The organism is Lactobacillus sp. UBA5813, from assembly GCF_002417895.1.
Classification (GTDB): Bacteria; Bacillota; Bacilli; order Lactobacillales; family Lactobacillaceae; genus Lactobacillus; species Lactobacillus amylolyticus.
In genome coordinates this window covers 115343-161379 of sequence record NZ_DICZ01000044.1, presented here as the reverse complement: position 1 = coordinate 161379, position 46037 = coordinate 115343, and the positions used below count along the sequence as shown (strand labels likewise).

45 protein-coding genes, 1 tRNA gene and 3 pseudogenes (1 of these 49 cut by a window edge) are annotated in these 46037 nt (G+C 36.7%); 15 read left to right on the top strand and 34 right to left on the bottom strand.

What is annotated here, in order from left to right; translation table 11 throughout:
• Positions 1 to 58: 58 nt before the first annotated feature.
• From glmM to murB, 8 genes are read right to left on the bottom strand one after another with little or no spacing between them, the layout of a single operon-like run.
• Complete coding sequence (gene glmM, locus B2008_RS08220; RefSeq protein WP_281829804.1) at positions 59 to 1411, bottom strand: phosphoglucosamine mutase; 1353 nt, start codon at positions 1409 to 1411, stop codon at positions 59 to 61.
• A 26-nt stretch (positions 1412 to 1437) separates the two neighbouring features.
• Positions 1438 to 2409, bottom strand: a complete 972-nt coding sequence (locus B2008_RS08215) for a CdaR family protein (protein ID WP_281829805.1) — start codon at positions 2407 to 2409, stop codon at positions 1438 to 1440.
• Positions 2406 to 3251: a diadenylate cyclase CdaA gene (gene cdaA / locus B2008_RS08210; RefSeq protein WP_281829806.1), complete on the bottom strand. Its 846-nt coding sequence runs from the start codon at positions 3249 to 3251 to the stop codon at positions 2406 to 2408. Before cdaA ends, B2008_RS08215 begins: the two co-directional genes overlap by 4 nt.
• A gap of 40 nt (positions 3252 to 3291) precedes the next feature.
• Entirely contained in the window at positions 3292 to 4365 is a 1074-nt protein-coding gene (locus tag B2008_RS08205) for an ABC transporter substrate-binding protein (RefSeq protein ID WP_281829807.1), read from the bottom strand.
• Positions 4362 to 5174, bottom strand: coding sequence for an ABC transporter permease (locus B2008_RS08200; RefSeq protein WP_281829808.1), 813 nt, complete (start codon positions 5172 to 5174; stop codon positions 4362 to 4364). The genes B2008_RS08205 and B2008_RS08200 overlap by 4 nt, the downstream gene beginning before the upstream one ends.
• Positions 5171 to 5989, bottom strand: coding sequence for an ABC transporter permease (locus B2008_RS08195; protein ID WP_281829809.1), 819 nt, complete (start codon positions 5987 to 5989; stop codon positions 5171 to 5173). The genes B2008_RS08200 and B2008_RS08195 overlap by 4 nt, the downstream gene beginning before the upstream one ends.
• Positions 5982 to 7082 (bottom strand): ABC transporter ATP-binding protein, encoded by a 1101-nt coding sequence (locus B2008_RS08190; protein ID WP_006352172.1) that lies wholly within the window; start codon positions 7080 to 7082, stop codon positions 5982 to 5984. Before B2008_RS08190 ends, B2008_RS08195 begins: the two co-directional genes overlap by 8 nt.
• A 52-nt stretch (positions 7083 to 7134) precedes the next feature.
• The gene (gene murB / locus B2008_RS08185; protein ID WP_281829810.1) at positions 7135 to 8028 is read right to left on the bottom strand and encodes a UDP-N-acetylmuramate dehydrogenase; all 894 of its coding nucleotides are present in this window, start codon (positions 8026 to 8028) and stop codon (positions 7135 to 7137) included.
• A gap of 95 nt (positions 8029 to 8123) precedes the next feature.
• Between murB and B2008_RS08180 the strand changes: the two genes are divergently transcribed.
• Positions 8124 to 8657 carry a 3'-5' exonuclease gene (locus B2008_RS08180; protein ID WP_281829811.1) on the top strand — a complete coding sequence of 178 codons (534 nt, stop codon included), beginning with the start codon at positions 8124 to 8126 and terminating at the stop codon, positions 8655 to 8657.
• A gap of 32 nt (positions 8658 to 8689) precedes the next feature.
• Here the strand turns inward: B2008_RS08180 and tsaE are convergent, their stop codons facing one another.
• Genes tsaE through B2008_RS08165 form a run of 3 tightly spaced genes read right to left on the bottom strand, consistent with a single transcriptional unit; the run spans position 8690 to position 10868 of the window.
• Complete coding sequence (gene tsaE, locus B2008_RS08175) at positions 8690 to 9166, bottom strand: tRNA (adenosine(37)-N6)-threonylcarbamoyltransferase complex ATPase subunit type 1 TsaE (RefSeq protein ID WP_281829812.1); 477 nt, start codon at positions 9164 to 9166, stop codon at positions 8690 to 8692.
• A 1-nt stretch (position 9167) separates the two neighbouring features.
• Positions 9168 to 10154 carry a phosphate acetyltransferase gene (pta, locus tag B2008_RS08170; RefSeq protein ID WP_281829813.1) on the bottom strand — a complete coding sequence of 329 codons (987 nt, stop codon included), beginning with the start codon at positions 10152 to 10154 and terminating at the stop codon, positions 9168 to 9170.
• Positions 10155 to 10172: 18 nt separating this feature from the next.
• Complete coding sequence (locus B2008_RS08165; RefSeq protein ID WP_281829814.1) at positions 10173 to 10868, bottom strand: uracil-DNA glycosylase; 696 nt, start codon at positions 10866 to 10868, stop codon at positions 10173 to 10175.
• Positions 10869 to 10937: 69 nt separating this feature from the next.
• Between B2008_RS08165 and B2008_RS08160 the strand changes: the two genes are divergently transcribed.
• Together B2008_RS08160 and B2008_RS08155 are read left to right on the top strand one after the other, a co-directional pair.
• Positions 10938 to 11921 (top strand): Cof-type HAD-IIB family hydrolase, encoded by a 984-nt coding sequence (locus tag B2008_RS08160; RefSeq protein WP_281829815.1) that lies wholly within the window; start codon positions 10938 to 10940, stop codon positions 11919 to 11921.
• On the top strand, positions 11812 to 12330 hold the full coding sequence (locus B2008_RS08155; protein WP_281829816.1) for a hypothetical protein: 519 nt from the start codon (positions 11812 to 11814) through the stop codon (positions 12328 to 12330). The genes B2008_RS08160 and B2008_RS08155 overlap by 110 nt, the downstream gene beginning before the upstream one ends.
• On the opposite strand, the pseudogene B2008_RS08150 reads toward B2008_RS08155, so the two are convergent.
• The 5 genes and pseudogenes from B2008_RS08150 to B2008_RS08130 all read right to left on the bottom strand — a co-directional run bounded on the left by B2008_RS08150 (position 12327) and on the right by B2008_RS08130 (position 17448).
• Positions 12327 to 12892: pseudogene (locus tag B2008_RS08150) on the bottom strand (GNAT family N-acetyltransferase). The gene B2008_RS08155 and the pseudogene B2008_RS08150 sit on opposite strands and share 4 nt — an antisense overlap.
• A gap of 357 nt (positions 12893 to 13249) precedes the next feature.
• Entirely contained in the window at positions 13250 to 14005 is a 756-nt protein-coding gene (gene tpiA / locus B2008_RS08145) for a triose-phosphate isomerase (protein WP_281829817.1), read from the bottom strand.
• A 17-nt stretch (positions 14006 to 14022) separates the two neighbouring features.
• On the bottom strand, positions 14023 to 15234 hold the full coding sequence (locus B2008_RS08140) for a phosphoglycerate kinase (RefSeq protein ID WP_281829818.1): 1212 nt from the start codon (positions 15232 to 15234) through the stop codon (positions 14023 to 14025).
• A gap of 110 nt (positions 15235 to 15344) precedes the next feature.
• Complete coding sequence (gap, locus tag B2008_RS08135) at positions 15345 to 16361, bottom strand: type I glyceraldehyde-3-phosphate dehydrogenase (RefSeq protein ID WP_006352183.1); 1017 nt, start codon at positions 16359 to 16361, stop codon at positions 15345 to 15347.
• A 55-nt stretch (positions 16362 to 16416) separates the two neighbouring features.
• Complete coding sequence (locus tag B2008_RS08130) at positions 16417 to 17448, bottom strand: sugar-binding transcriptional regulator (RefSeq protein WP_281829819.1); 1032 nt, start codon at positions 17446 to 17448, stop codon at positions 16417 to 16419.
• 250 nt (positions 17449 to 17698) lie between these two features.
• Between B2008_RS08130 and B2008_RS08125 the strand changes: the two genes are divergently transcribed.
• A tRNA-Arg gene (locus B2008_RS08125) sits at positions 17699 to 17770 on the top strand.
• Between the two features lie 145 nt (positions 17771 to 17915).
• Here the strand turns inward: B2008_RS08125 and B2008_RS08120 are convergent.
• Entirely contained in the window at positions 17916 to 19007 is a 1092-nt protein-coding gene (locus tag B2008_RS08120) for a site-specific integrase (RefSeq protein WP_281829820.1), read from the bottom strand.
• A 2-nt stretch (positions 19008 to 19009) separates the two neighbouring features.
• Complete coding sequence (locus tag B2008_RS08115; protein WP_281829821.1) at positions 19010 to 19780, bottom strand: helix-turn-helix domain-containing protein; 771 nt, start codon at positions 19778 to 19780, stop codon at positions 19010 to 19012.
• 171 nt (positions 19781 to 19951) lie between these two features.
• Between B2008_RS08115 and B2008_RS08110 the strand changes: the two genes are divergently transcribed.
• From B2008_RS08110 to B2008_RS08075, 8 genes are all read left to right on the top strand, one after another.
• On the top strand, positions 19952 to 20293 hold the full coding sequence (locus tag B2008_RS08110; protein ID WP_281829822.1) for a DUF771 domain-containing protein: 342 nt from the start codon (positions 19952 to 19954) through the stop codon (positions 20291 to 20293).
• Between the two features lie 93 nt (positions 20294 to 20386).
• Positions 20387 to 21457 (top strand): conserved phage C-terminal domain-containing protein, encoded by a 1071-nt coding sequence (locus B2008_RS08105; RefSeq protein WP_281829823.1) that lies wholly within the window; start codon positions 20387 to 20389, stop codon positions 21455 to 21457.
• Complete coding sequence (locus tag B2008_RS08100) at positions 21447 to 21848, top strand: hypothetical protein (RefSeq protein ID WP_281829824.1); 402 nt, start codon at positions 21447 to 21449, stop codon at positions 21846 to 21848. Before B2008_RS08105 ends, B2008_RS08100 begins: the two co-directional genes overlap by 11 nt.
• A gap of 158 nt (positions 21849 to 22006) precedes the next feature.
• On the top strand, positions 22007 to 22321 hold the full coding sequence (locus B2008_RS08095) for a hypothetical protein (protein WP_281829825.1): 315 nt from the start codon (positions 22007 to 22009) through the stop codon (positions 22319 to 22321).
• Positions 22305 to 22616 carry a hypothetical protein gene (locus B2008_RS08090; RefSeq protein ID WP_286822640.1) on the top strand — a complete coding sequence of 104 codons (312 nt, stop codon included), beginning with the start codon at positions 22305 to 22307 and terminating at the stop codon, positions 22614 to 22616. Before B2008_RS08095 ends, B2008_RS08090 begins: the two co-directional genes overlap by 17 nt.
• Entirely contained in the window at positions 22600 to 22983 is a 384-nt protein-coding gene (locus B2008_RS08085; RefSeq protein WP_281829827.1) for a hypothetical protein, read from the top strand. Before B2008_RS08090 ends, B2008_RS08085 begins: the two co-directional genes overlap by 17 nt.
• A 56-nt stretch (positions 22984 to 23039) precedes the next feature.
• Positions 23040 to 24290 carry a MobP2 family relaxase gene (gene mobP2, locus B2008_RS08080; protein ID WP_281829828.1) on the top strand — a complete coding sequence of 417 codons (1251 nt, stop codon included), beginning with the start codon at positions 23040 to 23042 and terminating at the stop codon, positions 24288 to 24290.
• A 5-nt stretch (positions 24291 to 24295) separates the two neighbouring features.
• Positions 24296 to 24532: a hypothetical protein gene (locus tag B2008_RS08075; RefSeq protein ID WP_281829829.1), complete on the top strand. Its 237-nt coding sequence runs from the start codon at positions 24296 to 24298 to the stop codon at positions 24530 to 24532.
• A gap of 98 nt (positions 24533 to 24630) precedes the next feature.
• Here B2008_RS08075 and B2008_RS08070 read toward each other — a convergent pair whose 3' ends face one another.
• The 9 genes and pseudogenes from B2008_RS08070 to B2008_RS08030 form a co-directional block, all read right to left on the bottom strand.
• Complete coding sequence (locus B2008_RS08070; protein ID WP_281829830.1) at positions 24631 to 25248, bottom strand: DUF4145 domain-containing protein; 618 nt, start codon at positions 25246 to 25248, stop codon at positions 24631 to 24633.
• 107 nt (positions 25249 to 25355) lie between these two features.
• Complete coding sequence (locus B2008_RS08065; protein WP_281829831.1) at positions 25356 to 30047, bottom strand: type ISP restriction/modification enzyme; 4692 nt, start codon at positions 30045 to 30047, stop codon at positions 25356 to 25358.
• Between the two features lie 239 nt (positions 30048 to 30286).
• On the bottom strand, positions 30287 to 31216 hold the full coding sequence (locus B2008_RS08060) for a glycosyltransferase family 2 protein (RefSeq protein ID WP_281829832.1): 930 nt from the start codon (positions 31214 to 31216) through the stop codon (positions 30287 to 30289).
• A gap of 55 nt (positions 31217 to 31271) precedes the next feature.
• Complete coding sequence (locus B2008_RS08055; protein WP_281829833.1) at positions 31272 to 31439, bottom strand: hypothetical protein; 168 nt, start codon at positions 31437 to 31439, stop codon at positions 31272 to 31274.
• Positions 31440 to 31463: 24 nt separating this feature from the next.
• Positions 31464 to 31625, bottom strand: a complete 162-nt coding sequence (locus B2008_RS08050) for a hypothetical protein (protein ID WP_281829834.1) — start codon at positions 31623 to 31625, stop codon at positions 31464 to 31466.
• Positions 31622 to 32500 (bottom strand): hypothetical protein, encoded by an 879-nt coding sequence (locus tag B2008_RS08045; protein WP_281829835.1) that lies wholly within the window; start codon positions 32498 to 32500, stop codon positions 31622 to 31624. The genes B2008_RS08050 and B2008_RS08045 overlap by 4 nt, the downstream gene beginning before the upstream one ends.
• A 72-nt stretch (positions 32501 to 32572) precedes the next feature.
• Positions 32573 to 32740: a hypothetical protein gene (locus B2008_RS08040; RefSeq protein ID WP_281829836.1), complete on the bottom strand. Its 168-nt coding sequence runs from the start codon at positions 32738 to 32740 to the stop codon at positions 32573 to 32575.
• A gap of 21 nt (positions 32741 to 32761) precedes the next feature.
• Positions 32762 to 33144: pseudogene (locus tag B2008_RS08035) on the bottom strand (GtrA family protein).
• Positions 33145 to 33334: 190 nt separating this feature from the next.
• A pseudogene (locus B2008_RS08030) lies at positions 33335 to 34827 on the bottom strand (hypothetical protein).
• 168 nt (positions 34828 to 34995) lie between these two features.
• On the opposite strand from B2008_RS08030, the gene B2008_RS08025 reads away from it, so the two are divergent.
• Positions 34996 to 36435: an APC family permease gene (locus B2008_RS08025; protein WP_281829837.1), complete on the top strand. Its 1440-nt coding sequence runs from the start codon at positions 34996 to 34998 to the stop codon at positions 36433 to 36435.
• 94 nt (positions 36436 to 36529) lie between these two features.
• Positions 36530 to 36976, top strand: a complete 447-nt coding sequence (locus B2008_RS08020) for a Fur family transcriptional regulator (RefSeq protein ID WP_281829838.1) — start codon at positions 36530 to 36532, stop codon at positions 36974 to 36976.
• Positions 36977 to 37008: 32 nt separating this feature from the next.
• Here the strand turns inward: B2008_RS08020 and B2008_RS08015 are convergent, their stop codons facing one another.
• Positions 37009 to 38604, bottom strand: a complete 1596-nt coding sequence (locus B2008_RS08015; RefSeq protein ID WP_414672004.1) for a GW dipeptide domain-containing protein — start codon at positions 38602 to 38604, stop codon at positions 37009 to 37011.
• Positions 38605 to 38769: 165 nt separating this feature from the next.
• Here B2008_RS08015 and clpP point away from each other — a divergent pair, with 165 nt between their 5' ends.
• Complete coding sequence (gene clpP, locus B2008_RS08010; protein ID WP_281829840.1) at positions 38770 to 39354, top strand: ATP-dependent Clp endopeptidase proteolytic subunit ClpP; 585 nt, start codon at positions 38770 to 38772, stop codon at positions 39352 to 39354.
• 52 nt (positions 39355 to 39406) lie between these two features.
• Here the strand turns inward: clpP and whiA are convergent, their stop codons facing one another.
• The 6 genes from whiA to uvrB form a co-directional block, all read right to left on the bottom strand.
• Entirely contained in the window at positions 39407 to 40342 is a 936-nt protein-coding gene (gene whiA, locus B2008_RS08005; protein ID WP_281830073.1) for a DNA-binding protein WhiA, read from the bottom strand.
• Positions 40335 to 41375: a gluconeogenesis factor YvcK family protein gene (locus B2008_RS08000; protein ID WP_281829841.1), complete on the bottom strand. Its 1041-nt coding sequence runs from the start codon at positions 41373 to 41375 to the stop codon at positions 40335 to 40337. Before B2008_RS08000 ends, whiA begins: the two co-directional genes overlap by 8 nt.
• 9 nt (positions 41376 to 41384) lie before the next feature.
• Positions 41385 to 42260 carry an RNase adapter RapZ gene (gene rapZ, locus B2008_RS07995; RefSeq protein WP_006351850.1) on the bottom strand — a complete coding sequence of 292 codons (876 nt, stop codon included), beginning with the start codon at positions 42258 to 42260 and terminating at the stop codon, positions 41385 to 41387.
• A gap of 102 nt (positions 42261 to 42362) precedes the next feature.
• Positions 42363 to 42902 carry an HdeD family acid-resistance protein gene (locus B2008_RS07990; protein WP_281829842.1) on the bottom strand — a complete coding sequence of 180 codons (540 nt, stop codon included), beginning with the start codon at positions 42900 to 42902 and terminating at the stop codon, positions 42363 to 42365.
• Positions 42903 to 42954: 52 nt separating this feature from the next.
• Complete coding sequence (gene uvrA, locus B2008_RS07985; RefSeq protein ID WP_281829843.1) at positions 42955 to 45810, bottom strand: excinuclease ABC subunit UvrA; 2856 nt, start codon at positions 45808 to 45810, stop codon at positions 42955 to 42957.
• A protein-coding gene (gene uvrB, locus B2008_RS07980) for an excinuclease ABC subunit UvrB (RefSeq protein ID WP_281829844.1) crosses the window boundary here: on the bottom strand, positions 45800 to 46037 show its 3' end. The gene runs 1808 nt beyond the window's last position; only the last 238 of its 2046 coding nucleotides appear in the window; its start codon lies off the right edge, out of view; it ends in the stop codon at positions 45800 to 45802. Before uvrB ends, uvrA begins: the two co-directional genes overlap by 11 nt.

Here is a 46037-nt window from a genome sequence, read left to right as displayed (position 1 = left end):
TCTTAACTTAATGACATTGGATTTCTCTAGGTTTCTCTTCTTGTTGTCACTCAACTGGTTAAGCACCCATTTCGCTCTTAACCACGTCAGCAACTTGTTGACAATACTTATCAGCTAATTCTTGAGTTGGAGCTTCAGTCATTACTCTAAGCAAAGCTTGAGTACCTGAAGGTCTTACAAAAATTCTGCCTTCGCCATTCAAGTTCTTTTCTACATCAGCGATTGCATCCAAAATTGGTTGGTGTTCCTTCCAAGTCTTCTTATCCTTCACTGGAACATTGATCAATTGTTGTGGATATTCTTTAAAGTCAGTTAACAATTCGGAAAGTGACTTGCCTGTCTTCTTCATGACTAACATTAAATGAAGACCAGTTAACATACCATCACCAGTATTATGATAATCGCTCATAATAACGTGACCTGATTGTTCACCACCAAGGTTATAACCATGGGCACGCATTTTTTCTGAAACATAGCGGTCACCAACTTGAGTACGGACATTCTTCAAGCCTTTTCTTTCAAGAGCCTTGGTAAAGCCTAAGTTACTCATAACAGTAGTAACAATGGTATCCTTCTTTAAACGTCCATGTTCAGCTAAGTAGGTACCGATTACGTACATAATGTGGTCACCGTCAACTTCATTACCATTTTCATCAACAGCAATACAACGGTCGGCATCACCATCAAAGGCTAAACCAAGTTGTGCACCTTGTTTAACGACTTCTTTTTGAAGCTTTTCAGTATGGGTTGCACCAACATGATCATTGATGTTTAACCCATCTGGATGAGTAGCAATGGTAGTAAAATCAACGCCACAATCAGCAAACAATCTAGAAATCAAAGCACTTGAAGCACCGTTGGCACCGTCGATTACAACTTTGATACCACCCAAGTCTTCAGGAATAGTATTTTCAATAAATTGTAAGTACTTGCTGCTGCCTTCGTGGAAATCAGTAACAGTCCCTAAGCCTTTAGCAGATGGACGAGGTAAAGTATCTTCCTTAGCATCGATTAATTTCTCGATATCTTCTTCCATTGTATCTGAAAGCTTTAAACCATCGCTACCAAAGAACTTAATCCCGTTGTCTTCTACTGGGTTATGTGAAGCAGAAATTTGAACACCTGCATCTGCACCTTGTGCACGAACCAAGTAAGAAAGTCCTGGGGTAGTAATGACACCAACTTCCAAAACTTCAATTCCGACAGAAAGCAAACCAGAAATCAGTGCGTATTCAAGCATTTGACCAGAAATACGTGTATCACGAGAAACAAGAACGCGAGCTTGCTTGCCATCTTCTTTTTCTTTAGTCAAAACATAGCCACCATCACGGCCAAGCTTAAAAGCCATTTCTGGAGTTAAGCCTTGATTAGCAACACCACGTACACCATCTGTTCCAAAATATTTCAACATTTAAAAAACAACCTCTCCCAAGTATTTTAATTTTGCTTTGAACTACTTGTCTCTTTAACTTTTATTTGAATTTGAACAGAACTTGGCTCTGCTCTAACTACACCTTTCGGTAATTTTATCTGATATGTTTTGCTGGTTGAAGAAGTAATATTTTTCAAATTGACAATTAATTTGATTTTACTCAACTTCTTCAAGACAGATTCATTTCCGTACAAAACAATGTTGTTTTGCTTAGCAGTAACTGAATATACCCGATTGCTTTCTTCATTCTTTGAACTCAGACTCAACTTAACGGTTTTCTTAGCAATCGAAATTGGGATCGAGACCCGCGCAGTGGCTGGCTGAATGATGACATTCAATTGGCGACCCTTTTTATCTTCAGCAACTAGCATTACCTGCCGCTCATAATTGTGATTAATATTATTCGGCAAAGTAACCTTGGCAACTATCCGGTCAATCTGATTTACCTCTCCTTTAGCACCGGTTACTTCGACTTGACTTGGACTGACACTCGTCTTGCCAACATGATAACCGGCGGCCACAGCATTTTTATTATACTCTATTTGCACTGGCATGGTGGTAGATTTTCGCCTTTGAATATTAACTTTTATAGTTTTGGGATTAATCGAATACGACAGCTGCTTATTCAAGCCAGTGATTTGAACCTTAACAGTATGTACACCAACTTTTTTCTTGGTTAAATCAATGTACGCACGGAAATTTTGCGTATTAACGGTTGAAGTCACCAAAGCATTTGAACCTTCAAGAGTAACTTTAACTTTTTCGGGATAGCCCACAACGTAATACTTATCAGTATCAACTAATACCTGCAATGGAACTTTGATCGTTTGCGTCTCGGTTGCCGACTGTCTTGTTTTGCTGCTTTCGCCCTGAGTTAAAAAACCAGTTTGGGTGGAATCAATATAAATAACGATTAATACAGCCAGCAATAAAGAAACAATGCGAATAGACCATGGTTTATTCCAAAAATTCTTCATCGATCGGCACCCCATTTCCAAATTTTATCCAAAAGTTTTTGATACCATTTGCGCTTTTTTTCTTCTTTTGGCACTAATTCAGCATTCAAATATTTCAGATATTCGTCTCTGGTTAAATCTAAAAGGAAACGACCATTTCTTGTAATCGTTACTCCACCGGTCTCTTCAGAAACAACGATTGTAATAGCATCCGTTACTTCAGAAATTCCGACGGCGGCACGGTGACGGGTACCCAAACGTTTAGGAATCATGTTGCTGTCTGACAAAGGCAGATAAGCAGCAGCAACAGCAATTCGATTATTGTTGATAATTACGGCACCATCATGAAGCGGAGTATTTGGAATAAAGATGTTGATTAACAATTCGCCCGTTATGTCGGCATCCAACTTAATTCCCGTTTCAATATAGTCCTCAAGACCGGTCTCTTGTTGAATCGTAATCAATGCACCAATTCTTCTTTTAGACATGTATTGAATGGCTTTATCTAGTTCTTGTACTAAACGTACGGACCGATCATGAGCACTATTTTCTCTGCCATTGAATATCGGCATACGGCCTAAATTTTCAAGACCACGCCGAATTTCGGGCTGGAAAATAACAATAATTCCAACAACTGCCCAAGATACAATCTGATCAACAATATAGGTCAGAGCATGCAAGTTTAAAAAGCCAGCGATGATTCTGATAATAAAGATTAACACAATCCCTTTGGCTAATTGAACCGCTTTGGTACCTCTAATCAGCATAATTAAGCGGTATACAAGATACCAGATGATTAGCACATCCAGGGCAATTGAGAAATTATTCCAAGTCCATAGATCAGCTATGTTGAAATTGTTCATTGCTACTCCTTTCTTTTCACACTTTTAATTATAACTAAAATTAGCGTGCATACATTTTAAATTCCAGGAATAAATCATTATATTCCTGTGTTACTTTGCTACCTAAATCTTGATAGACTTGCAAATGACTTAAGGTTTTAGCAGAAGGATAAAATTGACGGTCGTTTCTTGTCTTTTTTGGCAATAATTTTTGCGCCGCAGTGTTTGGCGTTGCATAATCAATGTATTTAGCATTTTGAGCAGCGTTTTCGGGTTCAAGCATGAAATTAATAAATTCATAGGCGGCCTTCTTGTTTTTAGCCGTTTGGGGAATAACCAGATTGTCAAACCAAAGGTTGGATGCTGGTTTAGGAATAACATAGTGCAAGTGCGAATTGCTCTCCATCATTTCATGAGCTTCGCCTGACCAGGTTACCCCAATCGCTGCTTCATTTTGAATCATATACATTTTCATTTCATCAGAAATAATTGCCTTGATGTTATTTCCTAACCCATTCAGCTTAGTCTGGGCCAGCTTTAATTTCAGATTATTCGTGCTGTTCATTGAATAACCCATTGAGGCTAATGAAAGCCCCATTGCGTCTCTGGCCGAATCAACGAGCAATATCTGCCGACGGTATTTTTTGCGCCAAAGATCGTTCCAAGAAGTAATTGACCCCTTCTTGATGTATTTATCATTATAAACAATCCCAAGCGTCCCCCAGAAATACGGAATTGAATAATCATTATTGGGATCAAATGATTTCTTTAAAAAACTAGTACCAATATATTTAAGATTAGGAATCTTATCGCGGTCGATTTTGTCCAGCAGATGGGCTTTCTTCATCTTCGAAACCATATAATCCGAAGGAACAGTAATATCATAAGCAGTTCCGCCTTGCTTGATCTTAGTATACATTGCTTCATTTGAATCAAAAGTCTCATAGACAATATGATAACCCGTCTGTTTTTCAAATTTCGTAATCAGATTGGGATCAAGGTAATCACCCCAATTATAAATGATCAGATTTTGTTTTTTCGTTTCAACGCTTGGCTTTTGAAGACGATAAGATAAATAGCCTAAGCCTGCACAAGCCAGCAGAACACAGATGATTGACCAAATAATCTTCTTCATTTAATCAGTCCTCCCACCATTTTGCGTCCTTTGCGACCTTTTCTAGTAGTGATGAAGTAATAAATTCCTACCAAAAGCAAAACAAACAAAAACATTACCGTGCTTAACGCGTTTATTTCCAAATCTATTCCTTGACGAGCCCGCGAATAAATTTCAACAGATAGGGTTGAAAAACCGTTGCCCGTAACAAAGAATGTCACCCCAAAATCATCCAGCGAATAAGTTAGAGCCATGAACATCCCCGCAAAAATTCCTGGCATCAATGCCGGAATCATGACATTGCTGAAAACTTGGTAGTTGTTTGCACCTAAATCTCGAGCAGCATCGATTAGTGAGTAATCTAGTTCTTTCAGTCGCGGCAAAACCATTAAAACTACGATCGGAATCGAGAAGGCAATATGACTGAGTAAAACTGAACCGAAATTTAATCCTATTCCCAAGGCGGTAAAGAAAATCAAAAAACTGGCACCAATGATTACATCTGGCGAAACTATCAAGACATTGTTTAAAGCCAGCAAAGTCTTCTGCTGCCATTTTTTCTGCAAACCGGCAATTGCAATTGCTCCTAGCGTGCCAACAATCGTAGCAATCAAACTAGACAACAAAGCCAACAAAATTGTTTCCAAAAAAATAGCTAGCAGACGGTTATCCTGAAACAAAGTTTGGTAGTGCATCCACGTGAAATGTTCAAACTTGTTCATATTTCGACCACTGGAAAAAGAAAAGTAAATTAAATAAAAAATAGGCACATATAAAACAACCAGTACAAAAATCAGATAAAACTTGGCCGCAAAGCGTTTGCTTTTCATAAATTTACCTTCTTTCTCCGTCTTTTTCTACCCGTAATAAGCATTACTACAACCATTAAGAAAATTAATATTACTCCAATAGTTGCACCCATATTCCAATTCATAGTAGTCATAAAATACTCTTCAATTGCGGTCCCTAACGTAATCACGCGATTTCCGCCGATTAATCTTGTCAGCATAAAGAGTGAAAGAGATGGAATAAAAATTGCTTGAATACCACTTTCAACGCCAGGCCATGACAAAGGCCACAAAATATATTTGAACGTTTGCCATCTGCTTGCTCCTAAATCTTCAGAGGCTTGAACAACAGCCGGGTTGATATCTTTGATCGCACTATAGATTGGCAGAATCATGAACGGAATTTCAATATAGGTAGCTACAAAAATAAAAGCAAAATCTGTAAACAAAAAGTTTACTGGCCCAATACCAAATAAATGCAGAAATTGATTAAACAAACCACCATTGCTGAAAATTCCAATAAAAGCATATGCCTTTAAAAGCAAGTTGATCCAGGTAGGCAGGATAATTAGCAGCAGCCAGATTTGGCTGTTTTTAACCCTGGTTAAAAAATAAGCAGCCGGATATGAAATAAGTAAAGTCACTAAAGTGATTAAAAACGCATACCAAAATGAATTGAGCATCATTCTTAAAAAAATACCGTTGCGAAAGAACTGGACAAAATTGTTTAAGGTAAAGTGGTGACTGCTATCAGTCAGCGAATACCACAAAATGAGCAGCATTGGCAAAATCACGAACAAGATAATCCAGAGCAAATACGGCACCATAAACAACGTGCGTGTCTTTTTATCAGTCATTGTCGTGCTCCTCATCTTCATAGCTCTCTAATCGAGCGTTGAAATCTTTTTGACTCTCATGCAAACGCATAACGTGAATATCTTCTGGATCAAAATAGAGGCCAATGCGCTGATTAAGCTTGCAGCCATTGGTTGAATGAATGAGCCATTCATTTTCATCTGCATCTACTGCCTTAATCTCGAAGTGATCACCCAGGAAAAGCTGGGTTTGAGCCGTCACTACCAGTTTTCCCTTCTCCGGACTAGTGATATCCAAATCCTCTGGACGAATAACTATTTCTACTTTTTCATTGGCCTTCATCCCCGCATCAGCACATTTAAAGCGTTGGTTGGCAAACTCAACTTCATAATCTTTAATCATACGGCCAGGCAAGATATTGGAATTGCCGATGAAACGAGCGACAAAATCATTGATCGGTTCATCATAAATATCGATTGGCGAACCATTTTGCTCAATGCGACCATTATTCAGAACAAAAATCTCGTCGCTCATTGATAAGGCTTCTTCCTGATCATGAGTAACAAAAATAAATGTAATTCCTAATTTCTTTTGAATAGCACGCAGTTCAAATTGCATTTCCTTACGAAGTCTTTTATCAAGAGCTGACAAAGATTCATCAAGTAGCAAAACCTTGGGCTCATTCACAATAGCTCGAGCAATTGCCACTCTTTGCTGCTGACCGCCGCTTAGTTCAGATATTTCACGATTGGCGTAACCTTCAAGACGCACCATTTTTAAAGCATCTTTGACAATTGGTTTGATTTCGCGCAATGGCCTTTTTTTAATTTTCAGTCCAAATGCAACATTATCAAAAACATTTAAATGTGAAAAAAGCGCATAATTTTGAAAAACGGTATTAATTTGTCTCTTAGCTGGATCAAGATCTGTAATATCTTTGCCTGCAAAAAAGACCCTTCCTTCAGTCGGCTGACTAAAACCAGCAATAATTCTCAAAATTGTTGATTTTCCTGAACCACTAGGACCCAACAGCGAATAAAATTTTCCTGATTCAATTTTAAGATTGATATCTTTTAAAGCCACAAAGCCATCATCATAGCGTTTGTTTACATGCTTAAGTTCAATTATGTTCATTATTCTCACCTAAAAAAGAGCCACAAGCTTTTTCAGCCTGTAGCTGCATTTTTTATTTATTTCCGATAATTCTTACCTCAGTATGAAGATCGATATTATATTTTTCTTTGATTACTTTTTGAATCAAATGAATTAAATCAAGATAATCGGTTGCTGTAGCGCCACCTTTATTAACAATGAAACCAGCATGTTTCGTTGAATCCTGCGCGCCACCAATCTGCTTGCCCTGCAGCCCAGCTTCAATAATCATTGGTCCTACAAAATGTCCCTTTGGACGTTTGAAGACGCTGCCGCAAGATGGATATTCAAGTGGTTGCTTGAAGCGGCGCAAGGCATTCAAATAATGCATTTCATCAAGGATTTGACTCTTATTGCCCTTTTTAAGTTTAAAACTGGCCTTGACCACAATATCGCCTGTATCTTGAACCTTGGAATGACGATATGAAAAATTCATCTCTGAATTAGAATAGGTCTTCAGTTCGCCACCACGGGTCAAAACTGTTACTTGGTCAACTACTTCTTGCGTTTCACCACCATAAGCACCAGCATTCATGAAAATTGCACCACCAATGCTACCGGGAATTCCAGCTGCAAATTCCATTCCGCTCAAGCCGTGATTAGCAGCTGTAAAAGCCGTATCAATGATTTTTGCCCCTGCATAAGCTGTAACAATGTTACCATCGACGCTAATCTCATTCATTGCAGTTAAAATGATGACCAAACCAGTAATTCCGCCATCGCGAATAATTAAATTAGATGCATTGCCAATAATTGTCAGGGCTATGTTTTCATCCTTGGCTGCTTTTACCAGACGCTTAAGTTCATCTAAATTTTTGGGAAAAGCTAAATACTCCGCATCCCCACCGGTTTTGGTAAAAGTATACCGACTAAGTGGAATCTTCTCCTGCAGGTTAATTCCTTCTTTTTTCAAATCAAGCAGTTTCACTAATAGTGCTCCTCTCTCTATTGTTCTGCTAATATTTTACCGCATTCCGGCATTAGCTTCACCATATGATATACTCTTTTTAAAGGAGAAAAAAGATGAATTTTATTGCAATGGACTTTGAAACCGCGAATCATTATCCAGAAAGTGCCTGCTCTCTAGCCTTAGTTATGGTCAGAAATAATGAGATCGTCGATCGTTTTTACACCGTTATTAATCCGCAAATGCCCTTCGACGGCCGCAACATTGAGGTCCATCAAATTACTGCAGATGATGTGCGAGATGCACCGACGATGGCAGAGGTATGGCCCAAAATAAAAGATTTATATCAACCGGGGATGTTAGTAGCGGCCCATAACGCACGCTTTGATACAAACGTTATGCGTCAATCTCTTGCCCGCTATAGTATTAGCGAACCGCACTATTTGGTGATCGATACTTTGGCGACCAGCAAACTGCTCGAACCAGATTTACCAGACCATAAGCTTGATACGGTTTCGGAAGCTTTAAATGTTAATCTCTGGCATCATCATAATGCATTAAGCGACAGTGAGGCCTGTGCCGAAATCTTGATCAATCAGGATAAAGAATTTGGTGATGAGCCAATTAAAAATTTAGTTTATCAGATATAAAAAAGATGGGATTTAGGATCCTATCTTTTTTGTTAACGATTATATTCTGCTAGCACTGCCTTAACCCATTCTTCATTGCGCTTGCCATGAGGCTGGAAGTCGACAACTCGTTTGGTTGAATTCCAACTATTATCGACCCGGGTAATAATTAATTGCAAATATTCATCTGGCAAATCCTTCATGATTAATTGGGGCCACTCAATTACTACTAATCCTGGCTCAGCTAAATAACCATTAAGATCAATTGATGACAAGTCATCGCTTTCCAAACGATAAAAATCCATATGAAATAAGGGCAATTTGGCTTCACGGTACTCACGCACAATTGTGAAGGTGGGGCTTTTAACCGGTCTTCTAACTCCCAGTGCTCGACCTAAGCCTTGCGTCATCGTTGTTTTTCCTGCTCCTAAATCTCCATTTAGAAGAAGCAAATCATGTGCTTGAGCATTATTAGCCAGAGCTGCACCTAAGCGCTGCATATCATCAGTTGAATTGACTTCAAGTTTCATTCTATTCATCCTTTGCCAAAGTTTGAGCGGCGGTCAAAATCCCCATGTAATAAACATCTTCGCTGCTTGCACCACGTGACAAATCATTGATTGGAGCAGCCAAACCTTCAAGAATTGGACCAACTGCAGTGAATTTGCCTAATCTTTGCGCAATCTTGTAACCGATATTGCCTGATTGAAGTTCTGGAAAAACAAAGACATTAGCATGACCAGCAACTTTTGAACCAGGTGCTTTTCTTTCACCAACGCTTGGAACAAAAGCAGCATCAAATTGCAATTCACCATCAGCTGGAATATCTGGATGTGCTTCTTTAAATTTAGCAACAGCATCTTGCACTTTGGTAACCATATCGCCTTTAGCTGAACCCTTGCTTGAGAAGCTTAAAAAGGCAACCTTTGGATCAATTTCGGCCATCTTGGCAATTTTAGCTGCTTCATAACCAATTTCAGCTAAAGTATCACTATCAGGATCAATGTTCATCGCACAATCAGCAAAGATATAGCGTTCATCATCACGTTCCATAATCATCACACCAGATACGCGGTGCATGCCTGGAGCTGTTTTAACAATTTGCAAAGCTGGACGAACCGTATCTGCAGTTGAATGTGCTGCACCAGAAACCATTCCATCTGCCAGGTCCATTTTAACTAGCATGGTACCAAAGTAGCTACCTGCTTTAAGCATCTTATGTGCATCATCAAGCGTGTTCTTGCCTTTACGAACCTCGATGAATTTTTGACACATTTTTTCAAAATCAGCATATTGGTCTGGGTCAATAATGTTAATACCGGTTAAATCTAAATTATTATCAGAAGCCAATTTTTCAATTTCTGACTTTCTTCCAAGTAAAGTAACTTCAATCAGCTTCTCTGCTTCTAGTTTAGTTGCTGCCTTTAAAACTCTTAAATCAGTTCCTTCTGGAAAAACCAATCTTGGCTTCTTAGCTGCATTTTTAACTTTAGTCTTAAATAAATCAAATACGCTCATATTTATTCCTCTCTAGCGCTATGCTATATCATCTTGACTAACTGTTTCTGGCAATTGCCAATCAATTGGCGTTTCGCCAAAATCTTTCAACGCATTATTACAACGGGAAAATGGTCGTGAGCCAAAAAATCCTCGATCTGCAGAAAAAGGACTTGGATGCGCAGACTTAATAACAAAGTTCTTATCCTGATCAATTAATGGAATCTTGTTTTGTGCAAAGCGGCCCCACAAAATGAAGACCACCTTGCCTCGCTGACTCAATGCTTTAATCGCTGCATCAGTAACTTTTTCCCAGCCTTTGCCCTGATGGCCATTAGCATTACCGTAAGGGACCGTTAAGACAGCATTCAATAACAATACGCCTTGATCTGCCCATTTCTTAAGATAGCCATGATTGACTGGGCGAGCTCCAACGTCATCATATAGTTCTTTATAAATATTTTTTAGTGATGGCGGTAAAGTGGTCCCAGGCATGACTGAAAAGCTCATTCCATTTGCTTGTCCCGGATTGTGATAAGGATCCTGCCCCAGAATGACAACCTTTGTTTTTGAAAAAGGCGTTAACTTAAAAGCAGTAAAAATGTGATACATATCCGGGTAAATTTTCTTTGTAGAATATTCTTCTTTCAGAAAATCATGCAGATGGTGATACTCTTCACTTGCAAAAACCGGATCAAGCACCTGATCCCAATCATTGCCAATTAGCTCTTTCATTAATAGCTCCAACCTCTTTTCTAGTCACCTTTATGGTATCATGAAACTAGAAATTTATGGAGGGAAGCTATGATTAAGTTAGTTGCTTGTGATTTAGATGGTACTCTCTTTAACAGTGATATGATCGTATCTAAGGAGAATGCTGAGGCCATTCATGAAGCTCAAAAAAGTGGAATTGAATTTTTGGTAGCAACTGGACGGGCACCAAAAGAATCGAAGGTTTTGCTCAAAGATGCACACATTCATACCGGCTTTATCAATCTGAATGGAGCTTTGGTTTATAACACAGATGGTGAATTAATTATCAAGCATGCAATCGAAAATGAAAAGGCAATGCAAGTTATTAATTTGCTGCATCAAGAGCATTTTTATTTTGAAATTCTAACTGCTGAACATGTCTATACCGAAAATCTCGATGCACGAATCTCAAATATCGCTCATTTGATGGTCGACTTAAACCCTGGTATCACCTTTAAACAGGCCGTAGCTATCTCAGCTGGTAACAAGTCGATTATGAATATGACTGAAGTTTCTAGCTTCAAGGAATTATTTGCTCATTCAGACGAAGAAATTATGAAGATCATTGCTTTTGACTCACGTGGTCATGAGGCCTTCAGCGATGTTATCAATAAAATGAACAAGATGGGTGGTTTGGCAATTTCATCCAGTTCTTCTGCCAACATTGAAATTAATGCCAAGCAGGCACAAAAAGGCATCGCCTTATTAGATTATGCCAAAACTCGTTCTATTAAACGCGAAGAAATTGCAGCAATTGGCGACAATCTTAATGATGAGAGCATGATCCGTGAGGCTGGCGTTGGCGTAGCCATGGGAAACGCGATTCCTGCGATTAAAAAGCTGGCACAATTAGAAACAAAGACGAATAATGAAAATGGCGTTGCAGCGATTTTAAAAGTTTTTATCAAAAATAGAGGTGACCAATATGCAGTATTTATTGCACCTAAACCAAGAAAAAGCCTATGGTCAAATTCCTGTAACCGGTCCAAATGGCAAAGTTCAATACACTGTTCGCGGAAACCTAGACAATCCTAACCACACCGTTTACTTATACAATATTCAAAATCAGGAAATCGGTCGCCTATTCTTTGATGGCGCAGGCTTAATTGAGTCTTTTTCAATCGATGTGGTTAATCACTCTTTGGTAAGCGTTAAAAAGGTCAATAGTCAGTTAACCAACCTTTTCTTCGTGACCCGCCTTAATTATTTAGTTACTGGAAGCATAAAAAAAGGCACTTACACATTTCGCTCAGGACTTAAAAATGTTGCAAGTGTCAAAACAATTATAGGACATTCTGGCATTGATTTGGTTTGTGAAATTTTACGTCCAGAAGATATTCCGTTTATTTTATTAATTTCAGTTTTATTTACTCAGTGGCACGTGACGCCACTCAGATTACCAACTTTCCCACCGATCGGTCGTTTTTCAACTGAGCCTAACTAAATTTCTTTAATCATGTGATCATAAGTCCGATCACCGATAGTCATTGAATTAGTGGCTTTAAAGCCCTTGTGTTCATATAAACTTTGAGCACGAGGGTTTTCTTTGTCAACATTTAGGCTCAGTTTATGATAACCACGCTTTTTTGCTACTTTTTCGGCTAGATCCAATAAACGCGTGCCTACACCTTCACCCCAATGGTCGGGATGAGTAGCTAAGGCATCAATATACCATTCATGCGACCAGGCCTCTTGGTCAGAAAAAATGACAGTTGAGCTGGACAATCCAACTTTGGGATATTCTGATTTCAAAACGAAATCAATAATTTCTTGGTCACAGTAAGGATACATGTCAATCATGCCTCTTACTCGCCCTTTTCATCGACATCAACCCAAATGCGACGATAAGAATAACGATAATGCTCTGAAATAAAACCCAGTCTCATCAAATCGTAAAAAGTTGATTCAGGTAATTATTTAATGCTTTCCATATCCTTTTTCTCAAAAATTCGTTGCAAAATCGGGAAAACAAATGTAAAATCAGATTTTTCAGCTTTTCTAATCATAGTTTTTACACCTCACGATAATAAGGGTAACGAAGAAGTATCCTTTATGCAAGAAAAGGCAGCTATGACTGATTGTCATAACTACCTTACAAGAAAGTGATATAGATATAGATGTATCTGCCATAATTTTTTGAGTAATAAGGAACTGGCAGAGATTGAACTTTTGAAAGTAGAACTAATGTGTAGTTCTGCTTTCATTCCTCATTATACTTCTTTGATCTAAATTAGCAAGTTATTTTTAGAATTAATATTTGCTTTATTATTAGTCTTTCTTATCGCTAATAATAACATTTATATGTTGTTTAATAGATATAAAAAAGCCTCTGCATTTGCAGAGACTTTTTATGACAGTTTTAATTAGTCTTGGTAGTTTACCAAAGCTAAGTATGAGTCAGGCTTAAGTGAAGCACCGCCGACTAAACCACCATCGATATCTGGCTTAGCCATTAATTCCTTAATGTTGGCTGGATTTACAGAACCACCGTATTGGATACGAATGTTTTCAGCAGTTTCTTCATTGTACAAGTCCTTGATAGTTTCACGGATAGTCTTGCACATTTCTTCAGCTTGATCAGATGAAGCAGTCTTGCCAGTACCAATAGCCCAGATTGGTTCATAAGCAATAACAAGTGAAGAAACTTGGTCAGCAGTTAAACCATCAAGAGCAGCCTTGATTTGGTTAACAACCCATTCTTCTTGCTTGTTTGCTTCACGGGTTTCAAGCGATTCACCACAGCAAATAATTGGCTTCAAACCATTAGCAAAAATAGCCTTAGCTTTCTTGTTAATGTCTTCATCAGTTTCGTGGAAGTAGATACGACGTTCTGAGTGACCAATAATTACGTAGTCCATGCCCATTTCCTTCAAAACCTTTGGAGAGGTTTCACCGGTGAAGGCACCTTCATCTTCGAAGTAGCAGTTTTCTGCACCGATGTGCAAGTTTGAACCCTTAGCTGCTTTTCTCAAAGCATCAAGGTCAACTGCTGGAGCACAAATAAGTGATTCAACTTTTGCAGGATCTGGCAACTTGTCCTTAACTGCTTCAACGAATTCAGTAGTTTCTTCTGGGTTCATGTGAAGTTTCCAGTTACCAGCAATAATTGGTGTACGCATTAATTAATCGTCCTTTCTTACTTATCTGAGATGCAAGCAATACCAGGTAATTCCTTACCTTCAAGGTAGTTAAGTGAAGCACCACCACCGGTTGAAATGTGGGTAATCTTAGGTGCGATACCTAATTGCTTAGCAGCAGCAGTTGAGTCACCACCACCGATAATAGTAGTAGCGTCAGTTAAGTCAGCTAAAGCACGACCAACTTCCAAAGTGCCTTCAGCAAAGTTTGGCATTTCGAATGCGCCCATTGGTCCATTCCAAACAACAGTCTTAGCATCCTTCAAGATTTTCTTGAACTTTTCAACAGTCTTAGGACCGATGTCAAGACCCATCATGTTGTCAGGAATATCGTCACCAACAACTTCACGTGAAGCATCGTTAGAAAATTCAGTAGCAGCAACGTTGTCTACTGGAAGAACGATCTTGTCGCCAGCTTCTTTCAAAAGCTTCTTAGCAAGGTCAACCTTGTCTTTTTCAAACAATGATTTACCAATCTTGTGGCCTTGAGCTGCTAAGAAGGTGTAAGCCATACCACCGCCGATTAAAATGTGGTCTGACTTAGGAATCAAGTTAGTAATAACACCAATCTTGTCTGAAACCTTAGCACCACCCAAGATAGTTACGAATGGGTGTACTGGGTTAGCAACAGCGTTACCCAAGAATTTGATTTCCTTTTCCATCAAGAAACCACCAGCAACTGGCTTGCCATCTTTCTTCATAGCAGTGGCAATACCAACGTTTGAAGCGTGGCTTCTGTGTGCAGTACCAAAGGCATCGTTTACAAACATGTCACCAAGGCTTGCCCAGTATTCGCCAAGCTTAGGATCGTTGCCTGATTCACGTTTGCCGAAGTCATTGTCGATATCTTGGAATCTAGTGTTTTCAAGAACAACAACGTCGCCATCTTTCATGTTGTTGATAGCATCTTCAACTTCCTTACCTTCGTTTGAAGGTACGAAAGTTACAGGCTTCTTAAGCAATTCGCTCAAGCGTTTAGCAACTGGCTTCAATGACAATTCTTTCTTGTCAGCATCAGACTTTACACGGCCCAAGTGACTCAAAAGAATAGCCTTGCCACCATGTTCAATGATGTACTTAATAGTTGGCAAAGCAGCAACAATTCTGTTGTCATCACCAATAACACCATTCTTAATTGGAACGTTGAAATCAACACGCATTAAAACTTTCTTACCTTTAACGTCAAGGTCAGAAATGATTAATTTAGTCATTAATATTCCTCCGAACTTAATTTATTTTCTCTTCAAAAAAAGGCGGAAGGAAGAATCTCCCTCCGCCTTCTCAATTACCGCTTATCTATAATCGATTATTAAACTAATGATTAAAGAGTAGCAAAGTGTAACAAAGTACGAACCATTTGGCAAGTGAATGAGTATTCGTTGTCGTACCAAGCAACAGTCTTAACTAATTGCTTGTCACCTGCAGTAGTTACCATAGTTTGAGTTGGGTCAAAGATTGAACCAGCAGTCATGTTGATTACATCGCTTGATACCATGTGGTCTGCGTTGTAAGCAAATGAAGGACTTTCGTACTTCTTCATAGCTGCGTTAACTTCGTCAGCAGTAACCTTCTTCTTCAAGATTGATACCAATTCAGTTTCTGAACCATCTGGAACTGGAACACGTTGTGCGTGACCGTTCATCTTGCCGTTCAAGTTTGGCAATACCAAACCAATAGCCTTAGCTGAACCAGTAGTATGTGGAATAATGTTTTCGGCAGCTGCACGAGCATCTTGTTCCTTACCACTACGTGCAGGACCATCCAAGGTCATTTGTGTACCAGTGTAAGCGTGGATAGTAGTCATAGTAGCAACTTCGATACCAAATTCCTTGTCCAAAGCGTTAGCCATTGGTGCAAGTGAGTTAGTAGTACATGAAGCAGCTGAAACAATCTTGTCGTCAGCAGTTAAAGTATCTTCGTTTACTGAGTAAACAATAGTCTTCAAGTCGTTGCCGGCTGGAGCTGAGATCAATACACGCTTTGCACCTGCGTCAAGGTGTGCTTGAGACTTAGCTTTGCTAGTGTAGAAACCAGTACATTCAAGTACGAAGTCAACACCATCGTTCTTTACCCAAGGAATGTTTTGTGCTTGTGGTTCTGCGTAAACACGATACTTCTTGCCATCAACAACGATTGAGTCATCAGTTGATGAAACTTCGTGGTTGAAAGTGCCATGAGTAGTGTCGTACTTAAGCAAGTAAGCTAACATTGCTGGAGTAGTCAAGTCGTTGATAGCAACAACTTCGATGTCCTTAGTCTTTTCGCCTAAGTCCATAATACGACGGAATGCTAAACGACCGATACGGCCGAAACCGTTAATACCAATTTTAACTGTCATAATCTAAAAGTCCTCCTTAAGAACTATAAACAACAATTTATTTTAAACAGGAATATTACTTCCTCTTTAAAATCATATTTGAGGCACCCTCATCAGTAATCAACCAGGTTTGACGAGGTGCATTTGGCATATAAGCTTTAATCGCAGCAGCTTTCTTGCTGCCACAAGCAAAGGCAAATATGTAAGGTATTTTCTTTAGATTCTCAAACTGCAATCCAACCTGGGTGATGCGGTCGACAATCTTACCCCGGTCATCGAAGAAACACCCGAAACATTCGGTGACCGCTTTTTTCTCACGCAATTCAGAAAGCTTGATTGAATCATAGCCTCTTCTTTTAGCCATTTCTTGGGCTAAACCAATACCATGAATTACGGCATCGCTTTGTGAGATATCTTGCAACACATCAGAAATAGATGATTCACGAATCAATGAACGATAAGCTGCTGCAGAAACCTGCTCGGGCAAATACAAAGCTTTATAAGTACCATGTGTTTGCGCAGCCATCTCTTGGACGATTGTGTTGCTTTGTGTTGCAACATTCTCGCCTAGCGCTCCTCGTCCAGGCACAAACTCAAGCTGACGATTATTGCCTAAACTTGCAGACAAATACTTTGCCGAGTTAGCTAAAACCTGACCACCTAAAACGGTAATGATTGAATGCCCTAATGGAAGAAGCAAATCAAGTGCTGAACTCAATGCTTCACCCATTTCCTGATAAACACGATCTTGTAAATCGGCATCTCCCGGAACTATTATCGTCCGGTCGATTCCCAACCTCTTTGCAAGTTTCACTTCGTTTTCACCAGCATTGAACAAACGATCAATAAATGGTGCTGCATCTTTTAATGTCTTCTTGCCCTTCTCTGTTAAAAACATGCCAAAGCTTTTAATTTCAATTAGGCCAAGCTCTTTTAAATACTCGGTCTCGGTACGAACATTCCGCTCTGACAAGCCCAAATGCTGAGCGACATTTCTTCTCCCAATTGGAGCATTTAGTGAAATTTGCTCAAGAACAAGATATCTTTGTCGAAGTACTTTTAAGATATCGGGAACGAGAGCTTCGAGCAAGGAAAAATCCGAGTTCATTGCTTCTCCTTCCCATGGGACACCTTTCGTCCATTAGTGTGACACTTAGTGTCCCAGATTGCTTAAAAATATAAGAGAAACGCGGAGTCACGATTTATTAATCACTCTTACATTTCTCATCGACACTGTTAGTATAACAATGAATTTTTTACAATTCAAGAAAAAACTCACTGATTTTAAAAATACACTAACTTAAGTAAAAAGGTTTTTATTTAGACTGATATTTTGATATAATAGTGCTTGTGTATTCGGGTCCTTAGTGTAATGGATCGCACGTAAGATTCCGGTTCTTGAAATCTGGGTTCGACTCCCAGGGGACCCATATTAAATGATTTTTCAATAATTATAAAGAGTCATAAATCCTAGTGCTAAGGGATTTATGACTCTTTTATTTTTAGTTCAAATTACCTAAAATTTTAAAGTTGGTTATCATTTGGTTATCGTTTACAAAAAAGGTACCAGATAAATCAATCCAACAATTCATCTAATACCTTTTCTATTTGATCATTACTTTGTTCCTTATATTCATCAATTAAATAAGCATAAACACGTGATGTTGTAGTTGTATCAGCATGTCCCAACCTCCGAGAAATTGCATATAAGCCTACGCCATTAAAAAGAAGCATCGCAACTTGTGCATGCCGTAAACTGTGAAAATGAAATCCTTCTTTTTCAATTTCAGCTTCTTTCATCAAACTTCTCAAAGTCTTATTAACTGCATTACTAGTTGGCACCATTCCGCCAGGCTGTTGAAACACCATATTGGTATGATTCTTCTTCAACATTTGTAACCATTCAAGCAATTGATTATTAATTCTAATAGTACGCTTAGAACTATCATTTTTAGTATCTTTAAAAGTTTGTTCTATATAGTTCCATGATTTATTTATTCTGATTGTCCTTTTTTCAAAGTTGACATCTTCCCATGTCAGCCCTGCAATCTCAGATAATCTTGCACCTGTAAAAATAGCTGTCTCTATCATAAATCGTGATGGATATCTTGGATTCAATTTCTCAGATGTTGTTTTAATAAGCTTTTTTATCTCAGCAATACTTAAATATTGAACATGGTATTCCTTATCTTTATTACCACCCAGTTGTACTCCACGTGTAAAGTTACCATTTAAAATATTATCTTGAATTGCTGATTCAACACAAGATCTAAGAATAGTATTTAATTTTCTGACGGTTGATGGAGCATGTGTTTCTCCATATCTATTAATAAACTGCTGATAGTCTCCTCTCGTTACTTTAGAGAGCTTTTGATCATGATAAAAATCAGCAATTGTATCTTTTACTTTTTCATATCTCCGAATTCTACTTTCAGAATTCATCTTGGGTTTCTGATACGTTTCATACCAATATGAATAGTATTCAAGAAATGACGGATTATTTCTTATATCTATTCCTTCGTTTTTCTTTTGCTCTGCTTCTATTGCCCATTTTTTAGCGGACATTTTAGTTGAAAAGCCTTGTCGAGATCTGGTTTTTCGTTTTCCATTTTCATACCAACTAATTCTTGCTCCCCAACCACCATTTCTTTTGAAGTAGAATGCCATATTTATTTATCTTCCTTGATGTGTTTATGTGTAGTCTCACGTATTTTCTTTAAGTCTTTAATATTTTTAGCCTTAGAAAATGTTTCTTCAACTTCTTGAATTATGTTCTCGTAATCCTTTATATCTTTAACAATATAATCAGATTGAGAATAAGTTTTTATACTCTGAAGGAATCTTGTATTAGTAAGATTAATTCTCTCTAGATATTTTCCTAATTTTGAATGATTGCGTTCATCATCAACTATAGGTCTTAAATACTTATAAATAATCATACAAATCATATAAACATTTTCTTGACCCTCTAATTCAAGATAGAGCTCTTTATTATCAAACAAAAAATAGAATCTAGATTTATAGTATTTTATTAGCTCTTCGTTTAAATTATTTCCTGATTCATTCATCATATATACAACATGAGGATCATCGCCAATAAATAAATAATGATCATTGACTGCACTGACTAGTGGCTGAAAAATGTCTATTCTACTATGAATTGCATCATCGGAATAAATTGTATTTAAAATTGTCAAAATTTCATTCTCAATTTGAGCCTGGTGTAATCCAAATCCCTGCAAATATCTTATTGGTTTATCAAAAAATTTGCTAAGCATATTCCAATTCTCTGGCTTTGGATTTCTATCGCCATTTTCAAATGCACTAATTGCTTGTGATGAAAGTCCAATTCGTCTAGCTAGTTCTGACTGGGATATTCCCAATTTTTTACGTTCTTCAGCTAATCGATTATTTATATATCTTTTCTTTCTCTTACTCAAGTTACTAACCTCACTTGTTATTATTTCTCATTAGCTAAAATAATTCTACCACCAAATGGTTGCTTATGAATATAAAATGTTCTAAAATATTAATAGAGGTTCAGAAAGAATCTCTATTATTTACCACGAAACTACCACGTTTTGTGGTAGTTATAAAGAAGATGAAAGAAAATGCAGTTACAATTAAGCGAAAAAGACTATAACCACATTGTCGATTTGGTTGTTGCAAGAATTCAAAGTACTCCAGCAATTCAGCAAAATACTGAAAGTCAAAATGAAAAATCCTTTATGAATATGACCGAATTCAGAAAAGAATTTTGTGCTAACAAGGCGCCTTGTTGGGTTCGACTTTTCATTTTTGATAGTTTCCCTGAAATCATAGCTGAAAACGGAGGCTTTGTATATGATCCTCATGGACGAGGCAAACGTACAAGAATCTATGTCCCAGACGCGAAGATTTGGTTTAGTCAAAATAGAAATAAAATTAATTGGTCCGCGAGTTTGCCAAAATAAAAAACACATAACTATTACTGAGATAGTTATGTGCTCAAAATTTCCATATATATTATAGCAAACTTCGCCTAGTCCAACATAGAAAGGATCAAAATGGCTCAGCGAAGAATGATTAGTAAAGAAGTATTAGAAACTGACAGGTTCTGTGAAATGCCAGGTAATGCACAAGAACTGTACAGTCATCTAATTTTAAACGCCGATGATGATGGAATGATCGGAAATTTAAAGATGCTAGTAAGAATGTATGCTGCTAATGAGGATGACGTGAAAGTACTGCTCGCAAAAGGTTACTTAATCCAATTTGAGGACGGTGTAACTGCCATTACACATTGGCAGATGATGGAAAGTATTCGTAGAGATAGATATCATCCAACAATATACCAAGATGATTTTCAGAAACTAAGAATCAATGAAGATAAAATTTATGAGTTAGTTTCTATCAAGCCCATAGCACCTAATAATGACAACCAGTTATCACAACAATGGTTGCCCAGTGGTATGACACCTGCCATACCCAGTATAGGTAAGAATAGTTTAGATAAGAATAATTTAGTGGAGGATAGCGTAGATTATTTTACTTTACCCCTGACTAAAGAAAGTAATGATTCAAAAATAAATAAAATAATTAATTATCTAAATAGAAAGTACAGTTTACATTTTGATTATTCTTCTGATTCAACTATGCAGATAATTAATGACAGACTAAACGATGGATATACTTCTGATGATTTTAAAACTTTAATCAATAAAATCTCAAACATTGTTAATTGGAAAAATACAGAAGAAAGATATCATGTTTTAAATCCTAAAAATATATTTACTAAGTCTAATTTTGAAGAATTAGTAATTAAGGAAAAAGCAATATCACCTAAAAACTTAGTCTTTAAAAAAGAAGATAAAGTCAAAGGAGTAATTAATTACATAAACAAAATATTCGAAAAAGATATTGCAACGGGTTTTAGTCATAAATTAATTCAGACTGATGAAGTACAGAAAACCATTGCTTCAGCCATCGATTATTTTGAGAACGATCAAAAGCTACTTTCATACATTCGAAAAAATCAAGAAAGAATATTTACTCCAACTCGAATTGTGGAATTCTTAAACGATAGTCTTCTACTTCACGAAGCAAAAACAAATAAGGTAATTAGCCATGAAAAATAAAGATTATGAACGATACCAAGAATTAAAAAAACTAGGTCGAAAAAAGACCAAAAATCAACGTCAAGAATTCATTATCTTGAAATCAACATATGAAGCAGAACAGGCAAAAAAGAAATTAAAAGAAACACAAAACCAATATTTAATTAATTTAGCCAAATGCATAATTGAAAGATGGGCAGAAAAAAACACAAGCCCTAAATATTTAACTCAATTAACAGATCAAGATGAATTTGATTTTATTAATTCTGAAATAAACAATCAAAAAGAAAAATTAATGAAAAATCAATCTAAAAAAGATTCAAAAAACATTAATAATTTTGAAACCTCTAATGGGTTATACAATGGCGGAAGCCGACAACCATCACAATCAAATTTGCTTCAGAAAGAATAATTTTGACTTCACTTCTAAAGAGCAAAGATTCCGTTGGCACAGCCAACCCAGACATTTTCTTACAAGAAAATGATGGCAGAATCCCCTTATGCTCTTTAAGTAATCGAATAATTACCTTCAAAATAAAAATATTTCAATGAAAAACGCAGGTGATAATAATGGAAAAAATAGTAATTCACAACGTTAAACCTACAATTGCTGACAAGTTTAACCAGCAATTAAAACAGATTAATGACTATTCAACAAAGAAGTATACTTCTGCCGACTTAATTACTTTTTTAATCGCACGTGGTTTGCCACTTAAAAAAACTGAATACGATTATTTGGTTGAAAAAGAAAACAGTTATTTAGCCTATATAAATAAACTGCTGGATCAAACCAAAAAACAATTATTAAATGGTAACTACTCCATGGCAAATAATTTAATAAACGCGTTAATGGAAGAAGGAAAAAATGATGAATCTGACAATTAGAAATATTGATGATACTGTGATCCAAAAAATGGATGAACACATTGCCAACTTAAATAAACAAAGAATTGAAATTGCAAAAAGAGACAATCTCACACTCCCCAAAAAATTATCACGGAACCAATATTTAAAACTATTGTTAGGACAAGACGACGAGGAACAGTTAAAAGAACTTGAACTCATTGAGTTCAAAAAAAGTCAGCAAAAAAAAGTTGACTTAATTAACGAACTAGTCACATTAGTTTCACAACTCCTAATAATTGCATTTGAAGGAGATATTCATGAAAACAACGATTAAAAAAAGGATTACTGTTCCCTCTTCAACTACAATTCGGTTAAACAAGAAAAATCGAGAATACCTTGAAGATATTATGAGAGAAAACAATTTAACTTCTATTAATCAGGGAATCAATAAAGCTCTAGAACAAGTTAGATTAATTAATAATATTGATGGTTACCTATCCAAATTTGAATACTTACCAGCAGATATTAAAAGCATGAAGTTTGGTATAAATGTACTCCTAGAAATGATGTCTGAGCTTTGTTATACAGCTGATATAGAAGAAATTGTTAACGGTACTCAATTACCAATATATAAATCCGCAGTTGAGATCTACCATCAAAATGCTAAATCAAATCGCTTAAAAAAACTAAGTTCTCACTAACACTAAGCGTATCCATACATAAGGATACGCTTTTATTCTCGAAAGGAATAATAAGTATGGCTCATCCATCACTAGTTTTAACCTCTCAGTTTGTAGTTCCCACTTTTTCAAATAAATCCTATTCTAAATATCTAGATTACATGGATAGAAAAGAAGCACTTGAAAAACGTGGTGCAGGTACAGATACATATCTGGAAAAAGAAAATAAAGACAAGTTAAATGCTATAAAGAATAATATATTACATTTTGAAATAGAAAAAATAAAGTATCAGACACCTATTAACTCATTGGACTCAAACTTAACTAAAAGAGCAAAAATTTATCTCAATGAGATTAATATTTCTGACTTTAACGAAAAAGAATTCAAGAAATTCATTGAAAGCGATAAACCTAGAAAATTAAATGGTGTTTTTTCTATAGATAATGATAATATCCAAATTGGAGAAGATACCAAGCACGTTCGAGACATGCTAAATTATGGAGAAAAACACGGTTCTGTCCTATGGCAAGACGTGATATCCTTTGACACTAATTTTCTTGTACGACACCATCTTCTTGATCAGGAAACTGACACTTTAAATTCAAAAGCTATGATACGAGCATCACATAAAATGATGGATGAATTTCAAGATCGTGAAAAATTAAATAATCCCTATTGGGTTGCTTCAATTCATAGAAATACTGGTAATGTTCATATTCATTTTGCCACAGTTGAGCAAGCAAACAGTCGAAAAATTCAAGTTAAGGATGGTAAATCTCAACCTAGGGGTAAAAGAAAGCAATCAACCATTGATCACATGAAATCAGTTTTCACCAACGAGTTACTTGATACCTCAGAATTACTTAAAGAAATTAACGTTCAAAGAAACACAGTAAGACGTAAAATAGTTGAATCATACAGAAACTTATCGCAAGGTGATAAATTACAAAATGATATTAGCAAGCTAATTACTCTCCTACCTAAAAATAAACAAAAATGGCACTATGCTTCTCTACAAAAAGATCAAAAGGAACTTCTAAACGGAGTTACAGACAAACTTCTTTCCAACAACAAAGATTATAATCATTTAAAACTTAATATATCGCGTTACAGTGCAAACAGAGAGGAAATTTATGGAAAAAGCAAAAGGCAGTCTAAAAATTATACTCAAAACAAAATGCAGGATATTCAAAAACGCGTAGGTAATGCACTTCTTCATGAACTCTCAAGTCAAATGATTAAACAAGATAAGCGTAAAAAGAAAATTCAAACTACTTTAACCACTTTTGATTTTCAAAAAAATGGCATAAAACCTCAAGCAAGTTAAATCTAATGTCATCTCTTCAATTTCAAAAACATCAAAAAGAAGAAATAAAAAAGTTTTTAAAGAAAATTAAACAACAAAAACGTGTGAAAAAGACTAAAAAGAATATTTTTATCAATAAAGAATACGTTTCTGAACTGCAAAGACGAATGAATATAGTTTTCAATAAAGAAAATACAGACTACAAAAAGCGCCAAGCTTTCATGCAATATCAGAGTCTGACACAAAATAACCTAAAACTATAAAATATTTTAAATAAAAAAAGTCCTATGAAATCAAGGGTTATTAATACCAAGATTTAATAGGACTTTTTCAATTAGCGAGTTTTTTCGACTCGTTTTCATCAACTTAAATGTTTTGCCTTCTCAGGATATTCATATATGGTAGCTAGAATCATTGAAGTAAACGTTAAAATAACTTGAGCTTCATTTTTAGAATTTTCGATTAATTCATGGTTTGCTTGGTTACCAATCTTTCTTATTTTATCTACCCAATCATAACTAGTTGCTGTTATTAGATTTTTTTCTTTTAAATAATCAATATAATACTTAAAACTTTTATCTCTTTCAGCGCCTCTCTCTACTCCTATATGCATTAAGATCTTTCTACAAAGTAAAACTACCGCTGTAAAAGCATTAGCAGCATAACAGTTTCTTGCTTCATTATAAAAATTATTAACTACATTAGGAACATATTTAAAGGCTTGTCCAAAGGGAGCACCTGGGATTTGTTTTCCATTCAATAAAAAAGTTGGATACCCACATCTATGACACAAATATATACCAGCTTCTACATCACCGTCTATATATGCTTGTGTAGGTAATATAATTGCATAACCTCTATTTGAAGATATTCTAGTATTACAATTCCAACATAAATATTCTAAAGAGGGTAATTCCTGTGTACCAGCCCATTCTCCTGTATACCTATCAATTCGAATATATCTGCTTTCTCTACCCATACATTACCTCCATCTTTTAATACTATTAAAAACAATTTTTCTTTTTAAATCATGAAAAGACTAATATAACTAATAGCTACCAGTATTTTCAAACCTCATAGTTATATCTAATTTTTTTCTACTCTTAACGATGGAAGTTCATTAATTAAATCAACTGTTTGAACGGAAACATTAATAATTCTCAAAAGCAAATTAAAGATATATTTCGGATCATTACTATAATTATTGGGATCATCTGTTATTCCCGCTTTCTTATAAGATTCAGTATTGTGAATTCGATATTGATCCATAATCCACTCTATCGCTGATTTACCATTAACAACATAACGATAAGCTTTTTCAGGAATATTTGAAATTGTAATGAACTTATTAAAGATAATAGTCGACTTATCATTTCTATTATTAAACTTCATTCTGGTAACTTTATAATTTGCATTATCTTTATATTTAATGCTCAATTTATCATATATTGGTACACTTTCATAATTTAAATGAAGATTAATTAATTTCTTTCCTACTTCAATATATTTTTCCTTGAAATCAACATTTGGAATGCGTGCTAATCCCTTTAATAAGTCGTTAGCATATTTTTTTTGATAATCTGCAGAATTCAATAAGCCATAAATAAAAGGAAAAATATCTTCTTTATTCAAATCATACTTCTCAGTAAAAATATCATTTATATTGGGCCTACTTATGATTAGCTCGTTAGTTTCCTGATTATCGAATTCATAGAACCCCTGTCCATTCATCATAAACTGATAGTCTGGAATACGATCAGTTATTAAGACACTAAACGGTCTATTAGAGCCATTACCAGTAGTTACTATAGAAAGATTCTTTTTTCCCCAGAGATCATAATAATTTGATTGTCTGTGGAGCAGTTGTTTGTCAAAGTAAATCCATTTTTTAGTAAAAGGACGATATGAAATTAACTGGCTTTTATTATTAAATTTTATTTTTTTAAGTTCAAAAGCCGACTTCTTTAGTTCTTCACTCCAATTTAATTTGGTAGGATCATAATTCAAATCATCTTTATCTAATACTTTATGTAAACTTTGAAGCCTATCTACTTCATCATTGTAATTTTTTACAAGTCTTTTAGCATTATTTAAAGCTTGCTTTTTAGAGAAGCTATAAACCCAAGGATCACGAGAAGATACTATTCCCGTACAATTATTTAAAAATGGCGAATCTTTTTCTCCTGAAATAGATGGATAATTTCGATAATTGGGATCCCTTTTATTAATCCAATCATTGTTTTTATCGGGGTTTATTGTTTCCCACTTCATATTACCAATGGAACTATTATTTTTTATGATATCCAGTTTTTCTTTTCTAGATAGATAATCTCCTATATCACAATAAAAAAGTTCATGTTTATCAGAATCATCCTTTATGAGCACACTTATAGCTATTGGAGCTCTACTACCTGAATCGAAAATTTTTCCCCCTTCTTTTCGTGATTCTTCTCCTTGTGTACGCTGATTACCACGCAAATTAAAGATATATAGATGATTATATTCTTTATATAATGACGCTCTTAATCCATCGGTACTATTGCTATCTAAAAAACTACCATTTGAAACAAAGCCAATAATCCCTTGTTTTCCTATGCGATCTGTAGCCCATCGAAATGCCTTTACATAACTATCCATTAATGAATTTTTGGCATTTGACGATGAAAACTTAATATATGTGTTTCTAATTTGATCTTCTAACTTAGAATAGTGTACATTTTGATTATTATCACTTTCAGAACTTTGACCTTTAGAATATGGTGGATTAGAAATGATTGCTGTAATAGGTTGTTTTTGTTGTTCTTTCAATCGTTTATTATTCGTGCCAAATATATCATTATCTAAAGTATTTTGATTCTCAGTACTTTCAAATGTATCCGTTAAAACTATTCCTTCAAATGGTTTATATCCTCTATCTGGACCATTTACTTCGTCAAATACTGCTTCAATATTGACTGCGGCAATATAATAACTTAAAAGTATAATTTCATTAGCATGTAATTCGTGTAAATATTTTCGAAGTATATCTTCATATTTTATTTTATGATTTTCCATCAATTCTTTTAAATACTGTAAAGTACGTGTAATAAATGTACCAGTTCCTGTAAACGGATCAAGAATATGTACATTTTCACTTGCCAATGATTTCCCAAAATATCTATTTAATGCATAGTCCACCGAATGAATAATAAAATCTACTACTTCAACTGGAGTAAATACTATTCCCATCGATTTTGTTGTCTTGGGAAATCCTGTCCTAAAGAAACTATTATACAATTGAACAATTACTTTTTGCTTTGCTTGAACATTATCCAAGCCTTCTACACGTTCTCTAACAGATTCATAAAGTGGCTCCAAAGACTTTTGTTCCTTATCAAATCCATATAATTCAAAAGCAGATATAACTTTATTCAAGACTTGAGAAACAGGATTATTTTGCGCAAAATGATAATCACTAAATAGTGCATCAAAAATAGGCTGAGTAATTAAATGTTGAGCCATCATTTCTATGGCTTGTTCTTTAGTAATCGAATCATTGATATTATAGTGAAGTCCCTTTATAAACTGATTAAATGCTGACTTAGCACCAGGTTCTGTTTCAATCAAATCGTTGATCTTATTTATGTGTCGTTTAGCAATGTCAGCAACGTCCTTAGAAAAATCTTCTAGGTATCTTCTATTACCGACTTTCTCAACAATTCTCCCATAAAAGGCATTTTTTACATCCTTCCAGTCGTCAAGATCTAATTTTAACTGTTCGGTTTTAGGATCTTTTTGATTATTTTTAAATGAGTCCTCATCAACCGCACCAGAAGGAGCATTTCCAATATTGTTAAGACCTATTCTATCTGGCTTCTTTTTATTTAATTGTAATTGATTAATAGTAGCCTCAAAACGTTCATCTACTGACCGTAAGGCATTAAGAACCTGCCAAACCTCTTTATACTTTTTATTATCATCTAGGACCTTTGCCGGATCGCTTTGTGCATCAACTACGATTGGTAAAATAATATAGCCATATTCTTTTCCTTCAAATTGACGCATAATTCGTCCAACTGCTTGAACAATATCAATTTGTGATTTTTTAGGGCTAAAGAAAATTACTGCATCTAAGTTAGGTACATCTATTCCCTCTGTCAAAAATTGAACATTAGAAAGAATATGAGCTTGGTTTTCAGGTACATCGCCAGCCAACCAATCAATCTCTTCTTTCTTCTTCATAGCATCCATTGATCCATCAACATGTCGAACATCAACAGAAAAGCTATCCTTAGCATTATCACCTAAATACTCATTTATTACAGTGTTGAATTCTCGGGTTATTTGCTTTGAATGAACGATTCTATCTGAAAAAGCTATAGCTCTCTTCATTGGTGCGCCAGTAATTTCACCAGTTATACCATTTCTCTTAACCATAGCGTTCCAAACACCAATAATTTTACCGATATCATTTGTATCAAGCTCATTATCAGTATTTTTCATAATCCCTTGCATATTCTTATGAATATAATGTTCGTCAATTGCAAGTACTGATACCTTATAATCTGTTAATGCACCACAATTAACAGCCTGTCCAAAGGTTAATCGTGCAATTTCTTTTCCGTAAATTGACTCATCATCCATTGAAGCAATTTCAATACTCTGTTCTACAGCCTTTCTCTTAGCATTCTGACCGTAGATTTTAGGTGTCGCTGTTTGATATAGTCTTTTTTCTGCTTTAACTATTTTATTATCGTGAACCTCAGTAAATACACTTGGATCACCTATTTCACTTGATCCAGTTGTCCTGTGAGCTTCATCAGCAACAATAAGGTCAAATTCAGGAAAGCCATGCTTTTGTGCTTGCGAAACTTTATCAATTGACTGATAAGTTGAAAATACTACAACGAAATTCTTTTTATTCTTATTAAAGTTAATTTTTTTATAGTTTTCTAAAAGTTTTTCAACATCAGTTGTTGCAGGGAAACCAATATCTTGAGCGCTTAAATCTTCACTATTTTTTGAAGCTTTCGCATCCGAGACAACAGAAAAACTTTCCATGTCTAAACTAGTATCAGCATCATTATTCCAATTTCTTAATGTCTGAGAGAGCAATTGTATGCTCGGAACGAGATATAAAACATGATAGATTGACTTATGCTGTTGTTTCATTAACCCCTCAGCAATCTGTAAACTTGTGAAAGTTTTACCAGTACCAGGAGCCATAATAAGTTTTCCACGATCATGCAGTTTATAATAATCCAAAGCTTTTTTAATAATTGGACGTTGGTATCCTCTTGGTTCTCTAGGCTCTTTAGTTAAAGTCTTATTTTTGCCTTCAAAATTAAAAAGTTGCCAATTAATATGTGCATCACGTAAATCTGATAAAGTTACCAATGCGACTGGGTTAGTTCTGTGACCTAAATCATTTTCAGCATTTTTACCCCATTTATCTGTAGTTGTAACTAAAATACCATCGTTATACACGCTTTTTCCTTCCTCTGAAAGGAATGAATCGATAGTAGCTTTACCTACCTTACCTTTATAGAATTTAGCCTGTACAGCGGTTAATTTACCCGTATGACGATCTCTAGCAACAATATCTACCCCAGTGTCCTTCTTGGAAATATTATATTCTTCGGGAACATCTTTTAGCATCCAAACTTTATCGTATTTATGCTTGTATTTTGGTTCATTTTCCAAATATGCTACTACCAATTTTTCGAAAGCAGTACCACGATTTCTATTTCCAGTAACATTGTCATTTATTTGTTGAATCAATTCATCAAACTTGGCCATAACTCTATATCTCCTATTGTCAGCTTGTAATACCTTTATTGTACTTTATAAAGTACAATTCCTTTAAATGAATTTTAAAACTTCTAAAAGTAATAATGAGTGATTTGGTTAGCATTTGGGTATCGTTTGACTCATTATCATGCCTAAATCATTGATATTATAAGCTTCCTTGACTCCCAGGGGACCCATCAAAAAAGCTCATAATCGTACAACCGCGATTATGAGCTTTTTGTTTTTGACTATTTTTTCTCCTGCACAATGTAAATTGGTCGTTCTTTAACCTGCAAGAAGATTTTGCCAATATATCTTCCAATAATACCAATGCACAATAATTGTAAGCCACCAATTAATAAAATACTGCTTACCAGTGATGCCCAGCCAAATACTGCAGCATCTGGATTGAAAGCATGACGAATGATAACAGCTATAAAGCCAATGATCGACACTAATGAAGCAAAACTGCCAATCCAGACCGCAATATTTAAGGGAGCAAGCGAGAAGTCGGCAATTCCATCTGAAGCATATTTGAATAATTTCCATGCGCTCCAATCACTTGTACCGGCCACTCTTTCGACATTATGATAATCAAGATATTTTGTTCTAAATCCGACCCAAGAAAAAATTCCTTTAGAAAAACGACTATATTCACGCATTTCTAACACAGCATCAACCACCTGTCTCGTCATCATTCGATAATCACGCGCACCGGAAACAATCTGGGTATTAGAAATACGATTAATAAACTTATAAAATTGATCGCTCAAGAAAGACTTAATCTTGGCCTCACCAGTTCGATCTACCCTTCTTGTTCCAATACAGTCCCATTCTCCTGACTCCAAAAGCTTATACATTTTAGGCAAGAACTCTGGCGGATCCTGCAAATCGACGTCCATGTCAACGATATAATCGCCAGTAGCATTTTTAAGACCAGCATATAAGGCTGCTTCTTTGCCAAAATTGCGCGAAAAGGACAAATAATGAACTTCTTCCGGATGTGCTTTATGCAGCTTGCGCAATTCATTTAAAGTATTATCTGTTGAACCATCATTGACAAAAATATACTCAATTTTCACCGGCATCTTTTTGACAACCTTTTCAACTGCCGGATAAAACAGCGGAACAGTTTCTTCTTCTTCATAGCAAGGAACAACAATTGATAACTTCTTCATTAATTTGCCTTCTTTATATACTTAAAAATACCAAAAGCCAATAAACTTAACAAAGCTAGAATGCTTGGACATAATAAAACCAAATTGGCGTCTTGAAGTGCAATGTAGCAACATTTTCGCCAGCTTTCTGTGTAATAGTCGGACTGCCGATTCTGCTTAATTGCGTTTTGATTTTTTTACCATTTACAGTTAGTTCAGATTGTTTATAAAGCACTACTGGCAATTTTATCTTGCCTGTTTTTTTATTTTACCATTTGAGCTGCAAGACACCGCCACTCAACACTTGATAATGAAACTTGCCGCTCAAATCCGGCTCGACAATCTCACGCACATAAGCATTATCAACCTTTTTAGCAGATATTTTGCCATGGTATGTCGGCAGATAATCTGGATTTACTTTGATGATCAAATCAAGCCACGCGCGGCCGTTTGAACGAAGACTTGACCATGCTCAGTATTGCTGACGCCGAAGGTTCGATATTTATTTTTGAGATCTTGGACATAATTATAATGGCTGGCGTGCAAAGCTTGACTATTCTCGCCAGACTTTGCGTTTTTTACCGTATAAACCCGGCTCTGATTAAGAGCTGTATGCTGAATGATCCGGGAATAATTTGCACCAACATTTTCAAAAATTACAAAAGCAAGACCGGCGTAAGCGACCTTCTGCCAAGCCTGATATTTGCTTAATTCCGTCAAGCTTAAAGCAATTCCCAATCCTAATAACGGATAGGCAATGATTAAAAGTCGATGCGGAAATTGCAAATACGATTTTAAAAATGGCATTGCTTTGCTCAGAGCCTGCCAATTGATTAAACAAGTAGAAAGAATGAAGAAGATTCCACCCTCAATTGAAACGATAAAATTGAGCTTATTTGTCTTAAATCTAGTCAAAGCAAAAATGATTTGAACGGTAAACAAAATGGCTAGTCCGATCATGATCATATTTCGCAAACTGCCGTAAGAATTTAATTTAACTGAAGCAAAGGCCAGTGAATGTGGAACTGTCGCTACCAATTTGTTATTGAGCATTACCAGCAGCATCCCGCCCCAAGCAATCAAATTTGTATGATCAAACCATGCTTGAATTGAACCAATATTAATGTATAAAACTGCCACCATCACGCTAGCAATTTCGTTAGCTTTAGCCTTTCGTGCCAGGAAATACATACCTGTGCCTGCACCTATGCACAGAATTAAGTAAGTTAAAATCTGATAGCCAAACCAGCTGCCGCAAATTAACAGCAAAAAGCCATTAAAGTAGGCAAAAAACGGCCCGTACATTGCATTGATTATTCGTCCGCTATGATTAAAGGCAAAGTTGGCCTGAAAATAGGAAAAATGGCCTGTTCTTATTTACTCTTCCGCATCATAAAAACGATTGTAATGAAAAATCGTATCGATATTGATTACTAATTGTCCGTTGGACAACTGAATTTCTGCAAGCAAAAGCGTTGCTAAAATAATAATTAGAAAGGGCCAGGTTCTATTCAAAAATTGATTCAACTGAATTCTTTTGCTCATCTTGTTATCTTTGTCACTTTCCTACTTCTTGAAGGTAATTGCTTTATTAACAACAAACTGAATTAAAGTTGCAATAATGGTTGAGACGATCTTTAACACTAATGCGTTTTGACCTAACAGCGTTACAAAAATGAAGATGCATGCTGTTGTAAACAGTGTCGTGATTTGTCCTACTAGATAGTATTCAACAGACCGCCGCCACATATGATCATTCACTTTGAAGTTGGCATAAAGTTCCAGAAAGAATTATTGATTAAGCCGCAACTTGAAGAAATAAAATTTGCCAGTTCAGGATTGATTTCTAGACAAATCGCTAATAGCCAATATATGCCGAAATCAACGACCAAGCCTAAAACTCCAATCAAGCCATATTTAATTAGTTCAATAAAGCTTTCACTTCTTATTAGTGAAGCAACTTGTTGTTTTTCATCACTATATCCTACTTGCTATTCTTGTTAATTTTTACGTTAGTATTTATGATAACGTATTTTAGTCAAAATTTGCATTACATTTAAAAAGCAAAACTTTTTTACGCATTTTAAATATGGAAACAAAAAAGCTGTCCCAAATAGGACAGCTCATTTAATTAAAAAACTAATTTGCAGTACCTGAAGTTAATTCAGCTCTTTGTGCAAATTGAACATAAAGCTTAGAACCACTTGCAGAAATTCCTTCGATTTCTCGACGAACATTGAAGCGGTAATGTTTTTCTGCAGTACCATTTTCTGCGACCTTAAAGATATTATCGTTAAAGCCTACGTAGAAGTGACCATTGCCATAAGCAAAACCTTGAACAGGAGCACCGTTCTTCACAAAATTGCCTTTTGTTGCGCCGACTTCAGTTGCATGCCAAACGTCATTGCTTAAAGTAAGCTTCCAGTATTTATAGTAGCCATTGCCACCATTATGGAACAAAGCATACATTGTACCATCACCACTGAAAGTTGCGTTGTGGATGTAACGGTTATCTGCGATTTGGAAAGTCCAGATCTTGTTGATCTTCATATCGCTCTTGCGGATTTGCAAAATTTCTTCTGCACGATTGCCGTTTCTATAATTATTATCATTAGCCATTACATAAATATAAGCACTGGATGAACCTAAAGACTGACCATGACCCAATTTAATATACGGTGAAACCTTGATGTTCTTAGCATAGCTCTTAAAAGTGCTCCATTTCATGGTAGTCAAATTCTGTGCAGCAGTTTTGCTCTTAAGTGCATTTAAGTTATAGGAAACCAAGTGGCCATATTGACTGGATGAGCTAGTGAACATTGAAGTAGTGAAAATACCACCATTAACAGTCATACCTTCCGGAATAACGCCAACTTGACCCATTGTGTCTGCAGCTTGGTTGTAGCCTAAACTTACAAACCGTGGCTGGAACAATCTTGTCTTCAATGTCAAACCGTTGCTCTTAAAAGTATTGCCAGTAGTTTCTGAGCGATAACCGTGTGCACTGTTCCAATTTCTTGAAGAGCTCTTCGATGATCCCTTCCATGGACTAACTTCGGTAAGGCCTTTTTTAACTGAAGCGGATGGTGAAGCTGGATAATTTTGGTGAACATTTACTTGCACTGAAGCTTGTGCTTTACCGTAACTATACTTTACAGTTGTTGATTTTGAAGAGACGCTACTTTGAGAAACATTGACCTTGCTTGGATTAATGGCCGTACCTTGGCTGTCAGTAACGTAGTTAATTGCGTCTCTAGTTGGGAATGAATAGCTTGATCCACTGACTAAATCAACGCTTCCGGCTACAGAAATCTTATTTCTTGCAAAGAAATTTTGACTACCCAGCCGACATGACGTCCATCGACGTAAATATCCCAGAAGTTGCCTTTCTTTGTAGAAAGGTATTTCTTAGATTGAATTTGGCCATTCTTAAAATATTTAGTGGAAGTAAATTTCCCAGATGGACCATTTTTAGTTACGCGATGATAAATTGCATAGTTGCCTGTACCTGCAATTTTAGTCACAGCTTTGCTGTAGCTTTTAGCAGAAACTGTTTCATTGCTTGCGATACCTACTGAACTTGCTAACAAAATACCTGCTGCTATGGCAGCAAATTTCCATTTACTTTTCATTCATATTCCTCCAAAGCAAAAGAAACTAATACTCTAGTATTTTAGCATATTATTTCATTTATCAATTACTAGTTTTTTATTAGAAGAATATTAATGCAGAGGTATTATATATATATGTAGAGTATAATGTAAAAAGTTCACAATTGTTTTTAGATATAGGAGATATTTATGGTAGAAACGGAAAATAATCAAAAAAAAATGATGTGGACTACCTTAGCAATGATGGCCTTCTCAACTGTCTGGGGCTTTGGTAACGTTGTTAATGGTTATGTCTACTTCGACGGAACAAGAGTTATTTTCAGCTGGATCGTCATGTTCCTGCTTTATTTTGTTCCTTATGCACTAATGGTTGGTGAACTTGGTGCTACTTTTAAAAACTCCGAAGGTGGTGTTTCCTCATGGGTTAACGCCACAATGGGTGCCAAATGGGCCTACTATGCAGGTTGGACCTATTGGGCTTGTCACGTTGTTTATATTTCAAGTAAAGGTACCGGTGGTTTGAGAGCTATGGCTTGGGGCATTTTTGGCAATACTAATTGGTATGATGCCTTGCCAACCTTTACCACACAATTAGCCACCTTAGCTGTCTTCTTATTCTTCTGCTGGGTTGCCAGTCGTGGTATTCCTGTTCTTAAAGGTTTAGCCACAGTTGCCGGAACTTCAATGTTTATCATGTCAATTCTATTCATCATCATGATGTTTGCAGCTCCTGCACTTAATCCACATGCTTCTTATTACAGCATTAACTGGAATTGGAAGAATTTGATGCCAACTTTCAATGTTAAATACCTAACCTCACTATCCATCTTGGTATTCGGGGTTGGTGGCTGTGAAAAGATTTCTCCTTATGTAAATAAGGTTAAAGATCCATCAAAAAACTTCCCTAAGGCAATGATGGCCTTAGCGATTATGGTTATGGTATCCGCTATTTTAGGAACATTTGCTATGGCTTTGATGTTTGATCCTAAAGTTGTTAACAACAACTTGAACGAATACATTTCTAACGGTGCATATATAGCCTTTGATAAATTGGGGCAATACTACCATGTTGGCGGCTTACTCATGTACATCTATTCTTGGTGCAACGTTATTGGTCAGTTCTCTACTTTGGTAATCAGTATCGATGCGCCACTTAGAATGCTTTTGGGAAGCAAGGAAGCAAAAGAGTATATTCCTAAGCGCTTGTTGAAACTTAACAAACATGGCGCATATATCAATGGTATCTGGATGGTTATCATCCTTTCTGGTGGCTTAATCGTAGCCCAAGCTTTGCTTCCAAATGCTCAAGCAGTTATGGCTCAACTGGTTAAATTGAACTCAACTACAATGCCAATGCGTTACCTTTGGGTATTTGCAGCCTACATTGCGTTAAGAAAGCAACAGCAAAAATTTGCTAAAAACACTACTTATCAGATGACTAAGCATCAAGGCTTGGCCTACACAGCCGGAATTTGGTGTTTCTTTGTTACTGCAGCCTGCTGTATCATGGGAATTTACTCACCAGATCCATTTACCTTGTTCTTAAATATCATTACGCCAATTATCTTGATCGCTTTGGGTATTATCTTGCCTGCTATCAAAAAGCATCAAGACGCCAAATTAAGTTAATCATATTTAGAATAATTATAAATAAAACCGTCCTTTTTCGGGCGGTTTTATTTTTTTAATGCTAAACTCAGCTTAGAAATATGAGGTGAGAAAATTGACTAGTGCTAAAGATATTCTTCATGATCATCATTTAAAGGCAACTAGGCCTAGACAAAAGATACTGGAATATCTGATGGAACATCACAATCATCCTACTGTGGATACAATATATACCGATCTGGCCCATGATCAGCAGCTTAACAAGGCAACGATATATAATACTTTAAACACTCTGATCAGTGTTGGCATTGTAATTGAGATTAAAAACGGTGATAATTCGACTCACTATGACTTTTTCATGAAGCCCCATTTTCATATCATTTGTAAAAATTGCGGCAAAATTTCTGATGTTTTTTACCCAAATTTTGATCAGATTGAAAATAAAATGCGAGTTGAGGCTGAGAAACAAACCGGATTTAATGCCTTTTCCAGTCACCTGGAAATCTACGGTCTGTGTTCAGAATGTCAAAAATTAGAAAAGAAAGCACAAAAAAACAGCTAAAGCCAAGATTGCTTTAGCTGTTTTTATTTGTCTTACTTGAGACTGTTGCTTTCAAGCAATTCAGCACGTTGAGCCAAGTTAGCGTATAACTTGTTGTCGCTGACTGAGATGCCTTCAATTTCACGTCCAGTAGTAAATGTGTATGACTTCTTGATAGTACCATCAGTGCCTAAACGAACGATCAAATCGTTAAAAGCAATGTAGAAGTTCTTGTTAGTAGAATCATAAGTAAAGCCTTGAACTGGTTCGTTATTGCCTACAAAAGTGCTGCTGGTTGCACCAACAATAGTTGGGTTCCAGTTATCACCGGTACGGTCAAATCTCCAGTATTCATAACGATCTTTAGTTGAATCGTAGTAAAGGCCATACATCAAGTAATCGTTAACGATAACGGCATTCTTGAAGTAGCGTGGTGATGCGCTGCTGCCATTCCAGCATTTAATGGTCCAGATCTTGTGGATAGTTAAATCAGTCTTGTTAAGTTGAATGATTTCTTCAGAAGCATCGGAGTCAACTTTACTATTGTCATTAGCCAATAAGTAAACATACTTAGAACTTGCACCCATTGATTGACCGTGGCCAATTGGAACATATGGACTTACCTTAATGTTCTTAACGTAAGTATTAAATTTGCTTTGTGACATGGTTAATAAATATTGTGGGTTGTATGGACTTACAAGTTTGTTCAAGTTGTAGCCAACGACGTGACCAGAAGTCAAGTTGATGTGACTTAATAAACTAGTGTATGCCCACCCATCTGAAACAGTAACCCCTTCTGGAATATGACCTACACGGTTGATATTACCATCACGAGTAGTATCAGTCTCAACGCTTAAGAAGACTGGTTGATATAATCTAGTAGTTAAAGTCATATCATCACTGGTCCAGCTGTGGGTCTTAGTTTCTGCGGTGAAATCTGTTGGACTTAAGTAGTTCAAAGATGCACCATAGTGGCTAACCCAACTGGGTAACTTGTTGGTACCTGTCTTAGCTGTAACCTTATCAGCATCAGCAATACCTTCAGAAGTAGTCTTTCTAACTGTTACAGTTGAAGTTGCTGAACCTGATCCATAAGAATATGTAACTTTGGTAGTACCAGCAGTACCACAATCAATGGTATCTTTTGAAACTGTTACTTCAGTATTGTCAACAACAGTACCAGTGCTATCGGTTGCATAGCTAATTGCGTCTCTAGTATTGAAACTATAATTTGGATTGTTTACCAAAGAAACTGTCTTAGGAACAGAAATCTTGTTTCGAGCAAAGTAACGTTGGTTTACCCAACCTACACGACGACCATCGACATAAATCAACCAATAAGTATACTTGCTGGTTTTAATGCTTTGGTTTGATTGAATGTGGTTATAACGGAAATTAATTGCGTCTGCCACTTTGGTAGAAACCTTACCGTTACGAACATTTTTCCACACCGTGTAGTTTTTGCTACCGGCAACCTTGGTCATTAATTGATAACTAGTTACTGTTTGAGCGGCCTTTTTGGTTGTATCTGTTTTTTTGCTAGTAGTGGCTTCATCAGTAGAAGCAGCATTTACACCATTGGCAAAACCAAATAAGCCAACACCAAACAACGCAACTGAACCTACGGCTAAAAATTTCTTATAGTTCAAATTGTTTCCTCCATTACCTAAATACTCAGATAATGCTATTGTAATATAAAAGTGCTGAAATAAAAAATACAAAATCAATACACTTTGTTTGACAGTCATGTGCGTAAGTGATTTAATTAGCACTGTACTTGAAAGAGTGCTAATGATTTTTGAGGAGGCAAATATATGCTTGTACCTACAGTTATTGAGCAAACTGCGCGTGGTGAACGTGCTTATGACATTTACTCACGCCTATTAAAAGACAGAATTATTATGCTTCATGGCGAAATCAATGACCAAATGGCCAATTCAATTATCGCCCAATTATTATTTCTTGACGCACAAGACAATACAAAAGATATTTCACTTTACATCAATTCTCCAGGTGGTGTTATCACTTCTGGTCTTGCAATTATGGATACAATGAACTTTATTAAGTCAGATGTTTCAACAATTGCAATTGGGCTGGCTGCTTCAATGGCTTCAATTCTTTTGACCAGCGGTACTAAAGGCAAGCGTTTTGCTTTACCTAACTCTACCGTTTTGATTCACCAACCACTGGGTGGTGCTCAAGGTCAACAGACTGATATTCAAATCGCAGCTGATGAAATTTTGAAGAGCCGTAAGAAGATCAACAAAATTTTGCACGAAACTACTGGTCAACCTTTGGACAAGATTCAAAAGGATACCGAACGTGACAACTACTTAACTGCTGAAGAAGCTAAGGAATATGGCTTGATCGATGAGATTATGGTCAACAAGAAGAAGTAATAGTTCTGCTAGTTAAAGCAAAAGACGAAGGAAAAATTTCCTTCGTCTTTTTTTAGTCTCTTAAATTATCAGCAATTTCATGCAAACGTTTAAAGCGATGGTTAACGCCTGATTTTGAAATTGGGCCATCCGGTACTTGTTCAGCTACCTCTTTTAAGGAAAGTTCTGGATGTGTCAAACGGAATCTAGCCAAATTCTGCAACTTTTCAGGAAGGCTATCAATGCCCTTTTTCTCATCGATCAGTTGAATATCTTCTACCTGCTTTGCGGCTGCTGTTGCTGTTTTTTTCAAATTAGCGGTATCGCAATTTACCAATCGATTAACTGAATTGCGCATATCACGCATAATTCTCAAATCTTCAAAAGACAGCATTGCATTCAATGCCCCAACAATATGCAAAAAGTCTCCGATCTTTTCAGCTTCCTTTAAATAAACAATGTAGCCACTGCGCCGCTTGGTTGTCTTTGCATTTAAGTAAAAATACTTATTCATCAGCTTAGCCAGATCTTCGTTATGGTCTTCATAAGTAGAATAAATTTCCAAATGATAACGACTGGTTTCCGGATTGTTTACGCTGCCACCGGCCAAAAAGGCACCTCGCAAATAAGACATTGCTCCTTCGTGGGAATTCATAATTCGTTCGGGTACACGGGTAATCAAGCCCTTTTCTGGATCCCAAATCTGCAATGCTTCCAAAATATCGTTTACTTTTTGCTGCAGCCGAACCAGATATTGATTATTCTTCTTTAATTTCATCTTACGGGAAACGATCAATAACGGCTCAACACCAAAAGCAACTTTAATTAAAGTAAAAACTCTTCTAGCAATGGCTGGATTTTCAGTTGTAATATCTAGACTAAATTGGTGATCGTGAAGATTTAAAACCCCGTTCATTCGCAAAAAAGCAGCTAACTCGGCTTTAGCGTGTTCCGGATGCACCTCTAAAGAAGTTAGCTCTTTTTTCACATCGCTAGCATAACTAGCCATTATCTTCATCCATACGCTTTCTTGACATCGCTTCGAAAGCTAAATTGATAATTTCTTTACCAACCTTATGTCCGTCATGGAAGACCAAACCATGACGCTGATCAATAAAGTCGTCCGTAATTACTCGGCATTCTTGTTCTCTTAAACCTTTAAAATCATTTCTTACAGGTTCAAGGTATTCATCATAATCTTCTGGGTGGAATTTGCTCATATCGATTTTAGCGCCATTAACCAATGCCGTATTGATATAATGTCCGCCCAAATGCTCATTAATAACGCGTACGTGGTCGGCATCACTAAAGTGATCAGTTTCACCACGCTGAGTCATAATGTTGCAAATATAAATTACTTCAGCTTTGGTTTCGCGAACTGCTTGACCTAAGTTTGAAATCATCAAGTTAGGCAAAATCGAAGTAAATAAGCTTCCTGGGCCAAGTACAACGGCATCAGCCTGCATAATAGCTGCTAAAACAGGCAGCACCGCCGTTGGCTGCTCATCATCGGTGTCAGTTACCCAAACTCGTTTGATTCTTTTATCTTTTGAAGTAATTTCCGTTTCACCAGATTCTTTAGTCCCGTCAACAAATTCCGCATTTAAAGTCAACGGTTCATTCGAAGCCGGAAAAACGTGCCCATCGACATGCATCATCCTTGATAAACTTTGAACAGCATCGAAGATATTTCCATGCATTTCATTCAAAGCAGCAATAATCAAATTACCGATAGCATGACCTGAGAAGAATGAATCCGATGAATCAAATCGATACTGGAAAACATCCTTTTCTTCTTGAGAAATATCACTTAAAGAAACCAAAACGTTTCTAATATCACCAGGTGGAACAACGTTAATAAAGTTGCGGATCGTACCTGAAGAGCCACCATCATCTGATACAGTGACAATCGCGGTGATTTCAGCATTTTGATCTTTTAGAGCATTGAGAATAACTGGCAAGCCTGTACCACCGCCAATAACTACAACACGTGGCCGTCTGCCTTTAATAACTCTAATGATTCTGTTTTCTGCATATGACACTTATGCCACCTACTTTCTTAGATAACGACTTACTTCACGGTGAGTAATATCAACAGGATACTTTTTAGCTAAATCGCGGGCCAATTGTTGAGCAATCGAAACGCTGCGGTGCTGGCCACCAGTACAGCCGATTGCAATTGTCAGCTTTTCCTTGCCTTCTTTAATATAGCCCGGAATCGCAGTATTCAGCAAATCAAGCAGCTTTTTATAAAAAGCCTGTGTTTCTTCCTTATTCATGACGTAATCAAATACGCGCTTATCAAGACCCGTAAATGGTCTTAATTCAGGAATATAGAATGGATTTGGCAAGAACCTGACATCCATCACAATATCAGCATCAATCGGCATCCCATATTTGAAACCAAATGACATAACTTCAATAGAGAATGGCTGACGTTTGCGATCGCTAAATTCACTCAAAAGCTTCTGTTTTAATTCTTTAGTAGAAATTTTGGACGTATCAATAATGTAATTTGATCTATTCTTGATTGGCGTTAAAATTCGTCTTTCTTCTTGAATTCCATCAAGAAGGCGGCCATTGGTGGCTAAAGGTGGAAGCCGTCTTGTTTCTTTATATCTTGCTACCAGAGTATCATCGGAGCAATCTAGAAAGACAATCGTTGCTTGCACATTGCCGTTATCTTCCAGAGAATTGACTTCATTAAGCAAATCATTGTAAAAGTCCTTAACACGCAGGTCGATTACAACAGCAACTTTTTTGAAATCATTGGAATTGATAATCAAATCCCAAAAACTCCCCAGCAAAGTCGGTGGCAAATTATCGACGACAAAATATCCCATATCTTCAAGGGCATGGGCAGCAACCGTTTTTCCGGCCCCACTCATCCCGGTCACAATTAATAATTGTTTTTTCTCATCAGCCATAGTGCTCTCTCCTATCTAATTAATTATAGCATACCGGGTGTTTCTTTTAAATCTTTTCAAAAACAAAAAGAGCCTCTCGGCTCCTTTTGTTATTTCTTTAAATTAACGGTGCATCCAAGCAGTGATAATTTCGTTAATACCGAATACCAAAAGCCAAAACGCAACCAACCAGATCAAGCTAAGAGCAGCTAAAATTGGATTCAAAATTAAGACAACAGCGATAATCAAACTTAAAATGTTCATAATTAAATTGAAAATGAAGTAGCCTTTTGAAAAGTCCTTCAAGTGCCATGAAAAACTGATTCCGACAATTGAATCAACGAAGAACCAAATAGCGAACAGGTAGGCAATTGTTAAGCCGCCGATATCGTATGAACATAAGAATAAAATACCCACGACGATATCAAGAATACCTGAGACTAAAGTTACCCAGCTGCGTGAGAAGAATTGACGGAAGCGTGAGTAGCCAGCCAGCCAAACAAGACCTTGTAAAATTGAAACAATCCCGAATACTAAAACAAAGGCATGCAAACCTTTTTCAGGGTTACGAATAAGCAAAAATGCAACTACGACCATCAAAATACCGGCAATAAATGCACCCCAGTCGAAGCCACGATTATTATCTCTAGAAAAACTATCCATGGTTTATCCTCCTTGTTCTTCATTCTACACTAATTAGAAAATAATAAAATAATTATTTTGTTTTATTTGACTTCTTAGCTTCTTTTGTCAATTCAGTGTCTCTCTTTAAAACAGGAGCAAGATATTGGCCGGTATAGCTTTCTTTAACTTCTGCTATTTCTTCTGGCGTTCCTGTAGCTACGACCATGCCGCCGCCATCGCCGCCTTCTGGTCCAAGATCAATCAGCCAGTCCGCACACTTAATCACATCTAAGTTGTGTTCAATAATTAAAACGGTGTTTCCTTCATCAACCAAACGTTGGAGAACATTCATCAGTCGTTTTATATCATCTGTATGCAGACCAGTCGTTGGTTCATCCAGAATATAGAAGTTTTTGCCTGTCGACAATTTTTGCAATTCGGCAGCCAGTTTCATTCTTTGAGCTTCACCACCGGAAAGAGTAGTTGCAGACTGACCAAGTTTTACATAGCCCAGACCTACATCGACAATAGTTTGCAGCTTGCGTTCAATTTTTGGAATGTTCTTGAAAAACTCCGTTGCTTCGTTGATCGTCATGTCTAACACTTGGGCAATATTCTTTTCACGGTAAGTTACTTCGAGCGTTTCAGAGTTATAACGCGTACCATGGCAGACCTCGCAAGGCACATAAACATCCGGTAAAAAGTTCATCTCAATCTTGATAATTCCATCGCCATGACAGGCTTCACATCTGCCACCTTTAACATTGAATGAAAAGCGAGCCTTGGTATAGCCGCGCATTTTTGCTTCATTGGTTTGCGCAAACAGCGCTCTAATATCATCGAATACGCTAGTATAAGTTGCTGGATTGCTGCGCGGCGTTCTGCCAATTGGACTCTGGTCAATATCAATAATTTTTTCGATATTTTTATATCCAGTAATACTCTTAAATTTACCTGGTTTAGTTGAATTATGATTTAGCTTTTGTGCTAGAGCCCGTTTCAAAATCATATTAACCAGAGTTGATTTGCCTGAACCAGAAACACCTGTCACCACGATCAGTTTTCCAAGTGGAAAATCAACATTGATATTTTTTAAATTGTTTTCAGCTGCACTCTTGATTGTGATCTTTTTGCCATTGCCTTTACGGCGTTTAAGCGGAACAGGTACGAACTTTTTGCCAGAAAGATATTGGCCGGTTAAAGAATTAGGATTCTTTTCAATTTCTTGCGGGGTACCAGCAGCCATCACCTTGCCGCCATATACACCAGCACCAGGACCCATATCAACCAAATAATCGGCCTGCCGCATAGTTTCGTCATCGTGTTCAACAACAATCAGCGAATTGCCCAAATCCCGCAGGTGTTTCAAAGACTTGATCAAACGATCATTGTCACGCTGGTGCAAACCAATTGAAGGTTCATCTAGCACATACATAACGCCGGACAAGTTAGACCCAATTTGGGTGGCTAACCTGATTCGCTGTGCCTCACCACCAGACAAAGTATTAGCAGAACGTGACAAAGTCAGATAATCAAGTCCAACGCTCACCAAGAAGGAAAGACGATCTCTAACCTCTTTCAAGATCGGTCGTGCAATCGTGGTCTTTTGCCCATTTAACTTTAGCTGCTTAAAGAATTTAAGTGCTTTATCGATTGATAAATCTGAGGCTTCAGCAATATCCTTGCCATCAATTTTTACAGCCAAAGCTTTTTCATTCAAACGCTTGCCATGACAGGTCGCACAGGTTAATTCCGTCATGTATTTGCCCATCACATCCCGCATGAATTTTGACATTGGGTGGCGATAGCGTCGATCAATATTGACCATGATTCCTTCAAATGGCTGTGTGGTATCATTAACGCCAAAATCACCTGTTAAATGGAATTCAACGGCCTTTTTTGAACCAAATAAAATTGTTTCTTTTTGGTGTTTGGTTAATTTATTAAACGGCTTATCCATTGGAATTTTCAAAGCTGCACAGGCTTGTTCCAACATGCCGCTATAATATTTGGAATTCTTCCAGGGAATAAGTGCACCCTCTGCCAAAGTTTTGCTTTTATCGGGGATAACTAAATCTTCATCAACTGAAAGCTTCATCCCTAAACCATCACAGGCCGGACAAGCACCGAATGGGGCATTAAATGAAAATAATCGTGGTTCCATTTCACCCACTGTGAAGCCACATTTTGGACAAGCATAGTACTCAGAAAAGTTAAGCATCTTGCCACCAATCACATCAACGTTCATATAGCCATCAGACAAACGCAATGCAGCTTCAACTGAATCAAACAGGCGTGAACGAATGCTTGGCTTAACGATTAAACGATCAACTACGATATCGATTGAGTGGCGCTTGTTTTTTTTAAGATAAAAATCTTCGCCTATTTCATGCATTTCTCCATCGACAACCACGCGCACATAACCAGCACGTTGAACCCGTTTGAAAACTTCCTTATGCTCACCGCGCTTGTCACGAATGACTGGTGCAAACAATTGAATTTTGCTGCGTTCAGGCAAAGCCATGATGCGGTCGACCATTTGATCCACACTCTGACGCTCGATCACAGTACCATCATTTGGACAAATTGGCGTGCCAACTCTTGCCCATAACAAGCGAAGGTAATCATTGATTTCTGTAACCGTACCAACTGTTGAACGAGGATTATGCGATGTCGTCTTTTGGTAGATGGAAATTGCAGGACTTAAGCCATCGATTGAATCAACATCTGGCTTATCCATTTGTCCTAAAAATTGCCGCGCATAGCTCGAAAGAGACTGAACATAACGCCGTCTTCCTTCTGCATATAAGGTATCAAAAGCTAAAGAACTTTTGCCTGAACCAGATAAGCCCGTTACCACAACCAGCTTATTCTTGGGAATTGTTAAATTCACATCTTTAAGATTGTGTTCGCGAGCACCACGAATTACGATTTGATCATTTGCCATTGAATGTCTTCCCTTTTCTCTTAATCGGCTTCTTGACTGATTTTTGCAATTCCATCATTGCGTCCCGCAAATTGGCTGCTTCTTCAAAATCGAGTTTTTTGGCAGCTTCTTGCATTTGTGCTTTGAGACTGTCGATCATCTTTTCTTTTTGCTTCTTTGTTAATTCATCGAAGTTCAAATCAGCAAAGCTATCCGACTTTTTATCCTTGTCATCAACTTGCTTGGTC

Excerpts from the sequence above, each read along its gene's own strand:
- clpP (WP_281829840.1), top strand. The coding sequence starts at position 38,770 with ATGCTTGTACCTACAGTTATTGAGCAAACTGCGCGTGGTGAACGTGCT.
- B2008_RS08180 (WP_281829811.1), top strand. The coding sequence starts at position 8,124 with ATGAATTTTATTGCAATGGACTTTGAAACCGCGAATCATTATCCAGAA.
- rapZ (WP_006351850.1), bottom strand. The coding sequence starts at position 42,260 with ATGGCTGATGAGAAAAAACAATTATTAATTGTGACCGGGATGAGTGGG.
- B2008_RS08110 (WP_281829822.1), top strand. The coding sequence starts at position 19,952 with ATGCAGTTACAATTAAGCGAAAAAGACTATAACCACATTGTCGATTTG.
- B2008_RS08190 (WP_006352172.1), bottom strand. The coding sequence starts at position 7,082 with ATGAACATAATTGAACTTAAGCATGTAAACAAACGCTATGATGATGGC.
- B2008_RS08130 (WP_281829819.1), bottom strand. The coding sequence starts at position 17,448 with ATGAACTCGGATTTTTCCTTGCTCGAAGCTCTCGTTCCCGATATCTTA.
- B2008_RS08195 (WP_281829809.1), bottom strand. The coding sequence starts at position 5,989 with ATGACTGATAAAAAGACACGCACGTTGTTTATGGTGCCGTATTTGCTC.
- gap (WP_006352183.1), bottom strand. The coding sequence starts at position 16,361 with ATGACAGTTAAAATTGGTATTAACGGTTTCGGCCGTATCGGTCGTTTA.
- B2008_RS08165 (WP_281829814.1), bottom strand. The coding sequence starts at position 10,868 with ATGAAAGAGCTAATTGGCAATGATTGGGATCAGGTGCTTGATCCGGTT.
- B2008_RS08155 (WP_281829816.1), top strand. The coding sequence starts at position 11,812 with ATGCAGTATTTATTGCACCTAAACCAAGAAAAAGCCTATGGTCAAATT.
- B2008_RS08205 (WP_281829807.1), bottom strand. The coding sequence starts at position 4,365 with ATGAAGAAGATTATTTGGTCAATCATCTGTGTTCTGCTGGCTTGTGCA.
- B2008_RS08025 (WP_281829837.1), top strand. The coding sequence starts at position 34,996 with ATGGTAGAAACGGAAAATAATCAAAAAAAAATGATGTGGACTACCTTA.
- B2008_RS08215 (WP_281829805.1), bottom strand. The coding sequence starts at position 2,409 with ATGAAGAATTTTTGGAATAAACCATGGTCTATTCGCATTGTTTCTTTA.
- B2008_RS08160 (WP_281829815.1), top strand. The coding sequence starts at position 10,938 with ATGATTAAGTTAGTTGCTTGTGATTTAGATGGTACTCTCTTTAACAGT.
- tsaE (WP_281829812.1), bottom strand. The coding sequence starts at position 9,166 with ATGAAACTTGAAGTCAATTCAACTGATGATATGCAGCGCTTAGGTGCA.
- B2008_RS08065 (WP_281829831.1), bottom strand. The coding sequence starts at position 30,047 with ATGGCCAAGTTTGATGAATTGATTCAACAAATAAATGACAATGTTACT.
- cdaA (WP_281829806.1), bottom strand. The coding sequence starts at position 3,251 with ATGAACAATTTCAACATAGCTGATCTATGGACTTGGAATAATTTCTCA.
- B2008_RS08105 (WP_281829823.1), top strand. The coding sequence starts at position 20,387 with ATGGCTCAGCGAAGAATGATTAGTAAAGAAGTATTAGAAACTGACAGG.
- whiA (WP_281830073.1), bottom strand. The coding sequence starts at position 40,342 with ATGGCTAGTTATGCTAGCGATGTGAAAAAAGAGCTAACTTCTTTAGAG.
- B2008_RS07990 (WP_281829842.1), bottom strand. The coding sequence starts at position 42,902 with ATGGATAGTTTTTCTAGAGATAATAATCGTGGCTTCGACTGGGGTGCA.
- tpiA (WP_281829817.1), bottom strand. The coding sequence starts at position 14,005 with ATGCGTACACCAATTATTGCTGGTAACTGGAAACTTCACATGAACCCA.
- B2008_RS08070 (WP_281829830.1), bottom strand. The coding sequence starts at position 25,248 with ATGGGTAGAGAAAGCAGATATATTCGAATTGATAGGTATACAGGAGAA.
- B2008_RS08100 (WP_281829824.1), top strand. The coding sequence starts at position 21,447 with ATGAAAAATAAAGATTATGAACGATACCAAGAATTAAAAAAACTAGGT.
- B2008_RS08075 (WP_281829829.1), top strand. The coding sequence starts at position 24,296 with ATGTCATCTCTTCAATTTCAAAAACATCAAAAAGAAGAAATAAAAAAG.
- glmM (WP_281829804.1), bottom strand. The coding sequence starts at position 1,411 with ATGTTGAAATATTTTGGAACAGATGGTGTACGTGGTGTTGCTAATCAA.
- B2008_RS08085 (WP_281829827.1), top strand. The coding sequence starts at position 22,600 with ATGAAAACAACGATTAAAAAAAGGATTACTGTTCCCTCTTCAACTACA.
- B2008_RS08045 (WP_281829835.1), bottom strand. The coding sequence starts at position 32,500 with ATGTACGGGCCGTTTTTTGCCTACTTTAATGGCTTTTTGCTGTTAATT.
- B2008_RS08120 (WP_281829820.1), bottom strand. The coding sequence starts at position 19,007 with ATGGCATTCTACTTCAAAAGAAATGGTGGTTGGGGAGCAAGAATTAGT.
- B2008_RS08060 (WP_281829832.1), bottom strand. The coding sequence starts at position 31,216 with ATGAAGAAGTTATCAATTGTTGTTCCTTGCTATGAAGAAGAAGAAACT.
- mobP2 (WP_281829828.1), top strand. The coding sequence starts at position 23,040 with ATGGCTCATCCATCACTAGTTTTAACCTCTCAGTTTGTAGTTCCCACT.
- B2008_RS08090 (WP_286822640.1), top strand. The coding sequence starts at position 22,305 with ATGAATCTGACAATTAGAAATATTGATGATACTGTGATCCAAAAAATG.
- B2008_RS08200 (WP_281829808.1), bottom strand. The coding sequence starts at position 5,174 with ATGAAAAGCAAACGCTTTGCGGCCAAGTTTTATCTGATTTTTGTACTG.
- uvrA (WP_281829843.1), bottom strand. The coding sequence starts at position 45,810 with ATGGCAAATGATCAAATCGTAATTCGTGGTGCTCGCGAACACAATCTT.
- B2008_RS08095 (WP_281829825.1), top strand. The coding sequence starts at position 22,007 with ATGGAAAAAATAGTAATTCACAACGTTAAACCTACAATTGCTGACAAG.
- pta (WP_281829813.1), bottom strand. The coding sequence starts at position 10,154 with ATGAGCGTATTTGATTTATTTAAGACTAAAGTTAAAAATGCAGCTAAG.
- B2008_RS08140 (WP_281829818.1), bottom strand. The coding sequence starts at position 15,234 with ATGACTAAATTAATCATTTCTGACCTTGACGTTAAAGGTAAGAAAGTT.
- B2008_RS08040 (WP_281829836.1), bottom strand. The coding sequence starts at position 32,740 with ATGAGCAAAAGAATTCAGTTGAATCAATTTTTGAATAGAACCTGGCCC.